Below are 44,666 nucleotides of genomic sequence, written 5' to 3' on the forward strand. Positions count from 1 at the left end.
ATATGTAGGTTAACCAATAGTATTGAATATAGCTACATATTTAAAAGCTAAAATTGTAAATAAAAGTAACAATGACATAATATCAAACTATGCAGTTTAAATTTTGATAATTTTAAACATGATGTTTTAATTAAGCGTAAAATTTGAAGACTGCAGTGTTTATTGATCTTTCAAAAGTTTTTTACTCTTTTTTGTTCTGAAGATATTTCTGATATAACCTATAATCTGATTAGTGTAATTCCTTCCAGTATAAGCTCATACAGGGTCTGATCATGATCAAAAACATCTCAAATTATAAGCTTCTCACACCAAAACAAAATCATTTTATTGATAGAAAAATTGAAAAATTGGGAAAACTGAGATGCGTGATGGAAAATGCTGGTAGAGCAGTTTATTCTGAAGTGCTTAAACATTATAAACCTTGTAAAACTACGGTTTTATGTGGCCCAGGAAATAATGGTGGCGATGGGTATGTAGCTGCAAGACTTCTCGCTAAGGAAGGTTGGCCAGTAAGAGTATTAACGTATGGGTCCCCGAAATTAGGAAGTTTGGCCCATAGCATGAAACTAGAATGGACTGGTGCGCTTGGAACGTTATCAGACTCTGAAATTCAAAAAGATGAATTAATTATAGATGCCTTGTTTGGAAGTGGTTTAAATCGCGAACTGCCTAATGATTTAAAATTCCTATTGGGAAACTTAAAACGCGTCATATCTATTGATATACCTTCGGGAGTCAATGGTCTTACAGGGGAAATTAAAAATTTCGCGCTTCAAGCTGAATTAACAATAACGTTTACAACAGCTAAACCCGGCCATTATTTATATCCCGGAAAAGCACATATTGGTCAATTGAAGATCAAAGACATCGGTATTGATTTTGACTTGATCAACAAAATAAAAGTGAAGTTTTATCTTAACCATCCATCTCTATGGAATCTTACGGGGCAAACGTTTGATGATTACAAATATAAAAGAGGGATTGTAAGTATTGTTGGTAGTAAATACACCACAGGGGCAGCAAGACTCTCTGCGTTAGCGGCTAAAAACAGTGGTGCAGGATTGGTAACTCTGTTTCCTTTTGGACAGTATGCTTTGTATGCCAATTTTTCCCCTTGTTTTATGATTGATCATAATAATTTTGACGAAGTGCTTAACGACAATCGTCGAAACACTTGGGTATGCGGCCCGGGGTTAAGTAGTTTTGAGTTTTTAGAATCATTTCCAAAACTTTTCAGCTTTGGTAAAAATATTGTCGCAGATGCAGGAGCTTTTGAACGAAATAATAGTGACATTTTAAAAGGCGTATCCGTTATAACCCCTCATAAGGGTGAATTTGAAAGAGTGTTTGGGAAGCTAGGGGCTGACAAAGTTGCGGACGTTCGTAAAGCTGCAACTAAAATACAAAGCGTCATTGTCCTAAAGGGACCAGATACCCTTATCGTTTCTCCTGAAGGAAAGGTTGTTATCAACCATCACGCCAGCCCACGTCTTGCTACTGCGGGATCAGGAGATCTCCTTTCAGGTATCATTGCAACCCTTATAGCCAGTGGTATGAATTTTTGGGAAAGTGCCTGTGCTGGAGTTTGGATACATGGAGAAGCTGCAAGTTTATGCGAACATAACTGGCCCGATGCAGAAATGATAGCTCAACAATTAGGCAAAGCTAGAGATAACGCTTATAAATTGTATCAAAATGAAAAAAAATGAAAAAAGTGTTGCTCTTCGCATAATTGTAAGTTAAGAAAACTAACGTAAACCACGGATGTGCGGATGTGGTGAAATTGGTAGACACGCCAGACTTAGAATCTGGTGGCGTGAGTCGTGGGGGTTCAAGTCCCTCCATCCGCACCAATAACGGTCAGTAAATTAACGGCCGCTATTTGGACTTGTAATTAGGCAATCCGTTTCGTTATAATCAATACCTAATTTATCTAGGTAGAACAATTTTGACCGAGAGGATGACCTGGATAATGCAGGTTACTGAAACGCTTTCTGAAAGCCTAAAGCGTGGCTTTAAAATCGTAATTGAACAGACGCAAATCGCTGACAAAAAAAAACATCGACTAATTGAAATGGGTAAGCAAATGAACATACCCGGGTTTAGACCTGGAAAAGTGCCTTTGCCCGTTGTTAAACAGCGTTACGGAAAATCCGTTCACAATGAAATTGTCAACGACGCCATAAGCCAAGCTATCAATTCGACATTAGACGAAAGAGGACTTCGTGCTGCTTCTCAGCCAAATATAGCGTTGTCTGAAAATTATAAAGAAGGAGACGATCTGGAGTTTTCTTTTGAAGTCGAGCTGATTCCTGATTTTGAAGTGCCAGATTTCAAAGGATTTACATTAACACGTTATAAAGCCAAACCTACCGATGAAGCTATACAAAAATCCATAGAAACTATTGCAGAACGCCAAAAAGAATTTAAAGATATTGAAGAGGTTCGTCCAGCAACCGACGGAGATGTTCTTGTTGTTGATTTCGTTGGAAAAGTCGATGGCGTTGCTTTCGAAGATGGTACAGCTGAAAACGTTAATGTTGAAATTGGAGGTGCTGGTTTCATTCCAGGTTTTGCTGAGCAAATCGAAGGAATGTCACCTGGAGAAAAAAAACAAATAACAGTTACATTCCCTGAAAATTATCAAGCTCCAAATCTTGCAGGAAAACAAGCTACATTTGATATTCATGCCAAATCTTTAAAACAAGCGATTATTCCAGAAGTTAATGATGCTTTTGCTACTAAACTTGGTATGGAATCTCTTGATAAATTAAAGCAATTGGTTGAAAAACAAATTAATGCTGAATACGAACAACTCACCCAAATGCGATTAAAAAGAGAAATTCTCGATTTACTTTCTGAAAAGGTAAATTTTGAACTTCCTAAAGGTTTACTTGAAAATGAGTTTGCTCAGATTTGGAAACGCATTGAAAATGATCGTAAATCAAATCAATTGGATGAAGACGATAAAGCTAAAGATGAAGAAACTCTCAAAGCGGAGTACCGCAAAATTGCAGAACGTCGCGTCAGGCTTGGCTTGGTGCTCGTAGAAATTGGCAAGCAAAATTCTATTTCTGTGACCGAAGAAGAACTTTCCCAAGCAATGCGTTCTGAAGCAATGCGTTATCCAGGAAAAGAAAAAGAAGTAATAGAATTTTTCCAAAAAAACCCTCAAGCTGTAGAATCCTTAAAAGGGCCGATTTACGAAAATAAAGTCATTTCCTATATTCTTGAGTTGGCTCATATAAATGATAAAGAAGTAACATTTGAAGAATTATCTGAAATGCCCGAAGCTACGCTTTAATTCCCTATAATTTTGTAAAAGGATGTTTGGAATAAATCCAAACATCCTTTTTTTTTCAAAAGATTGAAGCAAGTTAAAATTTTGTTTAGATTATACACTGCTATAGTAAAATAACACTCAATCAATCCATTTACGTTTAGGAAAAATTTTATGAGGAATTTTAATCCTCTAGAGGTTTACGATAATGCTTTAGTGCCGATGGTTGTTGAACAAACTTCTCGAGGCGAGAGAGCTTTCGATATCTATTCGAGATTACTAAAAGAACGAATTATCTTTTTAACCGGCACGGTTTACGACCAAGTTTCTTCTTTAATTTCGGCTCAACTTTTATATCTAGAAAGCATTAATCCAAAAAAAGAAATTTTTTTTTACATCAACAGTCCAGGAGGAGTAGTTTCAGCTGGCTTAGCAATTTACGATACGATGCAATTTATCAGTTGTCCGGTCAGTACAGTATGCATTGGTCAAGCTGCTTCTATGGGGTCTTTGTTGCTTTGCGGTGGTGAAAAAGGGGAGCGTTACGCTTTGCCAAATGCGCGTATTATGGTTCACCAACCTTCAGGTGGTGCCCAAGGCCAAGCAAGTGATATTCAAATTCAAGCGCGTGAGATACTTGAAATTAGAAAGAACTTGAACCAAATCTATAATCGTCATACCGGAAGAACTCTTGAAGAAATCGAACAAAAACTTGAAAGAGACAGTTATATGTCTCCCGAAGAGGCACGAGACTTCGGTATTATTGATAAGGTCGTACAAAAACGTCCTATTCAATCCAAACTAGATTAGCAGCTGTCTGCTGTATCTGTTTGTATATGAAATATTTTTTCATTCAATAGGGTTAACTTTAATAGTATACTATCCTTCTAGTTATGTAAGAGTAGGGGTGAAAATGGCTGAAAACAAAGAAGATACCAACAATGCACTTTACTGCTCTTTTTGCGGGAAATCGCAACATGAAGTCAAAAAATTGATTGCAGGACCAACAGTGTTCATTTGCAATGAATGTGTAGAACTTTGTATGGATATCGTTAAAGAAGATAATAAAACTACAGTGGCTAAAAATCATAAGGGATTACCTACTCCAAAGGAAATATGCAAAATTTTGGACGATTATGTTATTGGCCAAGGTGAAGCAAAAAAAGTTTTATCGGTTGCTGTCCACAATCATTATAAACGCCTTAATCACATGGATAAAGAGCGCGATATTGAAATTTCAAAATCTAATATTCTCCTTATTGGTCCTACCGGTACGGGAAAAACTCTTTTGGCTCAGACATTAGCAAGAATACTTGATGTACCTTTTACAATGGCTGATGCTACTACTCTTACCGAAGCTGGTTACGTCGGCGAAGATGTCGAAAACATCATTTTAAAATTGCTGCAAGCAGCTGAATACAACGTTGAACGAGCCCAAAAAGGAATTATTTATATAGATGAAATCGACAAAATATCTCGAAAATCAGATAATCCTTCCATAACCCGAGACGTCAGCGGTGAAGGAGTACAACAAGCTTTATTAAAAATAATGGAAGGTACTATAGCCTCTGTTCCCCCTCAAGGAGGAAGAAAACACCCACAACAGGAGTTTTTACAAGTTGATACAACCAATATGCTTTTCATATGTGGTGGAGCTTTTGCAGGACTTGATAAAATCATCAGTGCACGAAGTGTAGGGTATGGAATAGGATTTGGTGCTGAAGTTTCTTCGAAAGAAAATCAAGCAATTGGTCAACTTTTTCGCAAACTTGAACCCGATGATTTGATGAAATTTGGTCTAATACCAGAGTTTATAGGACGCTTACCTGTCATTGCAACGTTGGATGATTTAGATCGACAAGCATTGATACAAATACTAACAGAACCTAAAAATGCACTGATCAAACAATACCAAAAACTGTTTGAACTCGAAAACGTTCGATTAACGTTTACTGATCATTCTCTACAAGAAATTGCTAATAAGGCAATAGAAAGACATACAGGAGCCCGAGGATTACGTTCAATTTTGGAAGGTACATTACTTTCAACAATGTTCGAACTGCCAGATCTAAAAAATGTCAGTGAGGTTATTGTAAATAAAGAAGTTATTTCCCACCATGAAAAACCTGTCTACGTCTACGATAATACAAAACCCATTGAACAAACCGCATAGACAAAAAATCCTTTAAAAGACGCCAAAAACCCCCTTTGATATAGCGAATTTGCTTCATCTTTATATTGCAAATTCGCTTATATCCCCTGTATCATAAGTAATGTTGTGATTATTTCTATACAACTTATCTTAGATCAGTATTATGGTTTCACCTGAATTTAAATATTTAATCTTGTGTTCAGGAGTTAGTTTTCTCAAGCATGGGTTCTGGTAATACAATAAATGCTGATACATTACTAAGATTAAATAACAGAAACTACATTGTAATAGAATGTGCCAAAATGGGCATTCTCATTCGATCGTCCCTTTAAGGAGGTCATAAGCTTATGACAGAAGACAATTCAAATAATGATGTTGAAATTAGCAAAAATGAACAAAATCCCAAAACGGAAAAAAATCTAAATTTAATGGCTGTATTGCCATTAAGAGATATTGTCGTTTTTCCTCATATGATTGTTCCTTTGTTTGTTGGCAGAGAAAAATCTGTCAAAGCCTTGGAAGAGGTTACAAAAAAACAAGACAGAATTCTTTTGGTAGCTCAAAAAGATCCTTCACTGGAAGATCTTTCTGAAAAAGATATCTACAACTTTGGTACGGTAGCTTCGATATTACAATTATTAAAATTACCTGATGGTACGGTTAAAGTTTTAGTTGAAGGATTAAAACGGGCGCAGATAAAAAAAATTATCGATCATGATACTTTTTTTGAAGCCGACGTCGAAGAAATAGAAGATCTGAATCCTTCAAGCAACGAACTCGAAGCACTTCAAAGAACAGTAATTGCTCAATTTGAACAATATATTAAATTAAACAAAAACATTGCACCAGAAGTTTTAGTTGCTGTAAATCAAATTAATTCACCCTCCAAACTAGTCGATACCGTAACTAGCCATTTAAATTTAAAAGTATCCGAAAAACAAATTATTTTGGAAACTCTTCCTATTGACGAACGATTGGAAAAACTTCTTGAACATCTCGAAACGGAAGTGAGTGTTTTGCAAGTTGAAAAAAAGATTCGTAATCGCGTTAAGAAACAGATGGAGAAAACACAAAGAGAATACTATTTAAATGAACAATTAAAAGCTATTCAAAAGGAATTAGGGGATAGCGAGGAAGGAAAGGACGAACTTAGCGATTTAGAAGAAAAAATTGCTAAAACACGGCTAAGCAAAGAAGCTAAAGATAAAGCCATCTCCGACCTTAAAAAATTAAGGTCTATGAGTCCAATGTCAGCTGAGGCAACCGTTGTTAGAAACTATTTAGATTGGCTGGTTGGTATTCCCTGGAAAAAACGTTCCAAAATGTCCAAAAATCTGCTTGATGCTGAAAAAATTCTTAATGATGATCATTATGGGTTGGAAAAAGTTAAAGAACGTATACTGGAATATTTAGCCGTCCAAATTCGTTCTTCAAAGCTAAAAGGGCCGATTTTGTGTCTCATTGGACCGCCTGGTGTAGGAAAAACTTCTTTAGCAAAATCTATTGCTAAGGCTACTGGACGTGAGTACGTACGTATGTCCTTAGGTGGCGTGCGAGATGAAGCTGAAATTAGAGGACACCGCAGAACGTATATTGGTGCAATGCCTGGTAAAATTATTCAAGGAATGAAAAAAGCAGGAACTTCTAACCCGCTATTTTTATTGGATGAAATTGATAAACTTGGTTCTGATTGGAGGGGAGACCCTTCTTCTGCATTACTAGAAGTACTTGATCCAGAACAAAATTCCACCTTCGCAGACCACTATCTTGAAGTCGATTATGATTTATCTGACGTCATGTTTGTGACTACAGCCAACAGTTATAACATGCCGCAACCTCTCTTAGATCGTATGGAAATTATAAGAATAGCAGGGTATACGGAAGATGAAAAAGTCGAAATAGCTAAAAGACATTTAATAAAAAAACAAAGTGAATCTCACAGCTTAAAACCAAGTGAATGGTCTATTACGGACGAAGTTCTTCACGAATTAGTTAGAACGTATACACGTGAAGCAGGCGTACGTAATTTTGAAAGAGAAATAGCCAAAATTGTTCGAAAAATAGTGAGAAAAATTGTTTCTAAACAATCCGATCACATTGCCATTACATTGGATAATTTAGAAGAATTTGTTGGCGTCAAATGTTTTCGTTACGGCGAAACGGAACAAGAAGATATGGTAGGAGTTGTGACGGGTTTAGCCTGGACAGAAGTGGGTGGAGAAATTTTAAATATTGAGAGCGTAATTATTCCAGGAAAAGGCGTAATTAAAAATACTGGAAAACTTGGTGATGTGATGCAAGAAAGTGTCTCTGCGGCGTTGTCGTATGTTAAAAGCCGATCAGACAAATTTGGCATTGATCAAAAACTTTTTGAAGAAAAAGATATTCATGTTCATGTACCGGAAGGAGCAACCCCAAAAGACGGGCCGTCCGCTGGAGTTGCTATGGCCACAACCCTTGTCAGTGTATTAACGGGCATACCTATCCGTAAAGATATCGCTATGACTGGCGAAATAACGCTTAGGGGACGCGTACTTCCCATCGGTGGATTGAAAGAAAAACTTCTTGCTGCTTCACGTGCAGGCATAAAAACGGTTTTCATTCCTAAGGATAATGAGAGAGATTTAGTTGATATTCCTAAAACGGTAATCGACAATTTAAACATTCTGCCTGTTACAAATGTTGATGACGTTATCAATCAAGCGCTCGTTAGACCAGCCGAATCACTTAGATGGAGCAGCAGTCCCAAAACCAAAAAATCTAATCATTCTGAAGCTTCTAAAAGTGTTTTACCTCATTAATTGTGTTGAACTTGCAACCCAATTTTAAGAAATGAAGTAAATTCTATTAAGTTGTCTGAGAATAGTTGACGTTATGACAAAGTCCTTCAATAGTCTGATATTATAAATCTTCAACTATTCAAAGATTTAATCTAAATTTCGTATCGTCATAGTGGAAAGAAAAAAAATGGAAAAGCCGCTTAATAAACAAGAACTTGTCGCTGCAGTTGCTGAAAAAACAGAACTGTCAAAAGCAAAATCAGGTGAAGTCATTGATGCTGTGTTAAGCACCATTGAAAAAACCCTGGCTAAAAAACAAGAAGTGCGACTTGTTGGTTTCGGTAGCTTTGTCACCGCTAAACGCAAAGCTGCAAAAGGACGTAACCCTCGCACGGGTGAAGAAATTAAGATTCCAGCTTCTACATCGGTTCGCTTTAGGCCCGGAAAATTGCTAAAAGATGCAGTAAGCAAATAGATTGATAAAAAGTTAGATTTTCTTAAAAAAATGTCTAGACACACAACGGCTTCAATGTTAAGAAGTCGTTGTTCCGTTAATACGGAAGGGCGATTAGCTCAGTTGGTAGAGCATCTCGTTTACACCGAGAGGGTCGGCAGTTCGAGACTGTCATCGCCCACCACTAATTTATACTTTGAGTTCTAGTTTAGAACTCTACGTGAACGTTAAAAGCCGTTACGCGGGTGTAGCTCAGTTTGGTTAGAGCGCCGGCCTGTCACGCCGGAGGTCGCGGGTTCGAACCCCGTCACTCGCGCCATATTCATTGGCATCATTTTTATAGATATTTATAAACAACTTAAAATTAGTTGCTCAAGACATACAATCGGCCCGTTTTTTAGCACATGTATTTCACCTTAATAGTAATTTTTTTGTTATTACAATTTAATACATTAGCCGTGCAAAAAATAAAAAACTCTGTTATAACGTTACTTTGTAATTAGTTATAGATCCCGCAATTTCCGCTTTGAAAACAAAGAGTTTCTTATGCAGGCTATTCTCAGCACTTATTTGCCCGTTCTTATTTTTGTTATTATTTCTTTGGGTATTGCCTGTACTATGCTTGGCACCGCTTTATTCTCTGCAAAACAAAACCCCTACGACGAAAAAATATATCCTTACGAATGTGGTTTTCCAGCGTTTGAAGATGCACGTCAAATATTTGACGTGCGTTATTATTTAGTGGGAATTTTATTCATAATTTTTGATCTTGAAATGGTTTTTTTATTCCCATGGGCGATTACCCTTTCAAAAATAGGTGCATTTGGCTTTTTCTCAATGTTAATTTTTCTTGTCGTATTAACCATTGGATTTATTTACGAATGGTGTAAAGGGGCTCTAGAATGGGACTAACGAGTTATCTACTTCAATTAAAAGAAAACTATCTCAAATGAATTTATAAAGGGCGTAAACTTGACAAATGACGCTGACCAAGAGAAAATTTTTTGGAATAAAAATTCTTTAGAACCAAGTCAAGAGCAAGAAGCTGTAATAAAAGGCATTACAGGTGCTATGACAGATAAAGGATTTGTCGTTGCTAAACTTGATCAATTGATCAATTGGGGAAGGACGGGCAGTTTATGGCCAATGACTTTCGGTTTGGCATGTTGTGCAGTCGAAATGATTCATGCTTATATGCCGCGGTATGATCTAGATCGTATGGGGGTAGTGCCGATGGGTTCACCTAGACAAGCCGATGTTATGATTGTTGCAGGTACGCTAACCCATAAAATGGCACCGGCTTTAAGGCGACTTTATGATCAAATGTCCGAACCACGATGGGTAATTTCTATGGGATCTTGTGCTAATGGAGGGGGGTACTATCACTATTCTTATTCTGTCGTTAGAGGTTGCGATAAAATAGTACCTGTAGATGTCTATGTTCCAGGATGCCCTCCAACTGCTGAAGCATTAGTTTACGGTATTATGTTATTGAAAAAAAAGATTCAACGTACAGGAACCGTCATTCGTGTCTAATTTGGAATTATGTATCACTTATCAAAATAAGTTTACTAAACTACAAAAAATAAGTTTTTTATTAAATACTGCTATAAAAGGTGTGATTAAAGCAGAGTTCGAACTTAACGAACTCGTAGTCACGGTTGAACTAAACGAATTGCTAAACCTACTTACTTTTTTAAAATTAAATCCTCAATGTCAATTCGAGCAACTTATGGACGTTTGCGGGGTAGATTATCCAGAAAGAGAATTTCGCTTTAACGTCGTTTATAATTTACTATCCGTTTCCCTAAACCAGCGTATACGCGTTATTACTCAAACGGACGAAAATCGTGCCATTTGTTCTGTTCGATCACTATGGAAAAATGCAGATTGGTGGGAAAGGGAATGTTACGATATGTTTGGTATCCTTTTTTCAGGACAACCTGATCTTAGACGTATATTAACAGATTACGGATTTAATGGCCATCCTTTACGCAAAGATTTTCCTTTAACGGGATACGTTGAAGCACGTTACGATGCGGATCAACATAGGGTGGTTTATGAACCTGTGTCTTTGACACAAGATATGCGTGATTTTGATTTTGACTCTCCGTGGGAAGGAATAATAACTTTACCAGGAGACGAAAAAATTCATGATAAACGCTAGAGTAAAGCCGTAATTGTTACAATTACTAAAGACGGCAAAAGGGTATTCGATGAATACAAATTTGAATAAGGGGTCTACAGATAAATCACAAAAGATCTTATCTGAGATTAAAAAAAATACTTTGAATTTTCTTGCAGGGGATTCACATACCGTAAACTTTGGCCCTCAACACCCTTCAGCTCACGGTGTTTTGCGTGTCGTGATGGAGCTAGAAGGTGAAGTTATAAAGCGTGCTACACCCCATATTGGATTACTGCATAGAGGAACCGAAAAACTTTTAGAACATAAAGCGTACCATAAAGGGCTTCCCTATTTTGATAGACTAGATTACGCTTCCCCTATGTGTGAAGAGCATGCATTCGTATTAGCCACTGAAAAATTACTTCGCATAGACGTTCCAGAAAGAGGAAAATGGATCAGGGTCTTATTTGCTGAAATAACAAGGATTCTAAATCATCTCTTAAACGTTACAGCTATGGGATTAGATTGTGGAGCTATGACTCCTGCGCTTTGGGCATATGAAGAGCGAGAAAAACTCATGGAGTTTTATGAAGGTGTATCAGGCGCACGGTTCCACGCTAATTATTTTAGGCATGGAGGCGTAAGTAAAGATTTACCTGCAGGGATGGAAGAAAAAATTGCCAGTTGGGTAAAGGCTTTCCCCAAACTTATTGATGACATTGAAGGTCTTTTAACCAATAATCGCATTTGGAAACAACGAACCGTTGGCATTGGCGTTTGTACTTCTGAAGACGCTTTATCATGGGGGTTTTCAGGACCCTGTTTAAGAGCTTCCGGAGTTCCATGGGATCTAAGACGCTCACAGCCTTATGATAATTATGATAAAGTCGATTTCGCTGTTCCTGTTGCACGTCAAGGTGATTGTTATGATCGCTATCTAGTACGCATCGCTGAAATGAGAGAAAGCGCCAAAATTATTCAACAATGTTTGGATAAAATGCAACCTGGACCAATTAAAGTAGAAAATGACAAAATTTCCCCACCCAAAAGAGAACATATGAAGCAATCCATGGAGGCATTGATTAATTATTTTAAACTCTATAGTGGAGGATTTTATGTTCCTAGCGGGACAACGTATACGGCTGTAGAAAGCCCAAAAGGCGAATTTGGTGTATACCTTATTGCGGACGGAGGAACAAAACCCTATCGTTGCAAAATACGCCCAACAGGTTTTTCCCACCTTCAAGCCTTAGACGAGCTTTCCCATAGACATATGCTTGCCGACATGGTCGCAATTATTGGTTCCTTGGACTTGGTTTTTGGTGAAGTGGATAGATAAAGTACTATGTCACATAAAAAAAATATTGAGCAACCCCTAAGCTTTGCTTTCGATGAAGAAAGCACAATACAAATAACTCAAACGCTTAGCAAATATCCCCCTGAACGCAAAGCAAGCGCTGTAATCCCTTTGCTCTATTTAGTACAAAACCAATTGAAAAGAAAAACAGATAGCGCTTGGATACCTAAAGTAGCACTTGCTGAAGTAGCCCGCATTCTTGAAATACCCGTATCAAGGGTATACGAAATTGCTACGTTCTACTCAATGTTTAATTTAGAACCCATCGGGAAATACCATTTGCAAATCTGTGGGACAACACCCTGTTGGTTGAGAGGCTCTGACGATATTTTTGAGGCCTGTAAAAAAGCAACAGGTATAAAAAATATAGGTGAAACCAGCGACGACGGGTTGTTCACCCTTTCGGAAGTGGAATGCCTAGGGGCGTGTGCAAACGCACCTATTCTTCAAGTTGATCATGATTACTATGAAGATATGACTGCTGAGATTACTGTTGAATTAATTAATTTACTTCGGCAGGGGAAAAGACCTCCACCAGGTTCAATGGCGGGAAGATGCAATTCTGCCCCTTCAAATACTGAAGCCCCTATTACTGAGGTCAAAAATGTTAAGTAGTCAAGATCGAATCTTTCTTAATCTTTATGGACAAAAAGATTGGAAATTAGAAGGTGCTAAAAAAAGAGGGGATTGGAATAACACTAAAGCTATCTTAGATCTTGGTCGAGACGCTATCATTAAAACGGTTATAGATTCAGGACTCAGAGGCCGTGGAGGCGCTGGTTTCTCCACCGGTTTAAAATGGTCTTTCATGCCTAAACAACAAGGAGAATTACCTCATTATCTTGTAGTTAATGGAGATGAGTCAGAACCAGGAACCTGCAAAGACCGTGAAATCTTAAGGCATGAGCCTCATAAAATCATCGAAGGTGCATTAATTGCGTCGTTTGCCATTGGCGCACACACCGCTTATATTTACATTCGAGGCGAATATTATAACGAAGCCAACCATCTACAAATAGCGATTGATGAAGCGTATGAAGCAGGGTTGATAGGTAAAAACGCTTGCGAAAGTGGGTGGGATTTTGATTTTCATATCCACAGAGGAGCTGGAGCTTATATTTGCGGTGAAGAAACTGCACAACTTGAGAGTTTAGAGGGTAAAAAAGGTGAACCAAGATTAAAGCCTCCTTTCCCCGCAAACAAAGGACTTTATGGATGTCCAACAACCATTAACAACGTCGAAAGTATTTCGGTTACACCCACCATTTTGAGGCGAGGTTCTTCTTGGTTCAACGGTATTGGCAGAGCCAATAATACAGGTCCTAAATTAATGACGCTTTCAGGTCATATACAAACCCCTTGTGTTTTTGAAGAAGCTTTAGGATTGCCGTTAAAAGAAATTATTGAAACCCATGGTGGAGGGGTAAGAGGAGGGTGGGACAATTTACTCGCTGTCATCCCAGGTGGGACATCCATGCCCCTCCTTAATAAAGAAACCTGTGAAACAGCCATCATGGATTTCGATGGTTTGCGTAGCGCTGGTTCCAATTTAGGTACTGCTGCAATTATTGTTATGGATAAATCTACAGACATTATTAAAGCAATGACAAGAATAGCCCAATTTTATAAACATGAAAGTTGTGGGCAATGTACTCCCTGCCGCGAAGGATCTGCTTGGGTTCTTAAAGTCATGAGACGTATGACAGAGGGAAATGCTGAAATTGATGAAATTGATATGTTAATGGATGTAACTGGACAGATTGAAAATACAACGATTTGTGCTATGGGTATGTCTATATCTTGGCCGATACAATCCTTGATTCGTAATTTTCGACCTCTGATGGAAAAAAGACTAATGGATTACAAAACTACACATGGTGGCACGTCCTTAATTCAAATACCCAAAGAAGCAATGGTTGGAACATAGGGATATTTTTATGGTAAAAGTTACTGTGGATGACATACCTATTACGGTTCCAGAAGGTTCATCTGTGTTACAAGCTTGCGAATTGGCTGGCAAGGAAATACCTCGTTTTTGCTATCACGAAAAATTATCCGTCGCTGGCAACTGCAGGATGTGTATTGTTGAAATAACTGGTTCTCGTAAACCTTTGGTATCTTCTTGTTCTCAACCCGTTACAGAAGGCATGCAAGTTAAAACAGATACTGAAATTGTACGCGCTGCACGCAGAAGTACAATGGAACTTTTACTTATAAATCATCCATTAGATTGTCCCATATGCGATCAAGGTGGCGAATGCGATTTACAAGATCAAGCTGTTGCCTATGGAAGATCGTGTTCACGTTTTAAAGACGGGAAACGTGCGGTTACAGATAAATATCTTGGTCCTCTAATACGCACTTCAATGACACGATGTATACAATGCACGCGCTGTATACGATTTACTAGTGAAATTACCGGTACGGCAGAGTTAGGAGGGCTTAACAGAGGGACTGACCTAGAAATTGCCCCTTACATTGAACAAGCCATGGATACCGAACTTTCGGGTAATTTAATTGATATATGTCCTGTTGGGGCACTTACTTCCAAACCGACTAGTTTTCATTTTCGCTCTTGGGAGCTTAAAACTACGCAATCAATAGACATTCACGATGCTACAGGATCGAACATTTTGTTGCAAATTCGCGGCAATGAAATTATGCGAATTCTTCCTAAGCGTAACGACCTCGTTAATGAACAATGGCTGTCAGATAAAGGACGCTTTTCACTTGATGGATTAAAAAAAGGAAGACTTGATAAGCCATGGATCCGTCAAGGCAAAAATTTAATCCAAACGTCATGGCCAGAGGCAATAGAACATTTAGGACAAAAACTTAAAACTGTAAAAGCTGAGCGAATAGGGGCCATCGCAGGCGATCTTTGTGATGCAGAAAGCATGTTATCTTTAAAAATCCTTTTGAATCAATTGGGTTGTTATAACATTGATTGCCGACAAGATGGAGCGTATTATGACTCTTCCGAACGATGGAGGTATTTGTTTAATACAACCATATCAGGAATTGAAAAGGCAGATGCTTTACTGATCGTGGGTTCATTTCCTCGCTATGAGTCTCCAACTATTAATGCAAGAATACGTAAACGGTGGCTTTCGTTAACTGAAGAATTTCCCATTGCCTACATTGGTGATCTGCCTACTGATCCAACGTATAAAATCAATTATTTAGGCAATGATCCAGCGATTATAAACGATCTACTTCAAGGTCAAAATGCTTTTACTGATGTGCTTGTAAAGGCAAAACGACCTATGATTCTTATTGGGCATAGTATTTTAACGCGAAACGATTCACCTTCACTTTTCCATATGTTATTGCAACTTGCTGACCAAATTGGGGCATTAAACAGTCAATGGAACGGTGTAAATATTTTACATACTTCTGCATCGAGGGTAGCTGGGATAGACTTAGGGTTAATACCCGATGAAAATCATTTGGATACTCATTCCATGATAGAAGGGAACGTTGATCTTTTATGGTTACTCGGAGCTGACGAATTAAATCTTGAAAATTTACCTCAAGAATGTTTTCTTGTTTATCAAGGACACCATGGAGAAAAAGCAGCTGCTAGAGCGGACATTATTTTGCCAGCACCTGCTTATACTGAAAAGTCAGGAATATACACAAATACAGAAGGCCGTATTCAAAAAAGTTTTAGAGCTATTTTCCCCCTTGGTGAAGCAAAAGAAGAATGGCTAAGTCTATTGGAAATTGGCCGTTATTTAAACCTTGATATGCCATTTATAGATCTTGATAGTTTAAGAAATTACATGGCAGACGTTAATCCCGTCTATCAATCTTTGGGTTTGATGAATTCAGAAAAAGAAAACTTCACGATTGAAAAAAGAAAAAATGATTTTGAAAATCAACGCTTTACATCCGTAATTTCAGATTATTTCTTAACAAATTCTATTAATAGAGCCAGCCCGACTATGAACGAATGTTCTTTACTACGTCGATCTTCTTCATTGAAAGTAACTGAGTAAACAAAATGGAACATTTCTTTTACCATACAACCATGGGTTCAATCCTCTTTATTATTATTAAAACCTTGGCTGTGTTGGTACCTTTTTTGATCGGAATAGCTTACTTAACGTGGATTGAGCGTAAAATTCTTGCAGCGATTATGTTACGCAAAGGACCTAACGTTGTAGGTCCTTTCGGGTTACTACAGCCTTTTGCTGACGCCATTAAAATGATATTTAAAGAAACCATCATACCCGCTAGAGCTAACCGAATTATCTTTTTTTTAGCACCTATTATTGGTTTTACCCTAAGTATGGCTGCTTGGGCAGTTATCCCTACCCATGATGGATGGGCTGTAGCTAATCTGAACATAGGGGTTTTGTATTTACTGGCTATATCATCTTTAAGCGTTTACGCAACATTACTCGCAGGTTGGGCTTCCAATTCAAAATATTCTTTACTAGGAGCCATGAGAGCAACCGCACAAATGATTTCCTACGAAGTTTCTATAGGGCTTGTCATTGTTTCCGTTTTATTAATCGCTGGAAGTGCCAATCTAAACGATATCGTCCTAGCACAGAAAAACGTTTGGTTTTTCTTACCGCTTTTCCCTATGTTTATCATTTTTTTTATATCTAGTTTAGCAGAGACCAACCGCGCGCCTTTTGATTTCGCTGTAGGGGAGAGCGAACTGGTTGCGGGTTTTTTTGTTGAGTACTCTTCAATGGCTTTTGGACTTTTTTTTCTTGCAGAATACGGAAATATGATTTTGATGTCTGCCTTCATCAGCATATTATTCTTAGGAGGATGGTTACCTCCTTTTGAGCTAGTTCCCTTTACATGGATACCCGCTCCTTTTTGGTTAATTTTGAAAATTCTTTTCTGTTTGTTTTGCTTTATTTGGGTTAGAAGCGCTTTTCCTAGATACCGTTATGATCAACTTATGAGATTGGGATGGAAAGTTTTTTTACCATTTTCTTTAGTTTGGGTTGTACTGACGGCGGGTTTTTTAATGCTCACCAAACTTGGTATTTATGGAGGGGTAGGGTAAAATGGGCATAATCCAAAAGACAACTCGTTCCCTTATGCTTTCCGAACTTATTGCGGGTCTAGGCATTACGTTACGCTATTTTTTCAAACCTAAAGCAACTATTAATTACCCTTATGAAAAAAGTCCCCTTTCGCCTCGTTTCAGAGGCGAACATGCTTTGAGACGTTATGGTAACGGAGAGGAACGCTGTATCGCTTGTAAATTATGTGAAGCCACATGTCCTGCTGAGGCCATTACCATAGAAGCAGAGCCCCGAGAAGATGGCTCAAGAAGAACGACACGCTACGATATTGATATGACAAAATGTATCTATTGTGGATTATGCCAAGAAGCATGTCCTGTCGATGCTATTGTTCAAGGACCAAATTACGAATATGCCACTGAAACCCGAGAAGAATTAATGTATAATAAGGAAAAACTGCTTTCGAATGGGGATCAATGGGAAACAGCAATTGCACTAAGGCTTAAACAAGATGCACCTTATCGCTGAGTTTTTTTTAACCATTACGTATAAGTTTTTAAAATGCTTACCTGAAAGCATAAGAGTTTCTCAGCAAGGAATAGGACAATGACTCCTATCATTCTTTTTTATCTATTCGCAACTATTATGCTCTTATCAGCTTTAATGGTCATTTTTGCCAAAAATCCGGTTCACTCAGCTTTATTTTTAATTTTAACATTCTGTAATGCAGCCGGTCTTTTTTTACTTGCTGGTGCAGAATTTCTAGCAATTTTATTAGTGGCAATATACGCTGGTGCTGTAATGGTTTTGTTTTTATTCGTTGTCATGACCATGCAAACAAATTTAGTGCAACTTAAACAAGGACTACGACATCACGCTTTGCTAGGTGTTGCTACTGCATTTGTTTTAGTGATTGAACTTAGTATCGCTTCAATGACTTGGCATAATAATTTATCTATCATTTCAACCCAGACAGGACAATTGCCTTCACTTTCCAATACTCAAATGCTTGGGCTTCTTATTTACACCCATTATATATTTTTATTTCAAATCAGCGGGTTAATTTTATTGGTAGCAATAGTGGGTGCTATAGTGCTAACGCTTCGTAAACGATCGGAAAATCGTAGACAAGATATTGATAAACAACATCAAAGAAATCCCAGCGAAACTTTAGAATTGCGCTCTATCGAACTTCATAAAGGAACAAACGCGTTAGGGGGTTTTATACGACCCAAAAAGAGTTACTTTGAAACCGCACAAAACAATTCGTTTGGTCCAAAACCTGGCGACAAGACTGACATTCATGAACAAAGAACAAAAACGGACCATTCAACATGAATATTTTAGAAACAATTGGTGTCGCTCCCTTTATGATTGTAAGTAGTATACTTTTTACAATTGGGCTTGTTGGAATTTTTGCAACTAAAAAAAATCTAATCACAATTTTGATGTCTATAGAATTGATGTTATTAGCTGCAAACTTAAATTTAATAGCTTTTTCTTCGGCCTATTCCAATATAACGGGTCAAATAATGGTTATGTTTAGTTTAACAATTGCGGCAGCGGAATCTGCGATAGGTTTAGCGATCATTACAGTGTATCATAGGAATAGGCACTCTATAGAAGTTCGTAAAACAACGATGATGAAAGGCTAATCCGATGCAACCCATGGATTCATCGTTTTTAATAGTTACGTTATTTTCCCCCTTATTTGGAAGTTGTAGTTCTGGATTGTTAGGAAAAATGTTAGGGGATCGCTTTGCTAAAAGTGTATCTATTTTAGGAATGATACTATCTTTGGCTGCGTCATGGTATATTATGGGACATATTGTTTACTCGGGACCTCAGGACAAATTGGTCCCAATAGCCACTTGGATCAGTTCCAGCACTTTCAACATAAGTTGGGATTTAAGATTAGATACTCTTTCGGTTTCCATGGCAACGATAGTTACCAGTATATCTTTCCTTGTACATATCTATAGTATTGGTTATATGTCTCGTGAAGAGATGCCCACCTATCGATTTTTCTCATATTTATCTTTATTTACTTTCAGTATGCTGTTACTCGTGACCTCATGCAATCTCGTTGGGTTATATTGCGGATGGGAAGCAGTCGGTTTATCCAGTTATCTACTAATAGGATATTGGTATACCAAGCCTGCAGCAGTTGCAGCAGCCATTAAAGCGTTCGTTGTCAATAGAATAGCCGATTTGTTTTTTTTAATAGGTATTAGTTTACTTTTTATTTTAAGTGGTTCGGTTTATTTTTCGGATATTTTTCAAAGAGCCCCTGAATTACTGCGAACCCATTATGATTTTATAGGATATGATTTTAAAGCCTGTGAAATGATTTCTTTTCTCTTGTTCGTAGGGGCGATGGGTAAGTCGGCTCAGCTTTTTTTCCATGTGTGGTTGCCCGATGCAATGGAGGGTCCAACACCAGTGTCTGCTTTAATCCATGCAGCCACTATGGTTACTGCTGGCGTATTTTTAATGGCCAGAATGTCCCCAATATTAGAAATAGCCTACTATACACGGGCGTTAATTCTTATAATTGGGTCAATTACCGCTTTTTTTGCCGCATCCGTTGCGTTAACTCAAACCGATATTAAGAAATCAATTGCTTATTCCACTTGCTCCCAATTAGGATATATGTTTGTAGCGATAGGTTGTGGAGCCTATCAAATTGCACTTTTTCACCTTACAACACACGCTTTTTTTAAAGCCCTGTTGTTTCTAGGAGCCGGCTCGGTTATTCATGCGCTGCACAATGAACAAGATATGTTCAAAATGGGTGGATTAGCCAAAAAACTACCTTTTACCTGTGTGGTAATGTGGATAGGTTCATTAGCCCTAGCAGGAATATTCCCTTTTGCCGGTTATTGGTCGAAAGATGCCATCATGAAATCAGCATGGATGTACAACTCTAATTGTAGTTATTTTGCTTGGGTGATAACTTCATTAACAGCCTTTTTAACCGCACTTTATAGTTGGAGATTATTATTTTTAGTATTTCATGCACCATCAAAAAATCAAGCTTTGACGAGTAAAGCTAAAGAATCTCCCTCGGTCATGATAAATCCCATGGGCGTGCTGGCCTTAGGATCTGTGTGCAGTGGATTTATTTTATCGTCTTATTATATTGGTTCAAAACATACACATTTTTGGGGAAGTTCGATTTTTACAGGAACCAATAATCACATCCTTAGCCTTATTCATCGTACACCGTTGTTTATTGCCCAGACTCCCTCAATATTGGCTATACTGGGTATACTCGTTGCTTATATTTGTTATGTTCGATTTCCAATTCTTCCTACAAAATTAGCCAATTCCTTTTCAGGACCTTACCGATTTTTAATTAATGCTTGGTATTTTGATCGGCTTTACCAAATTATTTTTATCAAACCTTATCACATACTATCTAAAATTTTATGGAATATAGGAGAAAAAGAAATCATTGAAGGTGCACCACTAATCATTGCAGATTTTACCCAACGTTCAGCAAAAACTATTTCTCGTACACAGAACGGTTCATTTGCACTTTATGCATTGACCTTAGTGATTGGATTAGTGATCATTCTTACTACCTTTTTAATCTATCATTAAAAAAGAAATTAGGATTAGCCAATGAATTGGACACTAGCTTTGCCCGAGATTATTTTATCGTTAAGTAGTCTAGGAATTATTTCATACGGCGCAGTGCAAAAGAGAGAAAATCCTTTTTTTATCTGTTCTACATTTTCAATCGCTGCCCTGATAGCGGTAAGCTTTTTAATTATGACAGGCTCAAACGGTTTAGGGTTTAATAATTTATTTATTAGCGATGAATTTTCTCGGTTTATGAAGCTTTTAATTCTTGTGGCCGCTTTGCTAACGATTATTCTATCACTGGATTTTAATATTAAAGCCTCCTCCAATTCATTCGAATTTACTGCACTGCTTTTGTTTTCAACTACGGGCGCGATGATAATGGTGTCTTCAAATAATTTAATGACACTCTATCTTGGACTAGAATTATCTTCTTTACCTCTGTATATTTTATGTGCTTTTGATCGAGATAATGTTTTTTCTTCTGAAGCCGGTATAAAATATTTTATTTTAGGTTCTGTAGCCTCTACAATTATTTTGTACGGTCTCTCGCTAATTTATGGGTTCAGTGGCGGATTAGGTTATGAACATGTGCATCTAGCCTTTGCTTCACCTAACCCTATACCCCCAGGATTATCTTTTGGTTTAATTTTTATCTTAGTTGGCTTGTGTTTCAAAATTTCTGCCGCTCCCTTCCATATGTGGACACCTGATGTTTATCAAGGTGCTCCAACCTCTGTTAGTATGTATCTATCGACTGTACCAAAATTCGCTGCATTCGCTCTTTTTATGCGTTTAATAATGGGACCTTTTGGGAACATTTCGTTCCAATGGCAATTATTAATTGAAATCATAGCGATTTTATCCATCATCGTGGGCAGCGTAGGCGCTATCGTACAAACAAATATCAAAAGAATGATGGCTTATTCTTCTATATCGCATATGGGTTACACATTAGTAGGCCTTGCTGCAGCAACCACTGAAGGTGTATTAGGAAGTTTAATTTACTTAACTGTATATTTATTCATGAATATAGGAACATTTGCTGTTATTGCTGCGATGACACGGAAGGGTCTCATTGTTGAAAATGTAAAAGATTTATCAGGTCTTGGAAAAACCAATCCCGGTATAGCCGCAGCAATGGCCATTTTCATGTTTAGTATGGCTGGCGCCCCCCCATTAGCAGGATTTTTTGGAAAGTTCATGGTATTTTGGGCGGCCATCTCAGCACACTTATATATACTAACTATAATAGGAATTTTAGCCAGTGCTATTAGCGCCTACATTTACTTGCGTATTATAAAAATTATGTATTTTAATACCTTAATACAACCTCTTGATCCTCAGCCATTATCTCTCTCTTTAATAACTTTCAGTATGGGTACCGTAACAATAATTTTTTTATTATTTATGTCACCCATTGTCCATATCAGCAAAATTGCTGCTCAATCTTTATTTTAATAAAGCATTTAACCGTGAATACTGATATAAATTGGCAAATAGAATTTCACGATAGTTTACCTTCTACAAATGATTATTGTATAAAACAAGCGGAGCTAAACTCACACATTAATCTAGCTATTAGTGCAAAAAAACAAACCAAAGCTAAAGGAAGCAGGGGAAGACAGTGGTATGAACCTAATGGCAACCTAGCGTTATCGTTTTTGTTCTGGCCCCCAAATTTTAATGGCCATAAATATTGTTGGATACCGTTTGTTGCTTCGTTGGCTTTATATGATACAATACTTCCTCTATGTAAAAAAAACCTAGTTATAAAATGGCCTAATGATTTACTCTATAATCAAAAAAAATTAGCAGGTATTCTCATTGAAAATAGCATTGATTACCCTGGAATAATTCGCTGGGTTGTTATTGGATTGGGCGTTAATATCTACGAAGCTCCCATATTAAAGGACAAAGAAACAGCATGCATCAAAGATTTTACCAGCGAACCTCCCTCAATTATAGAATTGACAAAAACCATTAAAAACCACCTTTCAAAATGGTTACAGTTTCTTATAGAAGGCTATGAGCCTTTGATAAGAAGCACATGGTTAAAATATAGTATACCTATAGGAACGTTTATTAACGTTAAAACAAACGTCGAAAACCTTAAAGGGATTTATCAAGGCATTGATGATAGAGGAAATTTACTCTTAAAAACCCAAGCAGACTTAAAAAAATTGTCTGTAGCTCAAATATTTTAACCAACTGCTAGCTCTGATGGGAAAAAAGGTAACGTGCTCTTAGTAATTGACGCAGGAAATACAAACATTGTTGTCGCGGTGCATGACGGGAATCATTGGCTCGGAACCTGGAGATTATCCACGTCGCCACAAAGAACTTCAGATGAATATGCCTCTACGTTGCTAACCCTAATGGAAAAACAACATATTCCTATTGATAAAATTGACAAAGCCATTATCGGAACGGTCGTGCCACCTGTTCTTTATCAACTTTTACTTTTATGTCGGCAATGGTTTTCGGTTGAACCTCTTATAGCCTCTTCCTGCCTTGATTGGGGGTTCGAAATTTTAGTAACTAACCCCCAAGAAGTAGGTGTTGATCGATTGCTCAACGGTCTAGCCGCTTACACCCTATATGATGGACCGCTCGTTGTCATTGATTTGGGAACGGCTACTACCTTCGACGTTATTGATGAACAGGGCAATTATTGTGGAGGCGTTATTTCACCAGGATTAACCCTCTCACTGGAAGCATTACATAAAGCTGCGGCACGTCTACCAAAAATTGGAATTGGAAGACCTCACTCTGTTATAGGTAAGGAAACGATTGGTGCTATGCGATCTGGTATTTATTGGGGGTATATCGGTTTGATTGAAGGTATTATTAAACGGATTCAAAGTGAACATGCACGAAAATTGACCATAATTGGAACAGGTGGGTTGGCACCATTACTAGCCGAAGGGACTACAGTTTTTACAAAAATTAATGCTGAACTAACCCTTGAAGGGTTAAAAATACTCGCACATCGAAATCTTATAAAATAAATGGATTACATTAGTTAGAATAAGGATAAACATGAATGATGAGTTAAAGGATTTCGCCTTTCTACCTTTAGGGGGTACAGGCGAAATTGGCATGAATTTAAATTTATACAGACTTAATGGCAAATGGTTAGCCATTGATTGTGGTATTGGTTTCAGTGGTAACGATATGCCCGAAACCGATATTCTTTTACCCGATCCGGAGTTTATTTCTAGACATAAAGATAACCTTTTAGGATTGGTCATCACGCACGCTCATGAAGATCATATTGGTGCGGTAGCCTATTTATGGCCTGATCTAGAATGTCCTGTTTATACTACGCCATTTGCCACTTCAATTGTGAAAAGAAAATTAAGAGAAGCTGGTCTTTTAAGCGAAGTTTCTGTTCGTACGATCAAAATGGCAGATCGTTTCAAATTAGGTGATTTCGATTTAGAATTTATACCTGTTACACACTCCATTCCTGAAGCACAAAGTATAGTTATCCGAACGCCTTACGGCACGGTATTGCACACAGGCGATTGGAAATTCGATCCCGAACCTGTCATAGGGGAAAAAACTAATCTAGAAACATTTGCTAAACTAGGCCAAGAAAATATTTTAGCCATGGTTTGTGATAGTACCAACGTAGTCGTTAAACAAGCCCCACAGTCAGAAGCCTCAGTGCGAAGAAGTTTGACCACATTAATTGCATCGCTCAAAGGAAGGGTTGCCATTACATGTTTCGCAAGCAATGTGTCAAGAATTGAAAGTATTGCCTACGCCGCAAAACAAGTAAATAGACCGGTTGTTATTATTGGACGCTCATTAAGAAATCTTGAGGTTTCTGCAAGAGAAAACGGATATTTAAAAAATATCCCTCCTTTTTATACCGAACAAAATATGAGCGATATAGAACAAAATAATATCGTTTACATAATTACCGGTAGCCAAGGAGAAGAAAAAGCCGCACTCACTCGTATTTCACAAGATTTGCATCAACACATTTCCTTAGGTTCTGGTGATACCGTTATTTATAGTAGTCGTACCATACCCGGTAATGAATTAGCTGTAAAACGGGTACAAGACAATCTTATCCGAAGAAACGTTAAGCTTATTACATCAAAAACTGAATTGGTTCACGTATCAGGACATGCCAGTTATGATGAAGTTTGCCAACTGTATAAACTTGTACGACCTAAATATGGTATCCCTGTTCACGGCGAGTGGATGCACTTAAATGCACAGGCTAATGTCGCAAGAGAATCAGGCGCAGAGCCCATACTTCTTGAAGATGGCGACATATTAAGGCTTGCCCCGCAAAATCCAACAATTATAGGCAGTGCACCCTATGGGCGTTTGGTTATTGATGGCAATCGATTGTTATCTGTAGACGATGATATATTAGCCGCAAGACGACGTATGCTCTATAATGGCGTCGTTGTTGCCAGTTTCGCTGTGAATAAAAAAGGGGAACTTTTAAGTGATTTAAACCTTAGTGCACCGGGTCTTTTTGATCAATATGATGAAGAATTTGGCGATGTGGTCAGTGAATTTTCGCAAATTCTCGAAACTTTACCCATAGCTATTTTACATGATGACACTGAACTTATCGAAAATTCTAAAACCATTCTGAGACGTATACTGGGTCGAAAATTAAAGAAAAAACCATTTGTCGACGTGCATTTAATTAGGATTTAATCTATTTTTAATTTTAATTCTTTTATTATAAATCAACGCACTATATTGAGGATCCATCTATGCGTTTGTCTTCAGCTTTTTTTCCTACATTAAAAGAAGTTCCAGCAGAGGCACAAATCGCCTCACATCGTTTAATGTTGCGTGCAGGAATGATTAAACAAATGTCCTCAGGTATATATGCTTGGCTACCTACAGGGCTTAAAGTTCTTCATAATATTTCTAATATTGTAAGAGAAGAGCAAAATGCGGTTTTCGCTCAAGAAGTTTTAATGCCAACGTTGCAATCTGCGGATCTATGGAAACGTTCTGGCCGCTATGATGCTTATGGGCCTGAAATGTTAAGAATTGTCGATAGACATAAACGCGATCTACTGTATGGACCAACCAATGAAGAAATGATTACAGATATTTTTAATCAACATGTCACGTCTTATAAATCTCTTCCTACTTTATTATACCAATTGCAATGGAAGTTCAGAGATGAAATTCGTCCTCGGTTCGGTGTTATGCGTGCCAGAGAGTTTTTTATGAAAGACGGCTACAGTTTCGACATAGATTATAAAAGTGCTGTGGTTACATATTATAAAATGATGATCGCCTATTTAAGAACTTTTCAAAGAATAGGTGTTCAGGCTATCCCGATGCTGGCCGATACAGGCCCTATTGGCGGTGACCTTAGTCATGAATTTATCGTCTTAGCCCCAACAGGGGAAAGCGGGATCTATTTTGACTCTGATTTCACTCAACAAAATTGGCTTGATCAACCCATTGATATTCAAGACACAAATGCGCTTGAAACATTTTTTAAACGCATGACAAAATTTTATGCGGCTACGGAAGAAAAACATGATCAAGAAAAATGGCACAAAGTGCCGCAAAATAAGCGTTGTGAGGGTAGGGGCATTGAAGTCGGACAAATATTTTATTTCGGAACCAAATATACAAAATCCATGAATGTATCTGTAATAGGACCCGACAGTAATAAATTTTATCCCCATATGGGTTCTTACGGTATAGGTATATCCAGATTAGTAGGTGCGGTTATTGAATCTTCCCATGATGATAAGGGTATTATATGGCCTGATGCGATTGCCCCTTTTCAGGCTGTTATTATCAATCTTGGCGTTAAAGATATAAAATGTAACGAAGTGTGTGATCAACTTTATCAGACAAATAGCAATAGCTATCTTTACGACGATAGAGATGAACGCGCCGGATCCAAATTCAATGATGCTGACCTAATGGGGCATCCTTGGCAAATTATTGTTGGTCCTAGAAGTATTAAGCAAGGCATCGTAGAATTGAAACGTAGAAAATCAGGAGAACGGTTTGAATTACCTATTGATCACGTCAATGAGTTTATACAAGCCTATCAAGGATAAGATTTAATGTTTGACTCCTTTGAAAGGACCGTAACTAAACGTTATTTAAGAGCTCGTAAAGGGGAGCGTTTTGTCTCTGTAATAGCAATCTTTTCCTTAATTGGTATTGCGCTTGGAGTGGGTACTTTAATCGTTGTTATGGCGGTCATGAATGGATTTAAGGCAGATTTGCTCGGAAGAATCCTCGGCCTGAATGGAGACTTAAGCGCCTATGCAAAAATGAATGACGAAGGTCGAAGTTCAATCTCAAATTACGATGCGCTCTCTTACCGACTTGAAAAAATAAAAAACGTTCAAACCGCTATTCCTTTTGTTGAAGGCCAAGTTTTACTTAGTGCAAATACCTATAATTCAGGGGGTATGCTCAGAGGGATGACCGAAGAAGGCTTAAAAAAACTTAAAATTGTAAGCAAAAGTTTAGATGCTATTTCATTAAAAGAATTTACAGGGGACCACATTATCATCGGTCAGACATTGGCCGAGCAGGCAGGGCTGACAATTGGCTCTAAAATTACATTATTATCACCTGATGGATCGGCAACCGTTATGGGAACCATTCCAAGAATTAAGTCTTACACCGTCGTAGGAATCTTTGATACTGGAATGCATGAGTATAATTCCAGTTACGTTTTTTTACCTCTATCTACTGCACAAAAATTTCTTCAAGTCGGAAATACTGTAACCGGCATACAAATTTCAACTGATGATCCAACGCGTGTTCAGGAAACTACTCATTTACTTGAACAAAAATTCGATCAAGATTCGTTAAGGTTTATTGATTGGACCCAAAGCAATAACGCTTTTTTCGGAGCCGTGAAAGTTGAACAAAATGTAATGTTTTTGATATTGACACTCATCATACTTGTTGCTGCTTTCAATGTCATCTCTTCGCTCATTATGATGGTCAAAGATAAAACGCGTGATATTGCAATCCTAAGAACAATAGGGGCATCGCAAGGTGCCATTATGAGAATCTTTTTAATGTGCGGTGCTTCAGTTGGCATTACGGGTACAGTAGTGGGCACATGCATTGGAATACTCTTTTGTAAAAACATTGAACACATACGTCAATTACTACAAACCTTAACTGGGACCAATCTTTTTAATCCTGAGGTATATTATTTGGAACATTTACCAACTAAACTTGATTGGTTTAATGTTGTGCAAGTGGTGCTAATGGCTTTAAGCTTATCTCTACTTGCGACTTTATATCCTTCATGGAAAGCTGCAAGAACTGATCCCGTCGAGGCATTAAGACATGAATAGTCGGAGTGCCATTCTTGAATTAACTAAAATCAAAGTGTCTTACAAGAATGGAGGAGAATTTGTTGAAATTCTTAAAGAAGCCGATTTCACCCTCTACAATGGGGAAATTGTCGCATTAGTCGCTCCATCAGGAACGGGTAAGTCAACGTTTTTACACGTTGCTGGCCTTCTTGAGAAACCAATTTCAGGCACAATACAAATAAATAATAAAGACACATCAAAATTAAGTGACAAAGAACGCACCTTTATACGATTAAATCATTTAGGATTTGTCTATCAATCTCATCATTTATTACCTGAATTTTCCGCATTGGAAAATGTTGCTTTGCCTCAACTTATTAAAAAAACACCAAAAAAAATAGCCTTAGCGAAAGCCGCAGAATGGTTAAAAAAATTTCATTTAAACCACCGACTAACGCATTCCCCTGGTAAATTGTCGGGAGGTGAAAAACAAAGAGTTGCTATTGCACGTGCACTCGTGAACACTCCCTACATTCTTCTTGCGGATGAACCAACGGGTAATCTCGATGAAAAAACATCCGATGAAGTCTTTGATTTATTAATGCATGTGGTACGAAATGAAAATTTGTCTGCTCTTATTGTCACCCATAATCAAGCCTTAGCCGCCAAGATGGATCGTGTGGTAACTCTTAAAGAGGGAAAAATCGTTCCTATATATCCCTAGGACAAACGCATAAACCTGTTAGGTCTTTTTAATGCCCCATTCGCTCTTCGTACATCTGCGTAATCACTCTTCTTACTCTTTAAGCCAGGGTGCAATGAAAATATCTAAAATCGTTGAGCTAGCAAAAAAAATGCAGATGCCTGCACTGGCGATAACAGATACAGGAAATTTATTCGGCGCGTTAGAGTTTTCAAAAACATGCGTTGAGAATGGAATACAACCCATTATAGGGTCGCAAATTGGTTTTCCTTCTACCTATACTGTTGAAGACCATTCGATCAACTGGCCTATTGTTTTATTGGCACAAAATAAAAAGGGTTTATTAAATCTTCAATACCTTTCCTCAGAAGGTTTTCTCAAAAGCGATACATCAAATCCCATGGTGTCTCTAGATACACTTTGTGATCATTCAGAAGGATTGCTTCTTCTCACAGGGGGAAATAGAGGCCCATTGTATGAGCTTTTTTCACAAGGACAAGAAAAACATGCACGACATTTAGTTGAGAAATGGGCAAAAGCCTTTCCAAATCGAGTTATTGTTGAACTCAACCGACACGGATTTGCTATAGAAAAATCAGTTGAAGCAGGAGTTATCAATCTGGCAAATTCGTTTGGTTTCCCCTTGGTAGCCACAAACGAATGCTTTTTTTCAACTCCAGAATTATACGAAGCACATGATGCTTTAATTTGTATTGCACAAGGTTGCACAGTGGATGTGCAAGATCGCTGGCGAGTCACAGCTGAACATTGGTTTAAGACCCCAGAAATGATGTCCAAGCTGTTTAGTGATTTACCCGAAGCAATTTCTAATACAATCGAAATTGCTAAGCGTTGCGCCGTTAGAATAGAAACGCGTAACCCAATGTTGCCTCATAGCCGTAAAATCCAAGAAGGTATGACAGCAGAAGAAACGCTAAAAACAATGGCAAAATCTGGACTGAAAATACGCTTATCCGCTTGCCCTAATTTGAGCAAGGACAAAGAACGAATCTATTACGATCGTTTAACCTATGAATTATCCATTATAAACAATATGGGATTTTCTGGCTATTTTTTAATTGTTGCAGACTTCATACAATGGGCAAAACAACAAGATATTCCTGTAGGTCCAGGAAGAGGGTCAGGAGCCGGTTCCTTAGTAGCCTGGGCTCTAACTATTACAGATCTTAATCCATTACCGTTTAATCTTTTATTTGAACGCTTTTTAAATCCAGAACGCGTTTCTATGCCTGATTTTGATATTGATTTTTGTCAAAATAGAAGGGATGAAGTTATTGATTACGTTCGCCAAGCGTATGGGCATGACCAGGTTGCTCAGATTATAACATTCGGTAAGTTACAAGCGAGGGCAGTTATAAGAGACGTCGGAAGAGTATTGGGGCTTCCGTTTGGATTGGTTAATAAAGTTGCAGAGCTTATACCCAATAATCCTGCTAAACCATTAAATTTGGGACAAGCCATTGAATCGGAGCCCAGATTAAAAGAAATGAGGGATACCGACGATACTATTAAAAAATTAATAGAGGTTGCCCTCCAACTTGAAGGATTATACCGACATGCAGGCACACACGCTGCAGGAGTGGTTATAGGCGACAGACCTTTGGTTGAACTGGTACCTTTATATCGAGACCCAAAAAGTAATGTACTTGTTACGCAATACAACATGAAATTTGTGGAACAAATTGGTTTGGTTAAATTCGATTTTTTGGGGCTAACCACGCTCACCATCCTAAAAAAAGCAGTAGATATCTTAAAAAAACAGGCGATTGTTATTAATCTTGCAGATATACCTCTTGACGATAAAAAAACTTATGAAATGCTAAGCAGGGGTGAATCCGGAGGCGTGTTTCAATTTGAAGGGGCAGGAATGCGGGATGTCCTTAAGCAAATGCAACCAACTAGAATTGAAGATTTAATTGCCGCTGTTGCGTTATATAGACCGGGCCCTATGGCCAATATCCCCGATTATTGTCGGAGAAAACATGGCGAACCTTGGGAGCCCCCTCACGAAAAACTAAGGTCAATTCTTGAAGAAACTTATGGTATAATGGTTTATCAAGAACAAGTTATGCAAATTGCCCAAGAGTTAGCCAACTATAGTCTAGGTGCTGCGGATTTATTACGCAGAGCTATGGGAAAAAAAATACGCTCTGAAATGGATCAACAACGTAAAATATTTACAGATGGAGCCATCAAAAACGGCATTTCTAAATCAAAAGCGTTAGAAATTTTTGACCTCATGGCGCGATTTGCAGACTATGGATTTAATAAATCCCATGCGGCTGCCTATGCCATTGTTTCGTATCAAACGGCATGGATGAGAGCAAACCATCCTGTCGCTTTTTTTGCTGCATGCATGTCCTTGGCGCTCGAAAAAACAGATAAATTGGCTTTTTTACGACAAGAAGCCGAACGAATACACATCAACGTACTTCCTCCAGATATCAATAAATCCGCAGCAGATTTTTTAACGGAGCGTCAACCGGATGGGTCCTATGCCATACGTTATGCTCTAGCTGCCATCAAACGGGCAGGTAAAGCCGCTATGGAAGCCATTGAAACGGTTAGAGCTGACAAACCTTTTGCTAATTTGGTGGATTTTGCAGAACGAGCCAATTACCAAATGCTTAATAAGGGTCAGTTGGAATTCTTAGCAAAAGCAGGTGTCTTTGATTCGCTAGAATCCAACCGACACAAAGTTTTTGCGTCTGCCGAAATCATATTAAAAAGAGCACAAGCGCGACAAACTGAAAAAGAGAGTGGCCAAATTGGGCTATTTGGTTCAGAAGCAACCAATACCGAATCATTAAAATTATCCAATCAATCGGAATGGCCAGAAATTGAACGGTTAACGATGGAAGCTGAAGCTATTGGCTATCATATGACTGCCCATCCTCTAGATTCTTTTGAAATGCTGCTCAAAAAAATCCAGATTTATTCTGTAAACCAACTGGACCTTTTGGCGCGCAATGGTGAGACAAGAGTAAAAATAGCTGGCTATATTTTAAATTGTAAAGAACGTCCTACCCGTAAAGGGACTAAAATGGCATGGATAGGACTATCTGACAAAAGTGGTGCTTGTGAAGTAACATTTTTCTCAGAGGCCCTTGGTCGGTATCGTGACGTATTAAAAGCTGGTCAACTGGTTGTAATTACGGTTGATTTACGACTGGATGAAGATAATCTTAGAATTACAGGGCAACATGCCGAAAGCCTTGAAAAAGCAACAACAAATCTTGTTGGGAATTTAAAAATTTGGGTTCGTGACTTACACACTGTTCAACAATTGGCTGAATTATTAAAGCGAGGCGAACTAGGGAATGGAAAAATCACATTAATTCCTCACTGCAAAGATTTTAAAGAAGTCGAGATACTTTTACCTAAAACCTATAACATTTCCCCTGTTTTTGTACAACATATTAAAGTTATTAAGGGTATAGAAAAAATTGAACAATGGTAATGTTGAACTTATTTCGTAACCAAGGTACGCATTCAATAAATTAGATCAAACTAATTATAATTTTATTTATAATGTTAGTAGATCTCTGATATTTATATAAAATAAGATCCGAAATTATGTAAAATTTTACTAAATTGTATTACCTATTAAAAGTATTTACCATGAACATTACTACTTATAAACGGCTAACAGCACCAGATATACAATCCCAAAAAGGAAAAGAACCTATTGTTTGTCTAACAGCTTATACCGCCTCTCAGGCCACCATTATGGATCCTTATGTTGATTTCATACTCGTTGGAGACTCTCTTGGTATGGTTGTTTATGGCTTACCGTCAACGCTTTCCGTAACCGTCGATATGATGGTGGCTCATGGTGCTGCCGTTGTTCGAGGATCTAAGCGAGCTTGTATTGTTATTGATTTGCCCTTTGGATCTTATCAAGAAACGCCTCAACAAGCCTTTCAAACTGCATCACGATTATTGAGAGAAACTGGGGCAAATGCCGTTAAATTAGAAGGTGGAGAAGAAATGGCCGCCACTATTGAATTTTTAACGCACAGAGGTATTCCTGTCTGCGGTCATATTGGATTGATGCCACAAACCATTCAAACCATGGGTGGATATAAAATATCGGGTAAAAATGATCTGCAAATTAATAAAATTATCAACGACGGTAAAGCCGTTGCCAACGCGGGTGCATTTGCTGTTGTTTTAGAAGGTGTTGTAGAACCTGTTGCTCAAAGAATAACCGAGACACTTGAAATACCGACCATTGGAATTGGGGCATCTCTGCAATGCGATGGACAAATATTAGTTTGTGACGATATTTTCGGTATTTTTCAAAATTTTAAACCAAAATTTGTTAAAAAATACGCAGAACTTGGAAGCGAAATGGACAAAGCTATTTCTACATACGCAAAAGAAGTAAAATCAAGACAATTTCCACAAAAAGAGCATTGCTTTTATCCAGCCCAAAAAAAATAATGATTATAATTTGTTAACTATAAAGTTTTATTATTTTTTGATAAAAATTTTATAATAAACACTCTGTATTTCTGTTTTACACCCTACGAAATTGATTAGAGTCACATTGATTAATTGAAACCTATGCTAAACGTGATAGAGACACTTTTTTTCTAACTCTACGTAAAAAATTATATAGTTCTTATGAATGATCAAGGTAAAAGCGATATCGTATTAAACCAAACTGAGCTTATAGCAGTATTGGTGGCCTTTATTGGCGATAAACCGTGCGTTATGACGATTGATAACGGTTCGAAACTACCCTCAGGACCTTTTGAGCTAAGCCATAAAAATTTACAGGCAGGATTACGGGACTGGATTCGTAAACAAACGCAACATCCCATTGGTTTTTTGGAACAACTGTACACGTTTGCGGACCGTAACCGTATTCCTGATCATCCAGAAGTACGTACAATTTCAATAAGCTATTTAGGACTGGTGAGACAACATCAAATTAATAAAAAATTAATACAATGGCATGACTGGTATCGTCATTTTCCTTGGGAAGATTGGAGAAGAGGCAAACCAGAAATAATAGAAATATTGATAAAACATTTACTGCACTGGGCAAACACAAAGGAGGGGTTAACTTTAGTACAACACAAACGAATTGCGTTTTTATTTGGTATGGATCATTATCATTGGAATGAAGATCTTATTTTGCAACGCTATGAACTTCTCTTCGAAGCGGGTCTGGTTTTTGAATCTGGTAGCACGTTGCAAACGGGTGAGCCCATGTTTGCCGATCACCGACGTATACTTGCCACGGCAATTGCTCGGTTACGAGCCAAAATCAAATATAAAGCTGTTGTTTTTGAATTAATGCCTGAACAATTTACTTTATTACAATTGCAACGAAATGTTGAAGGATTGATCGGTCAGACGTTACATAAATCTAACTTTCGTAGAATGATTGAGCAACAAGGTTTGATAGAAGAAACGGGTGGATATGAAAATGAATCCAGAGGAAGACCTGCCAAACTGTTTACCTATCGTAGATCTGTGATGGATGAGAGAGCACTTTCTGGATCAAAGTTGCCTTTATTTAAAAACAATTTGAATTGACACATACCGTTATCATGTCTATTGTAATTACTATATATACTCAAATTGAGTATAATGGAGATGATAATGCAAGTTACTCGAGCCGAACACTATTTTGACTTCTCAAAGTCTTACTTACCGAAAAAAGAGCGTATAGGTCTTTCCCAAAAAATAAAGCGTATACAGACACTTAAACGTGAGAAAAATGCTGTAATTCTGGCACATAACTATCAAACGCCAAAAATATTTCATACTGTTTCCGATATTGTGGGCGATAGCTTGGCCTTAGCCAGAGAAGCTGAAAAAGTACAAGCGGATATTATTGTTTTAGCTGGCGTACATTTCATGGCAGAAACTGCCAAACTCCTTAATCCAGAAAAAACTGTCTTTATACCTGATTTACAAGCAGGCTGTTCACTGGCGGAATCAATTACTGCCAGTGACGTTGAATCCTTACGGATATTGTATCCAGGGATTCCCATTATTACGTATGTTAATACCTCTGCCTCAGTCAAAGCAGCATCTGATATCTGTTGTACTTCTGGTAACGCCAAAAAAATTGTCGAATCTCTTGGTGTGCCCAAAGTTATTATGATACCTGATGAATATCTGGCGCGTAATGTGGCTAAAGCAACCGATGTTACGATCATACCATGGAAAGGACATTGCCAAGTTCATGAACGTATCACATGCGAAGACATTCATCGTATGCGTGCAGATCATCCCGAGGCTAAAATTTTGGCACATCCCGAGTGTCCGCCTGAGGTAACTCAATTAGCTGACTTTTCTGGATCGACTGCAGAAATGGCAGAATTTATGGATCAAAAAAGGGCAAATGACGTCATTCTTTTAACTGAATGTTCCATGAGCGATAATTTGGCTATTTCATATCCCCATATTAACTTTATTCGTTTATGTAATTTATGCCCTCATATGCAGCGCATTACCCTTGATAATATTTTGGATACCCTAGAATACGATCAATACGAAGTGCACATTGACCCAATTATTGCAGACAAAGCGCGCTTATCCATCAAAAGAATGCTTAATGCATGAAAGGTGAGCGACCCTTAAATTGTGTTATGGTCGTGGGCAGTGGTATTGCAGGCTTAATGACAGCCTTGGAACTTTCCCCACTTCCAGTAATTCTTATTACTCAAGGCTTCTTGGGTGAAAATACGTCTTCGATGTTGGCTCAAGGGGGTATAGCCGCAGCCTATTGGGGCGAGGATACTCCAGAACTTCATCTTCACGATACGTTAAAGGCAGGGGTAGGACTATGCGATAAAGAAATTGTCAAACGTATCACCGCCATGGGTGACCTGGCAATTAAGACGTTAGAGAAATACGGAGTTAACTTCGATAAAGATAACAATAACCATCCGAATTTAAGCTTAGAGGCTGCCCATAGTATACGTCGAGTACATCGTATCAAGGGGGATCAGAGCGGAAAAAATATTATAGATCAACTCAAACAAAAAGTAAGACAAACGCCAAGCATTCAAGTTTATGAACAATGTAGCCTAGAAAAAATATTTTGTAATAATAATTCTGTTCACAGTGGAATTCTAATCCGAGAACATCAAACGCTATTATTTGAATGTAACCATATTGTACTCGCAACAGGTGGTATTGGAGCGTTGTATAGCGACAGCACCAATCCAAAAAATAATTTTGGAATTGGATTGGCTTTGGCTGCTGAGGTAGGGGCATTATTTTCTGATCTTGAATTCGTCCAATTTCACCCTACGGGTCTCAATGACTCTCGACTTCCCAAAGCTTTAATTAGTGAAGCCGTTAGGGGGGAAGGCGCTTTGCTAGTTAATGAACATAACGAACGTTTCCTTGAACAAATAGATGGGCAAGAACTAGCGCCTAGAGATATTGTTGCTCGCGCGGTTGCTGCGCAATATGCAAAGGGACATAAGGTTTATCTTGATGCTCGAAAAGCGATAGGAAAACATTTTCCACAAAAATTTCCATCAATATTTCAAATTTGTGTTCAATCCAATATTGATCCACGACGTCAACTCATTCCTATTCAACCTGTTGAACATTTTCACATGGGGGGAATAACAACGACTCTTAACGGTCAGACCTCTGTTAATGGGTTGTGGGCAGTGGGAGAATGTGCTTCAACAGGCTTACATGGCGCCAATCGATTGGCAAGCAATTCCTTGCTAGAGGCTTGCGTTATGGCAATTAACACTGCTTTGTGCTTGAAAACGATGAACATCGCTCCTTATGCTATTGAAATCCTGCCAAAGAAAACCATTGCTAATAAATCATATATTTGTAGAGCTTCACAAGATATGATGCAATCCTGCTTAGGAATTATCCGTCATGAAGAAGGGATCATAAAAGCGATACGTTATTTTTTAGCGCGTGAACCTTTTTCTAATCCTGCAAAAGTTTCTCTAATGATTGCAGTGAGTGCGTTGCTTCGAAAAGAATCCCGAGGAGCCCATTTTCGAGAAGATTTTCCAGCTTCAATTCGATTTGCAGTGCGTTCTCATTTAACCTTTGAACTTTGTATGAATATTGCTAAAATTTATGCTTAGTTCAATCATAATTTCATGAGGTTTTCATGTCACTTCCATTACTTCAAAATTTTCTCGTTGAACCTCTTATTAAAAATGCTTTGAACGAAGACTTGGGCCTTGCTGGTGATATTACGAGTCAATTGGTCATTCCTGAAAACCATCATTCTAAGGTTTTTATGGTATCAAGACAGCACGGTATTTTATCGGGCGTTCAAATTGCCCAATTAACTTTTCAATGTGTAAGTAAGGGCTGTATTTTCCATAGTTTAAAAAAGGATGGTGAAGCTTTAAAGCCAAATGAAATTATTGCGACAATAGAAGGGCCAACCCGTTCGCTGCTGACTGCTGAGAGAACAGCACTTAATTTCATGTGCCATTTATCTGGAATTGCCAGTATTACCAATAAAATTGTTCAATCAATTGCACATACAAAAACCAAAGTTGTGTGTACACGAAAAACCACACCGGGTCTAAGACTCTTAGAAAAATATGCAGTTCGATGTGGTGGTGGAATGAATCATCGTTTTGCCCTGTATGACGGAATTTTAATCAAAGATAATCATATTGCTGTTACTGGAAGCGTTACCAAAGCCTTGAAAAAAGTTAAAAAACACTCCGGACATATGGTTAAGATCGAAATTGAAGTGGATACGCTCGAACAACTGAAAGAAGCTTTATCTGTAGGTGTGGATGTTATTTTACTGGATAATATGTCACCTGAGCAATTAAAAGAGGCCGTTCAAATGGTCAATGGAAAAGCCATTACCGAAGCCTCTGGACGTATAAATATTCAAAGCGCTGCTATAATTGCTGAGAGCGGTGTAGATTTTATTTCGGTTGGCTGGATCACGCACAGTGCACCAATTATTGATATTGGTTTAGATTATCTTTAATTCTACTACGATTTAACCGCTTAAAAATACAAAACTATTAAAGATGTTGATTTAAAAATGAGAAATCAAAAAACATATAATTTACCAAAAGTTATTGAAACAGTTATAAAGTGATGTCCATAGAAGATATATAAATCACCCCTAGATCTTGTAAATGTTGTCTAGAAATAGCCTCAGAATGACTGTTTTTTAGAGTATTTTCTATAGGTTTGGTAGCATCTGAAATAATATACATTATAAATCCAGCCTTGACAGCATCTATAGCAGAATAAGCAACACAATAATTTTCCGCCAGCCCAGTGAAAAAAATTCTTTTACAATTGATTTCATGCATCCACCCTAAAAGGCCAGTAGACGTTTTTCTATCGTTTTCGTAGAACGCAGAGTAACTATCCATATCTTTTCGCCACCCTTTGCGAACAATTAACTTGAAATATTCTTGTTTTAATTCTTTAGGAAATTCAGCTCCTGCCGTGTTTTGTACGGCATGTCTTGGCCAAAGCATTGGCGATCTATAATTAAAATCAAAGTCATCATATTTTTTTCGATTTGTTTGATTGCAAATAAAAGATTTGTGATCTTTTGGATGCCAATCTTGCGTAGCAACAGACCAATCAAAAAAATAGGTCATCAATCGATTAATAACAGAAATAATTTGATTGCTGTCATTAATCGATAGTACTCCGTTTTCAAGAAAATCGTTCTGTACATCAACAACAATTAAAACATCTGTTTTTTTGTTAATGCACAGCATTTAAATTCTTCCCTCAGGTCAGGTTAACATGGAAGCAATACGACGAGCAAAATGCGTAGGATTTGTTGGCATTTCACCATCTTGAACACGTGCTAAATCCAATAATATAAACGCTTCATCTTCAATAGACTTACCCGATTTAAGTTTTTGTATTAATGATTTTATCCAGCTGTGTTCTGCATTCAGTTCTAATATAGGGGGAGTTAACGGCATTGTTTTATCGCTTCGACGCATCAATCGTTGCATTTGAAGATCTGGTCCTTGATCTTTGGCCGCTAAAATAACAGGACTATCCACCAACCTTTGCGTAAACCGAACTTCGCTGACCTGGTCTTTCAAAACATCATGAACTTTAGTTAAGAGCGCATTTTCATCTTCATTATGAACAACTTCCACATCCCCTATTAATTTTTGAAGATCTTCTTTAGCACGCGTAATGCTGCGTAAAGGCTTGTCGTCAAACTTACCAAGGCGATCGGGCCAGAACGCATCAACAGCATCCGTGAAAAGGAGCACTTCAATATTCTGTTGTTTAAACCCTTCAAGCTGAGGTGACGTTTCGAGAACTTCTTTAGAATCCCCAACAAGGTAATAGATAGCTTCTTGGTTTTCTTTCATACGGGAAACATACTCTGCCAAGGTAGTCAATCCTTCAACTGAAGAAGAGTAAAATCTAGAGAGTTTACTTAACGCTTCCGTCTGTTCGTTATGTTCCCATAGCCCTTCTTTGATGACTGCACCAAATAAACCCCAAAATTTAACAAAATCTTCGCTTTTTTCTGTAAGTTTTTGTATTTCTGTTAGCACACGATTGGTCAACGCCTTACGAATTCTGGCTAATACGGGCGTATTTTGCAGCATCTCTCTGGACACATTCAAAGGTAAATCTTCCGTATCAACGACACCTTGAACAAACCGTAACCATGGGGGCAGCAGTTCCGCTTCGTCGGTTATGAACATACGCCGTACGTGCAATCGAACTTTACTTTTTCTTTCTTGATCAACAGGCTGAAAAGGAGAAATCATACCCGGTATAAACAACAACGCGGTAAATTCGAATACACCTTCAGCATGCCACAGCAACGTCGACAACGGTTTATCAAAAAGATGCGTTATATGACGATAGAAATCTTCTAGTTGTTCGTCCGTGATCTCACTTCTTGATTTTTTCCAAATCGCCGTTCCTTCGTTGGCATTTGTTTCTTTATCGTCTTGTTTAATGACAATAGGCCAAGCGATATGATCCGCCCACTTACGAATAATACTTTCCAAGCGGAAACTTTCTAAATATTCGTCTGCATCACTTTTAATGTGCAAAACAATATTCGTTCCTACGTGTTCTTGTTCTGCTTTTATAAGACTATACTGACCCTTGCCTTCTGACGTCCATATCCAAGCCTCGTCCGAACCAGCATGACGAGAAGAGACTTCAACTTTATCCGCAACCATAAAAGCAGAATAAAATCCTACCCCAAATTGTCCAATTAACGTTGGCCGATCTTCTGGCTTGGCATCTTTAAGCTGTTTTTCAAAAGCTCGGGTACCCGAACGAGCAATTGTGCCTAAATTGTTGATAAGTTCTTCTTTAGTCATGCCAATTCCGTCATCGCTTAGCGTAAGCAATCTAGAATCTTTATCAATGAACAACCTAATCTGAGGCGAAGTCGGCAGGGCATATGTTTCATTCGTTAATGCTTCAAAACGTCTTCGATCGATGGCATCTGCGGCATTAGCGATCAATTCTCTTAAAAAAATTTCTCTTTCTGAATAAAGGGCGTGGACGACCAAATCCATCAAACGCTCAACTTCAGCACTAAATTGATGGTGTTCTTCTTGATTTGTATTAGAGCTCATAAAATGCATTATCCTAATTAAGTTAAACGGGTTTATTCATTAGTTGAGTGTATTGACGATATTCATCATTACGTTTCATCAACCTTAACGTAATTATATAGGATTTAAATGAATTTTTGAACTTATTCGACACACTATTTGTACAGATTTTCTTTTATAATGATAGATGTAAGGTATAAGTATGAATTCATTTAAATTTTCATGAATTGCTATTCAGAACAGAGTGCAGTTGACTTAATTCTTGGGCAAACAAATAAAAGTTTGTTGGATGCTAATACTCCGCTCTAAAAACACAGAAGCCATTTTTTAATAGTAATTTCTAATAGATCTGACATAAAAAAATAATTTTAATCATAATAAACTGCATTTAAGATATTTTATAAAAAGCCACTCTTGATAAATATCGATCCACATCCCATTTTGTTTACAATATTTTTAATGTTTTAGAGAATTAACTTTCTGAAAAAACTGCGTTATCCTGCCAGAGAATATGTTCGAGTATCCTTGCCAGGTTTTTTGCTTTACTGGTTCAAATACAGGAGTAATTGGTATGTCTGAACATCTTGTTCCTGGTTACTGCGCACTTTGTCGTTCGCGTTGCGGTACTTTGAATGAAATCATTGATGGCCGACTACTATCCGTTCGCCCAAACAAAGATCATCCAACAGGAGGAGCAGTTTGCTTAAAAGGTAAGGCAGCGCCAGAACTGATTTATAACGAAAGTCGTGTCCTATGGCCACTGCGCCGAACCCAACCAAAAGGAGCAAACGATCCAGGTTGGAAACGCATTAGTTGGGAAGAAGCGTTAAATGAAATTGCTTGTAAACTCACACAATTCAAAACGGAAACTGGAGCTGAATCTGTAGCATTTGGTGTTACAACTCCTAGCGGCACACCAATTGTCGATAGCGTTGAGTGGATTGAGCGTTTTATTCGTCTCTATGGCAGTCCCAATACATGTTACAGCACCGAAGTGTGTAACTGGTATAAAGATACTGCTCACACGTTTACTTTTGGTTGTATTACACCTGCTGCTGATTACAGCAACGCAGAGCTAATTATTTTATGGGGCAACAATCCTGCAGCTACGTGGCTGGCGCAGGCTAATGCTATTGGAGAGGGACGCAAAAAAGGGGCTAAAATGATAGTCATTGACCCTCGCCATACGGAACTTGCCCGTGAAGCAGAAGTCTGGCTTAACCTGAATCCGGGTACTGACATAGTCCTTGCTATGGGGCTTATTCGTCAAATGTTGGATAAAGGGTATCATGAAATTTTTGTTAGAACCTGGACTAATGCTCCTTTACTCGTAAATAAAAAAACAGGGCTTCTGCTACGTGAACGGGATATTATATCAAATTCCTTAACTAACCACTATTTGCTTTGGGATAATATAGATAACCTAATCCGTCCCTGTACTGATACCGTGATCGGCGATGAGGTTTTTTACCAACGTGCTGCACTGTCAGGTTGTTACTCACTCACTCTTATCAACGGGGAAACCGTTGAGTTTACACCTGCATTGGAGATTTTACGCCAAGCCGTTGCCCAATATACCCCCAAACGCGTTCATGCAATAACTGGTATCACAATAGAAAAACAACAAGCTGCGCTAAATCTAATACATAATGCTTCACGCATCGCATACCATGCTTGGGTAGGCATTGCTCAAAGCCGAAACGCTACCCAAACAGAACGCGCAATTGCCATTTTGTATGCATTAACCGGGGCCTTCGATACCATTGGAAGCAATCGAATTTACGCAAAACCACCTTATAATGCTGTAAATTTATTATCGTTACTCTCTGAAGAACAACAAAAAAAAGCGTTGGGACTTAAAGAACGTCCGCTGGGACCACCAGCCAGCGGCTACATTTCCACTGCAGATTTACATAGGGCCATATTAGAACATAAGCCTTATAAGGTAAGGGGCCTCGTTTGTTTTGGTTCAAATATGCTGTTGGCTCATGGCAACGTGAATACCGCCATTACTGCGTTAAAACACCTTGAGTTTCATGTTCATTGCGATCACTTTGTTACCCCTACATCACGATTTGCTGATATTTTACTGCCCGCCAGCACTCTTTGGGAGCACGAAGCACTGAAAATTGGTTTTGAAATTTCTGAACGAGCTGATGCACACGTTCAGTTACGCCCCCGATTGGTTGCTCCACAAGGTGAGTCATTGGCTGATTACGAAATCGTGTTTCGATTAGCCTGTAAAATGGGAATGAGTGATCATTTTTTCTATGGGGATATCGACGCTGGATTTAATTATATTTTGCAACCGTCCGGACTCACGCTCGAGATGCTGCGTGCGCAACCTGGTGGGATTACTACTCATGTTATCAATCGTGAAAAAAAATATGCTTTACATGATGGTTTGAACGGTAAACCAAGAGGTTTTGCCACTGAAACGGGTAAGGTGGAAATTTATAGCGAACGCCTCCTACGACATGGCTATTCTCCGGTTCCTCAATTTACTGAAGAACCTTCAAAAAAAGATAACTTTCCACTGCGTTTGACTACTATGAAGAATGCTCTATTTTGTCACAGTCAACACCGTAATTTGGTTAGTTTACGCCGAAAATCGCCTGATCCTCAAGCAATTATCAGTCGGGCAATTGCCAAGGATAGGGGTATTGATAATAAAGATTGGATAGAAGTCAAAACGCCTGCAGGTCAAGCACACTTTAGAGCCAAAATCGATGATGCAATTCACAACGATGTAGTGATCGCAGAATATGGTTGGTGGCAAGGTTGTCATGACTTAAACAAATCCGAACTTCCCATTATTGGACAAAATAATAGTAATTATAATGCGTTGCTTAATTATCAAACTGTTGACAATCTCAGCGGCTCAGTACCTATGCGGACAATGCACTGTACCGTGGACAAACTAGGAGATGCACTTGCATGGAAAGGGGAACGTCGATTTATTGTAAGTCGTATTATTGAAGAAACATCAGATGTACGCAGCATCAGCTTTATCCCTGTAGACAATAAACAGCCTTTGAGTTGGCAAGCCGGCCAGGCTGTGATTCTTCGGGTTTTTCCAAGAGACAAGCCTGAAGGTATTTGCCGCGCTTACACTCTAAGTAATGCGCCAGGTCATGAGGCGCATTTTACAATATCTGTAAAATTACAAATGCAAGGGGTTATGTCATCATTTATTCACCAACAGTTGCAAGTGGGCGATAATGTGACGTTAACAGCACCTAATGGTAACTTCATAATTCCCACTGAAAGTGTTGCCCCAGTGGTGATGATTGCAGGCGGCATTGGAATCACGCCTTTTATGAGCTATTTAAAATACTTGGATCCAACAAAAAAAGGACCAGATTTGTGGCTTTACTATGGTAACGGCAACAGTCAAAACCATGCTTTCAAAAGTCAATTACAAATTCTAGCACGACAGCTTACGCGCCTAAAAATTATCAACGTTTACGATAATCCTTTATCGATCGACATACGAGGAAAAGATTACGATCACAGAGGGTTTATCACTGCTTCACTATTTGATGAAAAACTGATCCAAGGTCGTGCTCGTTTTTATCTTTGCGGTCCTACCCCAATGATTGATTCGCTTGAAGAAGGATTGCAAAAACGAGGTGTATTTGCTTTCGATATTTACAAAGAGCAGTTTGTTCCTCCCACACCGCGCATCACCTCGCGTAAATCTAAGCACAAAGTGGTATTTGCACGTTCAGGGTTAACTGTACAATGGACGCTGGCGTCGGGTACATTGCTGCAGTTAGGCGAGAAACACAATATTTCTATGGCCGGTGGTTGTCGAGCAGGACAGTGCGGGTGTTGTGCGATCAAAGTAAAAGAGGGGATCGTTAATTCTCTTACCGACCAAACTTCTTGTGAACCTGGTATGTGTCTTGCCTGTCAAAGTGTACCGGCCAGCGATATTATTGTTGATGCCTAATTATTTTATCTGAAAACAGATTATCTATTCCTGCAAACAATCTGCTTTTGTAAAAAATAAAACAGTAGCAAATATAGATTATAAATGTGCTCACCTTTATCCCTAGCAATGGATTAATCCTAGTAAATGAAGCATTAAGTATTTATTAAAAAAATAAAGATTAAACCATCTTCAAGCTATATATTAATGATTTATATCCCAAAATAAAGAATAATGATCCTTCTTAATAAGTTAGAAAATTTTTGATTTATTCTCGATTTGCCAGCTAAAACAATTTAAAATAAAAACTGATCTATTGAAAATTACTATTCTCCAACTTCAAAATTAGTATAATTAATACATCCAAAAAAACTTTTGGAATATTTTATAAATTATTAATTTTTTAACATTAGGTAATCATATGT

General features: G+C 38.1%; 34 protein-coding genes and 3 tRNA genes. 35 read left to right on the top strand and 2 right to left on the bottom strand.

Features of this window, described 5'->3' with window-relative positions; all coding sequences use genetic code 11:
* Positions 1–272 precede the first annotated feature (272 nt).
* The 34 genes from AABE15_RS02045 (at position 273) to nadC (ending at position 37,720) form a co-directional block, all read left to right on the top strand.
* Complete coding sequence (locus tag AABE15_RS02045; RefSeq protein ID WP_338329619.1) at positions 273–1,709, top strand: NAD(P)H-hydrate dehydratase; 1,437 nt, start codon at positions 273–275, stop codon at positions 1,707–1,709.
* A 59-nt stretch (positions 1,710–1,768) separates the two neighbouring features.
* A tRNA-Leu gene (locus AABE15_RS02050) sits at positions 1,769–1,853 on the top strand.
* 119 nt (positions 1,854–1,972) lie between these two features.
* On the top strand, positions 1,973–3,304 hold the full coding sequence (tig, locus tag AABE15_RS02055) for a trigger factor (protein ID WP_338329620.1): 1,332 nt from the start codon (positions 1,973–1,975) through the stop codon (positions 3,302–3,304).
* Positions 3,305–3,454: 150 nt separating this feature from the next.
* A complete protein-coding gene (locus AABE15_RS02060; RefSeq protein ID WP_338329621.1) occupies positions 3,455–4,090 on the top strand; it encodes an ATP-dependent Clp protease proteolytic subunit in 636 nt (211 codons plus the stop codon).
* A gap of 103 nt (positions 4,091–4,193) precedes the next feature.
* Complete coding sequence (gene clpX / locus AABE15_RS02065; RefSeq protein ID WP_338329622.1) at positions 4,194–5,453, top strand: ATP-dependent Clp protease ATP-binding subunit ClpX; 1,260 nt, start codon at positions 4,194–4,196, stop codon at positions 5,451–5,453.
* A 326-nt stretch (positions 5,454–5,779) separates the two neighbouring features.
* Positions 5,780–8,233, top strand: a complete 2,454-nt coding sequence (gene lon, locus AABE15_RS02070) for an endopeptidase La (RefSeq protein WP_338329623.1) — start codon at positions 5,780–5,782, stop codon at positions 8,231–8,233.
* 166 nt (positions 8,234–8,399) lie between these two features.
* Complete coding sequence (locus AABE15_RS02075) at positions 8,400–8,687, top strand: HU family DNA-binding protein (RefSeq protein ID WP_338329624.1); 288 nt, start codon at positions 8,400–8,402, stop codon at positions 8,685–8,687.
* 87 nt (positions 8,688–8,774) lie between these two features.
* Positions 8,775–8,850, top strand: a tRNA-Val gene (locus tag AABE15_RS02080).
* Positions 8,851–8,907: 57 nt separating this feature from the next.
* Positions 8,908–8,985, top strand: a tRNA-Asp gene (locus tag AABE15_RS02085).
* A gap of 227 nt (positions 8,986–9,212) precedes the next feature.
* On the top strand, positions 9,213–9,578 hold the full coding sequence (gene ndhC, locus AABE15_RS02090; RefSeq protein ID WP_338329625.1) for an NADH-quinone oxidoreductase subunit A: 366 nt from the start codon (positions 9,213–9,215) through the stop codon (positions 9,576–9,578).
* A gap of 60 nt (positions 9,579–9,638) precedes the next feature.
* Positions 9,639–10,202, top strand: a complete 564-nt coding sequence (locus AABE15_RS02095) for a NuoB/complex I 20 kDa subunit family protein (RefSeq protein ID WP_408870240.1) — start codon at positions 9,639–9,641, stop codon at positions 10,200–10,202.
* The gene (locus AABE15_RS02100; RefSeq protein ID WP_408870241.1) at positions 10,195–10,833 is read left to right on the top strand and encodes an NADH-quinone oxidoreductase subunit C; all 639 of its coding nucleotides are present in this window, start codon (positions 10,195–10,197) and stop codon (positions 10,831–10,833) included. Before AABE15_RS02095 ends, AABE15_RS02100 begins: the two co-directional genes overlap by 8 nt.
* A 49-nt stretch (positions 10,834–10,882) precedes the next feature.
* The gene (locus AABE15_RS02105; RefSeq protein WP_338329626.1) at positions 10,883–12,133 is read left to right on the top strand and encodes an NADH-quinone oxidoreductase subunit D; all 1,251 of its coding nucleotides are present in this window, start codon (positions 10,883–10,885) and stop codon (positions 12,131–12,133) included.
* A 6-nt stretch (positions 12,134–12,139) separates the two neighbouring features.
* Positions 12,140–12,766 carry an NAD(P)H-dependent oxidoreductase subunit E gene (locus tag AABE15_RS02110; protein ID WP_338329627.1) on the top strand — a complete coding sequence of 209 codons (627 nt, stop codon included), beginning with the start codon at positions 12,140–12,142 and terminating at the stop codon, positions 12,764–12,766.
* Positions 12,756–14,078, top strand: coding sequence for an NADH-quinone oxidoreductase subunit NuoF (nuoF, locus tag AABE15_RS02115; protein ID WP_338329628.1), 1,323 nt, complete (start codon positions 12,756–12,758; stop codon positions 14,076–14,078). The genes AABE15_RS02110 and nuoF overlap by 11 nt, the downstream gene beginning before the upstream one ends.
* A gap of 10 nt (positions 14,079–14,088) precedes the next feature.
* Positions 14,089–16,152 carry an NADH-quinone oxidoreductase subunit NuoG gene (gene nuoG / locus AABE15_RS02120; RefSeq protein WP_338329629.1) on the top strand — a complete coding sequence of 688 codons (2,064 nt, stop codon included), beginning with the start codon at positions 14,089–14,091 and terminating at the stop codon, positions 16,150–16,152.
* A 5-nt stretch (positions 16,153–16,157) separates the two neighbouring features.
* The gene (gene nuoH, locus AABE15_RS02125) at positions 16,158–17,183 is read left to right on the top strand and encodes an NADH-quinone oxidoreductase subunit NuoH (protein ID WP_338329630.1); all 1,026 of its coding nucleotides are present in this window, start codon (positions 16,158–16,160) and stop codon (positions 17,181–17,183) included.
* Position 17,184: 1 nt separating this feature from the next.
* Positions 17,185–17,673: an NADH-quinone oxidoreductase subunit NuoI gene (nuoI, locus tag AABE15_RS02130; protein ID WP_338329631.1), complete on the top strand. Its 489-nt coding sequence runs from the start codon at positions 17,185–17,187 to the stop codon at positions 17,671–17,673.
* A 78-nt stretch (positions 17,674–17,751) separates the two neighbouring features.
* On the top strand, positions 17,752–18,483 hold the full coding sequence (locus AABE15_RS02135) for an NADH-quinone oxidoreductase subunit J (RefSeq protein ID WP_338329632.1): 732 nt from the start codon (positions 17,752–17,754) through the stop codon (positions 18,481–18,483).
* Positions 18,480–18,800 carry an NADH-quinone oxidoreductase subunit NuoK gene (nuoK, locus tag AABE15_RS02140; RefSeq protein WP_338329633.1) on the top strand — a complete coding sequence of 107 codons (321 nt, stop codon included), beginning with the start codon at positions 18,480–18,482 and terminating at the stop codon, positions 18,798–18,800. The genes AABE15_RS02135 and nuoK overlap by 4 nt, the downstream gene beginning before the upstream one ends.
* A gap of 4 nt (positions 18,801–18,804) precedes the next feature.
* Complete coding sequence (gene nuoL, locus AABE15_RS02145) at positions 18,805–20,751, top strand: NADH-quinone oxidoreductase subunit L (RefSeq protein WP_338329634.1); 1,947 nt, start codon at positions 18,805–18,807, stop codon at positions 20,749–20,751.
* 21 nt (positions 20,752–20,772) lie between these two features.
* Entirely contained in the window at positions 20,773–22,194 is a 1,422-nt protein-coding gene (nuoN, locus tag AABE15_RS02150) for an NADH-quinone oxidoreductase subunit NuoN (RefSeq protein ID WP_338329635.1), read from the top strand.
* Positions 22,195–22,208: 14 nt separating this feature from the next.
* Positions 22,209–22,940, top strand: a complete 732-nt coding sequence (locus tag AABE15_RS02155) for a biotin--[acetyl-CoA-carboxylase] ligase (protein ID WP_338329636.1) — start codon at positions 22,209–22,211, stop codon at positions 22,938–22,940.
* 33 nt (positions 22,941–22,973) lie between these two features.
* Positions 22,974–23,744, top strand: coding sequence for a type III pantothenate kinase (locus AABE15_RS02160; RefSeq protein ID WP_338329637.1), 771 nt, complete (start codon positions 22,974–22,976; stop codon positions 23,742–23,744).
* Positions 23,745–23,775: 31 nt separating this feature from the next.
* Positions 23,776–25,422: a ribonuclease J gene (locus AABE15_RS02165; RefSeq protein ID WP_338329638.1), complete on the top strand. Its 1,647-nt coding sequence runs from the start codon at positions 23,776–23,778 to the stop codon at positions 25,420–25,422.
* A gap of 59 nt (positions 25,423–25,481) precedes the next feature.
* Positions 25,482–26,804, top strand: a complete 1,323-nt coding sequence (gene proS, locus AABE15_RS02170; RefSeq protein WP_338329639.1) for a proline--tRNA ligase — start codon at positions 25,482–25,484, stop codon at positions 26,802–26,804.
* 6 nt (positions 26,805–26,810) lie between these two features.
* Positions 26,811–28,070: a lipoprotein-releasing ABC transporter permease subunit gene (locus tag AABE15_RS02175; protein WP_338329640.1), complete on the top strand. Its 1,260-nt coding sequence runs from the start codon at positions 26,811–26,813 to the stop codon at positions 28,068–28,070.
* Complete coding sequence (locus AABE15_RS02180; RefSeq protein WP_338329641.1) at positions 28,063–28,755, top strand: ABC transporter ATP-binding protein; 693 nt, start codon at positions 28,063–28,065, stop codon at positions 28,753–28,755. The genes AABE15_RS02175 and AABE15_RS02180 overlap by 8 nt, the downstream gene beginning before the upstream one ends.
* Before the next feature lie 31 nt (positions 28,756–28,786).
* Complete coding sequence (gene dnaE, locus AABE15_RS02185; RefSeq protein ID WP_338329642.1) at positions 28,787–32,215, top strand: DNA polymerase III subunit alpha; 3,429 nt, start codon at positions 28,787–28,789, stop codon at positions 32,213–32,215.
* A 161-nt stretch (positions 32,216–32,376) separates the two neighbouring features.
* Entirely contained in the window at positions 32,377–33,201 is an 825-nt protein-coding gene (gene panB, locus AABE15_RS02190; protein WP_338329643.1) for a 3-methyl-2-oxobutanoate hydroxymethyltransferase, read from the top strand.
* 183 nt (positions 33,202–33,384) lie between these two features.
* Complete coding sequence (locus tag AABE15_RS02195; protein WP_338329644.1) at positions 33,385–34,305, top strand: NrtR DNA-binding winged helix domain-containing protein; 921 nt, start codon at positions 33,385–33,387, stop codon at positions 34,303–34,305.
* A gap of 54 nt (positions 34,306–34,359) precedes the next feature.
* Complete coding sequence (nadA, locus tag AABE15_RS02200) at positions 34,360–35,340, top strand: quinolinate synthase NadA (protein WP_408870242.1); 981 nt, start codon at positions 34,360–34,362, stop codon at positions 35,338–35,340.
* Positions 35,337–36,845 (top strand): L-aspartate oxidase, encoded by a 1,509-nt coding sequence (locus tag AABE15_RS02205; protein WP_338329646.1) that lies wholly within the window; start codon positions 35,337–35,339, stop codon positions 36,843–36,845. Before nadA ends, AABE15_RS02205 begins: the two co-directional genes overlap by 4 nt.
* A 26-nt stretch (positions 36,846–36,871) precedes the next feature.
* Positions 36,872–37,720, top strand: a complete 849-nt coding sequence (gene nadC / locus AABE15_RS02210) for a carboxylating nicotinate-nucleotide diphosphorylase (RefSeq protein ID WP_338329647.1) — start codon at positions 36,872–36,874, stop codon at positions 37,718–37,720.
* Between the two features lie 103 nt (positions 37,721–37,823).
* On the opposite strand, the gene AABE15_RS02215 is transcribed toward nadC, so the two are convergent.
* Together AABE15_RS02215 and htpG are read right to left on the bottom strand one after the other, a co-directional pair.
* On the bottom strand, positions 37,824–38,474 hold the full coding sequence (locus AABE15_RS02215; protein WP_338329648.1) for an isochorismatase family protein: 651 nt from the start codon (positions 38,472–38,474) through the stop codon (positions 37,824–37,826).
* An 18-nt stretch (positions 38,475–38,492) separates the two neighbouring features.
* Positions 38,493–40,328 carry a molecular chaperone HtpG gene (gene htpG / locus AABE15_RS02220; protein ID WP_338329649.1) on the bottom strand — a complete coding sequence of 612 codons (1,836 nt, stop codon included), beginning with the start codon at positions 40,326–40,328 and terminating at the stop codon, positions 38,493–38,495.
* 550 nt (positions 40,329–40,878) lie between these two features.
* On the opposite strand from htpG, the gene AABE15_RS02225 reads away from it, so the two are divergent.
* Entirely contained in the window at positions 40,879–44,262 is a 3,384-nt protein-coding gene (locus tag AABE15_RS02225; protein ID WP_338329650.1) for a molybdopterin-dependent oxidoreductase, read from the top strand.
* Positions 44,263–44,666 lie beyond the last annotated feature (404 nt).

The sequence above is a fragment of the Commensalibacter sp. Nvir genome (assembly GCF_963921845.1).
GTDB lineage: Bacteria > Pseudomonadota > Alphaproteobacteria > Acetobacterales > Acetobacteraceae > Commensalibacter.

Coding starts and splice junctions, on each gene's coding strand:
- nadA (WP_408870242.1), top strand. CDS start 34,360: ATGGAGATGATAATGCAAGTTACTCGAGCCGAACACTATTTTGACTTC.
- AABE15_RS02180 (WP_338329641.1), top strand. CDS start 28,063: ATGAATAGTCGGAGTGCCATTCTTGAATTAACTAAAATCAAAGTGTCT.
- AABE15_RS02225 (WP_338329650.1), top strand. CDS start 40,879: ATGTCTGAACATCTTGTTCCTGGTTACTGCGCACTTTGTCGTTCGCGT.
- nuoL (WP_338329634.1), top strand. CDS start 18,805: ATGCAACCCATGGATTCATCGTTTTTAATAGTTACGTTATTTTCCCCC.
- AABE15_RS02110 (WP_338329627.1), top strand. CDS start 12,140: ATGTCACATAAAAAAAATATTGAGCAACCCCTAAGCTTTGCTTTCGAT.
- AABE15_RS02205 (WP_338329646.1), top strand. CDS start 35,337: ATGAAAGGTGAGCGACCCTTAAATTGTGTTATGGTCGTGGGCAGTGGT.
- nuoI (WP_338329631.1), top strand. CDS start 17,185: ATGGGCATAATCCAAAAGACAACTCGTTCCCTTATGCTTTCCGAACTT.
- AABE15_RS02215 (WP_338329648.1), bottom strand. CDS start 38,474: ATGCTGTGCATTAACAAAAAAACAGATGTTTTAATTGTTGTTGATGTA.
- nuoN (WP_338329635.1), top strand. CDS start 20,773: ATGAATTGGACACTAGCTTTGCCCGAGATTATTTTATCGTTAAGTAGT.
- htpG (WP_338329649.1), bottom strand. CDS start 40,328: ATGAGCTCTAATACAAATCAAGAAGAACACCATCAATTTAGTGCTGAA.
- nadC (WP_338329647.1), top strand. CDS start 36,872: ATGTCACTTCCATTACTTCAAAATTTTCTCGTTGAACCTCTTATTAAA.
- AABE15_RS02045 (WP_338329619.1), top strand. CDS start 273: ATGATCAAAAACATCTCAAATTATAAGCTTCTCACACCAAAACAAAAT.
- clpX (WP_338329622.1), top strand. CDS start 4,194: ATGGCTGAAAACAAAGAAGATACCAACAATGCACTTTACTGCTCTTTT.
- AABE15_RS02105 (WP_338329626.1), top strand. CDS start 10,883: ATGAATACAAATTTGAATAAGGGGTCTACAGATAAATCACAAAAGATC.
- lon (WP_338329623.1), top strand. CDS start 5,780: ATGACAGAAGACAATTCAAATAATGATGTTGAAATTAGCAAAAATGAA.
- nuoG (WP_338329629.1), top strand. CDS start 14,089: ATGGTAAAAGTTACTGTGGATGACATACCTATTACGGTTCCAGAAGGT.
- dnaE (WP_338329642.1), top strand. CDS start 28,787: ATGCCCCATTCGCTCTTCGTACATCTGCGTAATCACTCTTCTTACTCT.
- AABE15_RS02060 (WP_338329621.1), top strand. CDS start 3,455: ATGAGGAATTTTAATCCTCTAGAGGTTTACGATAATGCTTTAGTGCCG.
- AABE15_RS02135 (WP_338329632.1), top strand. CDS start 17,752: ATGACTCCTATCATTCTTTTTTATCTATTCGCAACTATTATGCTCTTA.
- ndhC (WP_338329625.1), top strand. CDS start 9,213: ATGCAGGCTATTCTCAGCACTTATTTGCCCGTTCTTATTTTTGTTATT.
- nuoF (WP_338329628.1), top strand. CDS start 12,756: ATGTTAAGTAGTCAAGATCGAATCTTTCTTAATCTTTATGGACAAAAA.
- AABE15_RS02075 (WP_338329624.1), top strand. CDS start 8,400: ATGGAAAAGCCGCTTAATAAACAAGAACTTGTCGCTGCAGTTGCTGAA.
- tig (WP_338329620.1), top strand. CDS start 1,973: ATGCAGGTTACTGAAACGCTTTCTGAAAGCCTAAAGCGTGGCTTTAAA.
- nuoK (WP_338329633.1), top strand. CDS start 18,480: ATGAATATTTTAGAAACAATTGGTGTCGCTCCCTTTATGATTGTAAGT.
- nuoH (WP_338329630.1), top strand. CDS start 16,158: ATGGAACATTTCTTTTACCATACAACCATGGGTTCAATCCTCTTTATT.
- AABE15_RS02175 (WP_338329640.1), top strand. CDS start 26,811: ATGTTTGACTCCTTTGAAAGGACCGTAACTAAACGTTATTTAAGAGCT.
- AABE15_RS02165 (WP_338329638.1), top strand. CDS start 23,776: ATGAATGATGAGTTAAAGGATTTCGCCTTTCTACCTTTAGGGGGTACA.
- proS (WP_338329639.1), top strand. CDS start 25,482: ATGCGTTTGTCTTCAGCTTTTTTTCCTACATTAAAAGAAGTTCCAGCA.
- AABE15_RS02195 (WP_338329644.1), top strand. CDS start 33,385: ATGAATGATCAAGGTAAAAGCGATATCGTATTAAACCAAACTGAGCTT.
- panB (WP_338329643.1), top strand. CDS start 32,377: ATGAACATTACTACTTATAAACGGCTAACAGCACCAGATATACAATCC.